Below are 55965 nucleotides of genomic sequence, written 5' to 3' on the forward strand. Positions count from 1 at the left end.
ACCGGGCGGCCATTCCTTCGAAGTCATCAACGACAGACCCCCATCAGCCACACCCGGTCCTCCCGGACCGCCTCACATTCTTAGGGACCCCCATGACCAGCCCCTCCGTCACCACGCCGAAGCCGCGGAACGGCGCATCGGCCGCGCCGCTCGCCCGAACCTCCCTCCCGGCGCCGTCCACCCCCGCCCACGACGCCGGCCTGCTGCTCCTGCGCGTGGTCCTCGGCCTGACCATGGCCGGCCACGGCGCCCAGAAGCTCTTCGGCTGGTTCGGCGGCGGAGGCGTCAGCGGCACCGGGCAGTTCTTCACCGCCAGCGGATACCCGGCGGGCGACGTCATGGCCGTCCTCGCAGGCCTGACCGAGACCCTCGGCGGACTCGGCCTCGTCCTCGGGCTGCTCACACCGCTGGCGGGCGCCGCCCTGGTCGGCACCATGATCAACGCGATCGCCGTGAAGGGCACCGGCTCCTTCTTCGCCCCGCAGGGCATCGAGTACGAGCTCCTGCTCACCGCCGGCGCCGCCGCCCTCGCGCTCACCGGCCCCGGCCGGTACGCCCTAGACCGCTTCCTGCCCGTCCTGCGCGGCCACCGCCTCGCCCACGGCGCCCTCGCGGTCGGCCTCGGCGTCGTGACCGCGGGCGCGCTGCTCCTCGTACGGAACTGAGCCGTCCCGGGGGCGGCGGCGCGCGGGGACCCGTACGGGCTGATTGAGTGCGGGCATCCGCGGGAAAGTGCCCTAAATGACACAACCCATCGAAGACTACGCACTCATCGGCGACCTGATGACCAGTGGGCTGGTCGGCCGCGACGGGTCCATCGACTGGCTGTGCCTGCCGCGCTTCGACTCGGCCGCCTGCTTCGCCGCCCTCCTCGGCGACGAGGAGAACGGCCACTGGCGCATCGCCCCGGCCGCCGCCCCCGATGCCGCCCGCTGCACCCGCCGCGCCTACATCGACGGCACGCTCGTCCTGGAATCCTTCTGGGAGACCGAGGACGGCGCCTCGTTCAAGGTCGTCGACTTCATGCCGCAGCGCGACAACGCGCCCGACGTCATGCGGATCGTCGAAGGCCTCACCGGCGAATCGACCGTGAGCAGCACCGTGCGCCTGCGCTTCGACTACGGGCACGTCGTGCCCTGGGTCCGGCGCGGCGGCAACCGCGAGGGCGACCGGGTCGCCGTCGCCGGGCCCGACGCCGTGTGGCTGCGCAGCGAACCCTCCGTGCGCACGTGGGGCGAGGGCATGAGCACCCGCTCCGAGTTCACCGTCGCCGCGGGCGAGCGCGTCGCCTTCGTGCTCACCTGGCACCCCTCGCACGAATCGCGCCCCGAGCCCCTGGACCCGTACGCCGCCCTGGAACAGAGCCTCGCCGACTGGCGGGAATGGACCGCCCAGTGCACGTACGAGGGCCCCCACCGGGAAGCCGTCGTCCGCTCCCTGATCACCCTCAAGGCCCTCACCTACGCCCCGACCGGCGGGATCGCCGCCGCCGCCACGACCTCCCTGCCGGAGGAGCTCGGCGGCGTCCGCAACTGGGACTACCGCTACTGCTGGCTCCGCGACTCCACCCTCACCCTCGGTTCGCTGCTGGCCACCGGCTACCTGGAGGAGGCCCGCGCCTGGCGGGAGTGGCTGCTGCGGGCCGTCGCCGGCGACCCGGCCGACCTGCAGATCATGTACGGGATCGGCGGCGAGCGGCGCATCCCCGAGAGCGAACTGCCCTGGCTCAAGGGGTACGCGTCCTCCGCGCCCGTCCGGGTCGGCAACGCGGCCGTCGACCAGCTCCAGCTCGACGTCTACGGAGAGGTCCTCGACTCCCTGTACGTGGCCCGCTCCGCCGGACTGCCCGCCGAATGGCACTCCTGGAAGATCCAGCTCGCGCTCCTGGACTTCCTGGAGCAGAACTGGCACCGCCCCGACGAGGGCCTGTGGGAAGTGCGCGGCCCGCGCCGCCACTTCACCCACTCCAAGGTGATGGCCTGGGTGGCCGCCGACCGGGCCGTGCGCACCCTGGAACTCAACCCCAAGCTGCACGGCGACGTGGACCGCTGGCGCGCCATGCGGGACGCGGTGCACCGCGACGTGTGCGAGAACGCCTACGACCCCGAGCGGAGCACCTTCACCCAGTACTACGGCTCGCGCGAGCTGGACGCGGCCACCCTCCTCATCCCCCGCGTCGGATTCCTGCCGCCCGACGACCCCCGCGTCATCGGCACGGTCGACGCGGTGCGCGAGGAGCTGGGTCGCAGCGGCCTGGTCCGCCGCTACAGCACCGAGGGGCTCTCGGTGGACGGCCTGCCCGGAGACGAAGGCGCCTTCCTCGCCTGCTCGTTCTGGCTGACCGACGCCCTGTACCTGACCGGCCGGGAGAAGGAGGCCCGCGAGCTCTTCGAGCGGCTGCTGGCCGTACGCAACGACGTGGGGCTGCTCGCCGAGGAGTACGACCCCGTCTCCGGACGCCAACTCGGCAACTTCCCCCAGGCGTTCAGCCATGTCGGCCTGGTGAACAGCGCGCTCACCCTGGCCGGAGCCGGCCCGGCGGTGGTGCCGGGCCGCTGAACGGCGCCCGGGCGAGGAGCGCCCCTCAGGCCGGGAGCAGCGCCCCGGCCAGCAGGCCGCGCAACCGCGCGAACTCGGCGGATGACCGCAACCCCGCGACGTCCGTGTCCGGGTCCCGGGGGAGCGGCACCGCGAGGTCCGTCACCACCCGGCCCGGCCCGGCCGCCATCACCAGGACCCGGGATCCCAGCAGCACCGCCTCCTCCACCGAATGCGTCACGAACAGCACCGTCGTGCCGAGCCGCCCGGCCAGGGAGCGGACCTCCTCCTGGAGCCGCTCCCGGGTCAGTGCGTCCAGGGCCGCGAACGGCTCGTCCATCAACAGCAGTTCGGGCTCCGCCGCCAGGGCGCGGGCCAGCGCCACCCGCTGCTGCTGGCCACCGGACAGCTCCCAGGTGCGGCGGCCGCCCATGCCGGGCAGCCCCACGCGCTCCAGCAACTCGGCGATCCGGCCCGGCCGCTGCGCCCGCGGCACCCCGTGGCGGGCCAGCGCGAAGCCGAGGTTCCCGCCCACCGTGCGCCACGGGAACAGCCGCGGCTGCTGGAACACCACCCCCGCGCCCCGCCCGGGACGCGGGGCGCCGCCCCGGACCAGGGCGGTGCCCGACGCCGGACGGACGAAGCCGGCGATCACCCGCAGCAGGGTGGTCTTGCCGCAGCCCGAGGGGCCGACCAGGACGACGAACTCGCCTGCGCGAACCCGTAGGTCCACCGCGTCGAGCACGGTCACGGGCTGCTTCGCCGGTCCGTAGCGGACCGACACCCCCGCGAGGTCCACGGCGAGCTGCTCCTCGGCGGCGGTCCCCGCGGCGGTGCCGCCGGAGGCGGGGTCAGTGCGCGGCACGGCCGAGCTCCTCCACCGCGAGGGCCCGGCCGAAGGCGGCCTCGTCCGGAACGGCGTCCACCTTCTTCTGCTCCTTCAGGAACACGGCCGCGTCGTGCAGGGTCGCCGCCAGCTTCCCGGGGGCGCCGGGCGTACCGAGGTACTCGGGGCCGGTCTGCTCCTTCGCGCTCAGCAGCACCAGCTCCGAGAGCTGGCGCTTCGCCTCGTCCGGCTGCAGCCCGAGCTCCGCCCCGATGGACTTCGCGGCCTGGTCGGGGGCGGTACGGGCCTGCCCGACGGCCTGGTCCTGCGCCTTGATCCAGGCCGTGACGACCTCGGGGTGCTTGGCCGCGAACGCGTTCGTCACCACGCCCAGGTCGGCGGTGGGCTTGCCCTGCTCGGCGAGCTGCCGGCTCGTGACGAGCACCTTCCCGTCCTTGGTCAGCTCGCTCAGCGTCGGCGTCCACACGTACGCCGCGTCGATGTCCCCGCGCTTCCAGGCCGCGAGGGCGTCCTGCGGCTGGAGGTCGATGGTCTGCACGGAGGCCGCGTCCACTCCGGCGGCCTTCAGCGCGGCGAGCAGCGAGTAGTGGGAGGTGGAGCCGAAGGGCGTGGCCACCTTCTTCCCGGCGAGGTCCTTGACCGACCCGATCCCCGGCTTGGCGACCAGCGCCTCGTTGTCGCCGATCAGGTCGTGGATCCACACCACCTTGTACGGGATGTTCAGCGGGGCCGACAGGCCCTTGGTGACGGGGCTCGACCCGGCCAGGCCCAGGTCCACCGAACCGGCGATCACGGCCGTGTTGACGTCACCGCCGGACTCGAACTTCACCCACTTCACCTCGGCCTCGGGCAGGGCCTGCTCCAGCAGCCGCTGGTTCTTCACGATCAGGTCGGCATTGGGTATCGCCTGATAGGCGATCCGCACGGTGGTCCGCCCCGGCTTGTCGGCCGAGTCGCCCCCGTCCGCCCCGCACGCGACGGTGGTGGAAGCGGTCAGGGCGACGGCGGCGGCCAGCAGCAGGGCGCGGCGGGAGACGTTTCTGGGCATGGTGGAACTCCAGTGTTCAAAAAGGGTGTTGGTGAGGGAGAGAGGGGGCGGGGCGGGCGTCAGCCGCGGCCGCGCCAGGGGACGGCGAACCGCTCGATTGCGCGGAGCAGGGCGTCGAGCACGATCCCGGACAGCCCGATGGCGAGGATGCCGGCGATCACCAGGGCCGTCTGGTTGTAGCGCTGGGCGTCGCGGATCATGCCGCCGATGCCGGGCACGCCGTTGATGGTCTCCGCGGCCACGACCGAGGTGTACGCGACCCCGACGGCGATGCGGATGCCGGTGAGGATCTCGGGCAGCGCCGCGGGCAGCCGCACCGACAGCAGCAGCGAGGCCGGACCGGAGCCCAACGCCCGCGCCGCTTCCACGAGATCGTCCGGAACCGTTCGTACCGCCGCCGCGGTCGCCGCGGCGATCGGGGGCAGGGCGGCGATCACCAGCAGCCAGATCTTGGGGGCCTCGTCGATGCCGAACCAGATGACGAGCAGCGAGAGGTAAGCGAGCGGCGGCAGGGTGCGCAGGAAGGTCACGGCCGGCTCCAGCACCACCGCGATCGGCCGGACGGTACCGATCAGCAGTCCCAGCGGCACCCCGGCGAGCACGGCGTACGCGGAGCCGGTGCCGATGCGGCCCAGGCTCACCCCGAGGTGCTCCACCAGCAGGTGGCCGCCGTAGCCGCGGACCCCGTCGTGCGTGGTGGACGCCAGCAGGAACTGCCGCCACACCTCACCGGGCGAGGGGACCAGCACCCTCGGCCACAGCTCGGCCGCCACCGCCGTCTGCCAGGCGGCGAGCAGCACGGCCAGGGCGAGGAGGCGCAGTGCCGACCAGCGCACCGCCTCCCGGATCCGGGCGCGGGACCGCGGCGCGGCATCGTCCGGCGAGGTGTCGGCTGGGGCGGGCCGGTGCGGAGCCTCCGTGGTGAGCGCGGTCACGCGGCCGCCTCCCCGGTCAGGGCGCGCAGGCGCGGGGCGACCTCTTCGCCCACCCGGTAGGCCTCTTCGAGATGCGGATAGCCCGACAGGATGAACTCGTCGATGCCCAGGGCCCGGTACTCCGCCAGCCGCGTCGCGACCTCGTCGTGCGAGCCGACCAGGGCCGTCCCCGCTCCCTCGCGGACCAGCCCGATGCCTGCCCACAGGTTCGGCGCCACCGTCAGCCGTTCGGCGTCCGCGACCCCGCCGTGCAGGGCCGCCATCCGGGCCTGCCCGGTGGAGTCCATCGCGGCGAACCGCTCCTGGGTCGCCCGGACCGCCGCCGGATCCAGCCCGGCGAGGATCCGGTCCGCCTCGGCCCAGGCCTCGGCCGCGGAGTCCCGGCTGATGACGTGCAGCCGCAGCCCGAAGCGGACCGTGCGGCCCGCCGCCCGGGCCCGCTCGCGCAGCCGCCCGATGCGGGCGGCAATGGCCGACGGCGGCTCGCCCCACAGCAGTTGTACGTCGGCCCGCCGTGCGGCGACCTCCTCGGCGGCGGGCGAGGCTCCGCCGAAGTAGAGCGGCACCGGGTGGCGCAGCTGCGGATCGGTGAGGCGGGCGCCCGCGATGTGCAGGTGGGTGCCCTCGTGGTCCACGGACTTCCCGTCCAGCAGGTCCCGCAGCACGGCCATCACCTCGTCGGTGCGGGCGTAGCGCTCGTCGTGCGCCAGCCCGTCCCCGTAGGCGCGCTGCTCGGCGGGATCGCCGCCGGTCACCACGTTGAGCCCGAGCCGTCCCCCGGCGAACCGGCGGAAGGCGTCGGCCTGTTGGGCGATCAGCGTCGGGCTCGCGAACCCCGCGCGGAACGCCACGAGGAAACCGATCCGCGTGGTGTGCTGTGCGAGCGCGGCCGTCAGGATCCACGGATCGACGCAGCCGAGCCCCACCGGGGTCAACAGCGAATGGAATCCGGCCTGTTCGGCGGCGCGGGCGACCTGCGCGAGGTACGGCACGTCCGCGGGCCGGCGGGTGGCCGTGCGGCTGCGGCCCTGGACGGCGGTGACCCCGCCGGGGTCGCGGCCGTCCCCGCCGGTGGGCAGGAACCAGTGCAGCAGGAGCGGATTCTCGGGCATGGGGAAACCTCGTCGGAGCAGCGTGACGTGCACCGCCGCGCGAGGAGCGGGCCGCGGACGGCGGTGGCACGTGTACGGGGAAGTGCGGGCAGGAATGCGGGAGTCCGCGCGACCGGGGTGCGGCCGGTGCGCGGCCGGGATCAGCCCAGGGGTCGGGGCCGCGGCAGCGGGAGACGGCGCGTCGCAGGAGGTGCGGGAGGAAGCGGTGAAGGGTGCGCCGAGCGGCGCGGACTCATCCGTACGGAGTCAGATACGGCGGATCGGTGAGATCAACAGCCGTGCGTACGGGAGACGGCAGCCCGACAGAGCATGGTCGACACGCGCAGCAGATCTACGTGACGACGCGATACGAGTACGGGGGCCATGGGGTGCATCCTGTCGGTGTCCGGGCGGTATCGACAAGCCGAGTCCGGATGATGGACGAAATCGTCCCAGATGCCGGGCAGCGGAGGGATCGGGGTGGCTACCGGCGGCGGTTGAAGGGCAGCCGGCCGAGGACCACGGCCATACCGCACGTGTCCGTGAGGGCGGAGAAGACGAGCCCGCCGGCGATCCCGGCGCTGAGCAGCTGGAACGCCGGGTGCACCAGCAGGCCGAGGGCCAGGCCGAGGAGGACGAGCCCGCCCGCGGCCAGCCGGACCTGCCGCTCCATGGCCCAGACCCGGCCCCGCCCCCCGGCGGGGTAGTCGAGCGGGTGCCCGTGGGCCGACCAGGAGGTGGTGCCGCCGGTGAGGCTGGTGGCGGCGATGCCGTGCTTGGCCAGCGTCCGGACCGCGTTCTGCGAGCGGGTCCCCGAGGCGCACACCAGCAGCAGCTCCTGCTGCTCCGCGGCCTCGCGCAGCTCGGCCAGGGAGCGGCCGATCCGGTCGAGGGGGATGTTCAGCGCGCCGGGCAGATGGCCGGAGGCGAACTCGCCGGCGGTGCGGACATCGACGATCCGGAACTCGGAGTGGCGGGCGTGGGCCTGGCTGACGTCGAGGAGGGCGGGGCTGCTGCTCATGGCGAACGGGCTCCTTCGGGAGGCGGGAACCGCCGGGACTGAAGCGGAAGCGGAAGGGGATGCGCGAGGGTGCGGGGGGTCGGGGGTGTCCGAGGGTACGGGGGTACGGGGCTGCGTGACGGTAGGGCCGATGCGGCGGGAGCGCGGGGCCCCGGGCGGGCGCCGGGGCTGGGCCGGGGCGGCGGCGCATCGGCCGCGGGGCCGGCTGTTCCGGGCAGGGGAACGTCAGCGGGGACAACAGGAGCGCGACAGGAGGCGCTGGGTGACGGCCATGGCGCGGAGCATAGACCAAGGCGGCGGCGCGGGCGAGACACCTGTACCACCATGCGGGACGCCACTGCGGCGGTACGCCGCTCAGCGCCGGGGTCCGGACCCGGCCCGGGCCGTACGTACGGAAAAGAGGTGCGGGGCCACGGGATACGACCCCGTGGCCCCGCACCTCACCGCTGCCGGGCGACCGCTACGCAGAGGCGGGCTGAGCCGCGGCCGGAGCCGCCTCGTCCTCGTCGTCCACCGGGATGGTGACCAGCCAGCGGGTGTCCTTGTGCGGGCGGAGGTAGAGCGCCCAGTACACGGTGGCGACGGCGGTGATCCCGCCGGTCCACAGCAGGTACTGGGTCTCCTGCTGGGTGAGGATGTACGCGAACACCAGAATCAGCACGACCGGGACGGCGGGCCACAGCGGCATCCGCCAGGCGGAGGCCTCGCGGTGCGCACCGCGCCGGCTGGCCAGCGAGGCCACGGCGACCAGCAGGTACATGCCGGTCACGGAGACGCCGGTGACCCCGTAGAGGGTGTCCAGGTTGACGAAGCACATCGCCGCGCCGGGGAGGCCGACGAGCAGGGTGGCCACCCACGGGGAGCCGAACCGGCCGAGCCGCGAGAGCGCGGAGTTGACCGGTGCGGGCCACGCCTTGTCGCGGGCGGAGGCGAACAGCACCCGGGAGTTCTGGATGACCATGACGATGCCCGCGTTGACGATGGCGAGGGCCACGCAGAGGCTGACGAAGGTGCCGACGGCCGAGTTGGACCAGGCGGTCACCATGGCGCCGAGGTCGCCGGAGGTGAGGGCCTCCAGGTCGGGGGCGCCCAGGGTGATGGCGATGACCGGGACCAGGATGACGGCGGCGGAGATGGCGAGGGTGGCCAGCACGGTCCGCGGGACGTTGCGGCGCGGGTTCTCCAGCTCCTCCGAGAGGTAGACGGCCGTCGAGAAGCCCTGGGTGACGAAGAGGGCGATGGCGAGCCCGGAGACGACCATCATCGCGGTGACGGTGGACGTGCCGCCGCCCTCCGCCGCCACGGTGCCGTGCACGAGGGCGCCGGCGCCGCGCTCGCTGTGGGCGAAGCCGAGGACGGCGACGAGCCCGGCGGCCACGACCTCCAGGACGAGGAAGATGCCGGTGATCCAGGCGTTGGCCCGCAGGTCGAGGAGACCGGCGAGGGTGGCGAGCAGCATCACGCCGGCGCCGGCGGCCGGGGCCGGTATGTCGACGACGGGGGCGAGGTAGTCGGCGGTGCCCATGGCGATCACGGGCGGCACGATCATCACGACCAGCAGGGACAGGACGAAGACCAGCCAGCCGGCGAGCCGGCCGGAGAGGGTGGACACCATCGCGTACTCGCCGCCGGCGCTGGGGATCAGGGTGCCCAGCTCCGAGTAGCAGAACGCGACCCCGATGCAGAGCAGGGAGCCGATCGCGATGGTGAGCGCGGTCCAGGTGCCGAGGCTGGAGAAAAGGTCCGGGACGACGACGAAGAGCGTCGAGGCGGGCGTCACGCACGAGAGGGTGAGCAGGGTTCCGCCGACGACGCCGATGGAACGCTTGAGCTTCTGGGGCACGGGACCCGTGGCGGGGGAGAGGGCCTGAGGGGCGCTGATCGTGTCAGACATCGGTGCGGTGTTCCGATCGGCAGATGCGGTGTGTGAGCGCGGGAGCGGTATCGCCTCCGGGGCGGTGGTGGGCACGTGTGGTTCGGTGGCTCCCGGGCCGAATGCAATCTCCGCGAGATCCGCAGGTCAAGAGCTGTTCACCTGCGGATTTCGTCGTCCGGCGGCGGGCCGGGCTCCCCGCGCGTCATGAACGCCGTGTAAACGCTGCGCGATCACGGTGTGCGATAACCGCAGGTGACCGTGGGTAAATTTCCCTCCGCTTTGCCCACCTGCCGTCCTTCCGTGTCACGGGGCGGCGGGGAAGGCGGGGACGGCGGGGACGGCGGGGAGGATGGGGAAGGCGGGAAGGGCGGAGAAGGCAGGTAGGGCGGGGAAGCCGGGGACGGCCGCCGCCGGGATCCGTTCCAGCACGCCGCCCGCGAAGACGTCGTAGAGCGGGAGCGTCTCCAGGTGGACGTAGCCGATGTGGCAGTCGCAGACCGCCAGGGGGCAGGCGCGCGGGCGCAGGGCGGCCCGGTACGAGCCGTCGTAGAGGTTGCCCAGCTCCGCCTTGACGAAGTGGCAGCGCCGGACCGTGCCGGAGCCGTCCACCGAGATCACCGAGGCGCCCGTGCGGCACGGCAGGCCCGCCGAGCGGTGCGGGTTGCGGCTGAACGGGAAGAGCGGGTCCAGGGCGGTCCAGTCGGCCGCCTCCGGATCGGTGTACGCGTGCCCCTCGGCCGCGTTGACCCACAGGTACACCTCGGGCGGCAGCGCGGCGCGCAGCCGGCGGGCCTCCGCGAGGTGCTCGGGCAGGCCGACCACACCCACGCTGAACCGCACCCCGGCGGCGAACAGTTCCCGGCACTTGCCCAGGAAGCGGTCGTACGGGGTCTGCCCCGGGTGGTACGTGCACCACAGCGCGAGCGTGTCCCGGTCGGCGGCGGCGGTCCAGCCGGTGCGGCCGCTCAGGTTGGTCTGGATCGCGACCCGGCGCACCTGCGGCAGGTGCGACAGCTCCACCAGGGCGCGCCGGTACCAGGAACGGACCAGGCCCTCGCCCCACGGGGTGAACAGGACGGACAGCCGGTCCGCGGTGTTGCCGGCCGCCCAGCCGGTGAACCGTTCCAGCGCGGCCCGGTCGGCCGCCAGCAGCTCCCGGCTGTCGCGCCGTTTGGCGAACGGGCAGTAGGGACAGTCGTAGTCGCAGGAGGACAGCGGCCCCCGGTAGAGGACCGTCAGGTCCATCGGGGCATCGCTCCGTGCCCCGGCCCCCGTCACTTGCGCTCGTACGCGGCCATCGCGGCCCGTACGTCCGCCGAGAACAGCGCCGGGCCCGCCGCGTCCGAGTGCGCCAGCCCCTCCGGGGACAGCCGCAGCAGCTCCGCGTCGTCCACGAGCCAGCCGCGTTCCGCGAAGGCCGCCAGCTCCGCCGGGAAGTCCTCCCACGGACCGGTCCCGAACCGCTCCCGGTACGCGCCGACCGGCATGCCGCGGGCCTGGAGCAGGGACTGCAGCAGGTGGCGGCGCCTGGCCTCCTCCGCGTCGATCCGGCGGCCGTGCTCGGCCCGCGCGAAGTCCTCCTCCGGGCGCGACACGTAGTCGTCGATGATGCCGCGGATCTCGCTCGTGCCGACCGCGTAGTCGAAGGAGTAGTGCAGCCCCGCCGTGTACGAGCGGGCGCCGCAGCCGAGGCCGATCATGCCGTCGGTCTGGCAGGCGACGGGATCGAGGTCCTGCCCGGCGCCCTGTCCGGCGCCCGGCCCGGTGTCCTCCCCGGCCCCGGCCGCGCGGCGGAACATCCGCATGGAGACCTGCTCGTACCCGGCGGCCAGCAGGTGGTCCCGCCCGGCCCGGTACAGCCGCAGCCGCTGCTCGTCCCAGCCGGCGGCCGTCGTATCGCCCGGCCTGCGCCCCAGGCCCGTCAGCGGGCGCACGTACAGCGGGTAGAGGTAGAGCTCCTCCGGGCGCCACGCGAGGGCCGCGTCGAGCGAGTACCGCCAGCTCTCCTCGGTCTGCCCGTCGATGCCGTAGATCAGGTCGATGTTCAGGACCGGTATCGCCGTGTCCCGGACCCGGGCCAGCGCCGACTCCACGTCCGCCCGCTTCTGCGGACGCACGGCCGAACGCGCCTCCTCGGGCACGAAACTCTGCACGCCCAGGCTGAGCCGGGTCGTCCCCCGGTCGGCGAGGACGGCGAGCCGGTCCTCCGTGGCCGTCGCCGGCGAGGCCTCCACGGACAGCGGCACCGCCCGCAGATCGGCGCCCGCGCTCTTCTCCGCGATGTCGCAGAGCCGTTCCAGCTCGGAGGCCGTCAGGAAGGTCGGGGTCCCGCCGCCGAAGGCGGCCGCCGTGAACCGTACGGGCTCCTTGTCGCCCAGCGCGCTCCGGACGGCCCTCGCCTGGCGCTCCAGCGCGTCGAGATAGGCCGTGGTCAGGTCCTCGGGCGCGCCGATGCGGGTGAAGAGGTTGCAGAATCCGCAGCGCACCTCGCAGAACGGGACGTGGAGGTAGAGGGAGAGCGCGTCCTTGGGCTGCTCCGCCCACAGCCCGTGCAGGGGCGGCCGCTCGGGCAGCGGCCGGTACGCCGTCTTGTGCGGGTAGGCGTACACGTAACTCTCGTACGGCGTCGTGAAGTTCATCGGGGGCCGGGCTCCTCGTGGTTCAGGTGGAACTGTGCGTACGGGACCGTCCAGACCGCCTCGTGGGCGAGCCGGTGTCCCGTGTACCCGTCGTCCCCGTACGTGGTCCCGTGGTCGGAACAGACGATGGCGAAGCAGCGGCGGCGCGAGCGCATCGCGTCGAAGAGCCGCCCGATGTGCCGGTCGACGTACTCCAGCGCGGCGGCGTGCGTCTCCCAGGAGTCCCCGTCCGCCGCGGTCGCCCCGGGGGAGTGGAACCAGTTGGGCTGGTGCAGGGCCGACACGTTCAGGAAGAGGAACAGCCGCCGGTCGTACGGCAGTCCGGCCACGACCTGCTCGGCGCGGGCCACCTGGGCCTCGAAGGAGGTCGCCGACGCCACCCCGAACTCCGGTTCCCAGTGCGACTCCTGGAACATCCCCGGCAGTACGGACCCCAGCGCCGCCGCCTTGTTGAAGAAGCCGACGCCCCCCACGCACACGGTCCGGTAGCCCGCCCCGGCCAGCCCCGACACCAGGTCCGGAGTGTCGAACACCCAGGTCCGCCCGGCGGTGGTCGCACTGCCCGGGAACTGCGCGGCGAACAGCCGCGGATGCGGGCCCGGCCCGTCGGGGGTGGGCAGGAAGCCGGCGAACATCGCCTGGTGGGAGGCGTAGGTGAAGCTCCCCGGCGCGTGCCGCCGCTCCCACGCCCCACCGGGCAGGTGCGCCGCCAGGTTCGGGATCCGCCCCTCGGCGGCCAGCCGCGCGGCCACGTCGTAGCGCAGCGTGTCGAGGGTGACGAGCAGCAGGTCGTCGCGGCCGACGACCTCGTTCATGTCCGGCCCGGGACCGGGGTCAGGGCTGGGTGGGGACGGTGGCGCGACCATGCTGTTCCTGTCGTACGGCGGCCACTTGGGCCGCATAGGTGTCTATGCCCTCGGCGGGCGATCCGGGCAGTCCCGTCAGCCGGGGGAGCAGGTCCCCGAAGGCGTTGACCTCGCCCACGGCGAAGCTCCGCCAGCCGAGGGCGGGCAGCAGGTCGACCCCGACGCAGAGCGTGCGCGGAAAGGCGGCCGCCGCCCGTTCGCAGACGGCGAGCGCGTCCGTCTCCCAGCAGCCGCCGGCCGCCGCCACGGCGGCCACGGCCCCGTCGAGGTCGCCGCGGGCCCCGCCCAGGTGCAGGTTCGTGAGCGGACCGGCCGCGGTGCGGACCACGGCGTGCGTGGCCCGGCCCCCGATGACGACCACCCGCAGATCGGCGGACCGCCCCTGCTGGGAGGCCTTCGGCAGCCACCGCTCGATGTGCAGGCCGTCGGGGGCCAGGGCGTCGACGATGGCGCCGATCACCCTCTCGTCCTCGTACCGGCGCAGCCGCAGCGAGTTGTGCAGTGCCCCCGAAGGGGCCCGCTCCACCGAGGTGGTGGCGCGGATCCTGCCCGCCGGGCCCGTCTCCACCGCGAGCACCCCGGAGGCCGAGGACCCGTGCGCGAGCTTCACGAACGCCCGGCGGTAGCCGGGGAGGGCCAGGACCGCCCGGACCTCCTCCCAACCGCGCACCGGAGTGCGGACGGCGTCCGGTCCCGAGGTCGGGGAGGGCGGGACGGGGGTCCCGGCGGCAGCCAGCACCCCGTGGCAGAGCCGCTTGTCGAACAGCACCCCGAGCTCGTCCGGGTCGGCCGTCAGCGTGCCGCCAGCCGCCCGCACCCCCTCCGCGACTGCCCGCACCGCTTCGCTGAACCGGCGGTACCAGCGTCCGGTGCCCTCGACCCGGGTGGCGTCGGCGGCCCCGCGCAGCAGCAGCTCCACCTCGGGGTCCTCGCCGGGGGAGTCGATCCGTACGCACTCGCCCGCCCGGAAGACGGCCCGCCCGGCGAGCACATCCCGCCACGGGATCACCCGCGCCGCGGGCAGCCCGGCGGCGCGCACGGCGTCCTGGAAGAGGGCGACCCGGCGGTTGCCCGGATTGCCGACGACGGCGAAGGCCGCGGGAGCGGTACGCGTCACTCCGCGACCGCGACGTAGCGGTACTCGGTGCGGCCATCGGCGTCCGCGGTCTGGGGGTCGCCCAGATCCACTTCCACGCCGTGGGGGACGAGCGCCGCGCTCAGCCGCTCCCGGAGCGGTTCGGCGACGTAGTGGTGGTGCAGGTCGAGCTTGTCGAGATGGGTGAGGGGGCGCCCTGCCAGCAGGGCCTCGACGCCCTCGTCGGTCAGGACGCCCATGGAGAGGTCGAGCACCTCCAGCCGTTCCACGACCGGAGCAGTGGCGAGCGCCGCCGCGACGGCGTCCTGGATCTCGCTGTTGCGCAGGGCCAGCCGGCGCAGGGCGGGCAGCCGCTCGCCGCTCAAGAACGGCTCCAGGTCGCCGACTTCGGCATCCCCCCCGTAGTCCGAGGTGCCCAGCCACAGGTCGAGCTCGGTGAGGGCGGGGAAACCGCTCCGCGCGACCCCGGCCACCACCGCCTTCGGGAGACCGCCGGCCTCCAGGCGCAGCACGCGCAGCGCCGCGTGCTCCACGGGCGGGAAGGCCAGGCCCTCGCCACCGCGCACTCCGAACTCCTCCAGCGCGGGATAGGCCGGCAACAGCGGGCCCACGTTCGACTGCTGGATCCAGGAGATCTCGCACTCCTCGAACGTGATGTCGCCGACGAACAGCGCCCGCAGCGCGGGGAACTTCGGAGCGGCTTCGACCAGCGCCTCGACGATCCCGGCGCTGGAGGCCTCGTAGGCATCGGACCAGCCGCCCACGATCAGTGCGCGCACCTGCCGGGTGTCCACGGCCTCTGCGAACCGGGCGAAGGCCTGCGGCCACTCCTCATCGGCGTCGTAGGTGTCCACCGAGATCCGCCAGGCCACGGCGCCGGGTTCGGGCAGCGCACGGGTGTCCTCGGGTCCCGGGAAGTCGAAGGCGGGCAGGCCGCCGAGATCGCTCAGGTGGGTCCCGATGGTCATGTGCCCAGCTCCTGACGGTATGGCGGGTGGGGGTGCCCGGCCGTGCGGTGTCGTGCGACAACAGTTCTACCAAGCCCCACCGACAGGCCCGCACGGCCGCCCGCCGGCCCGTCCGTTCGGAGGGGCCGGCGGGCGGTCCGCGGTGTCCCGATCAGCGCTTGCGGTAGCCGCGGGCGTCCTCGGCGGCGGCCAGGACGGCGTCGAGGTCGCCGCCGATCGCCGAGGTCAGGGCGATGGCCACGGCGCCCTCCAGGAACGGCGCGTCCACGATCCGGGCGCCTTCGGGCAGCTGCGAAGGCTCTTCGCCGAGCAGGGCGTTCACGGTCAGCACCGCGCTGCCCATGTCGCACAGCACCGCCACGCCCCGGCCCTCGTCCACCGACCGGGCGGCGGCCGTGATCAGCTCCGCGCTGGTGCCGATCCCGCCGTCGGGGGTGCCGCCCGCCACCGCCAGCGGGGGCGGCTCCACGGATCCGAGGAGCGCGCCGGCCAGTTCGGCGACGGACTCCGCGACCGCCTTGCTGTGCGACACGAGCACCACGCCGACGCGGCCGGTACGGGTCTTCGGCGCCTGCTGCTCCACCGACTCCGGCTGCTCCACGGGCGCCTGCTGCTCCACCGGCTCCGGGGCGGCGAACTCCGCCTCGGGCGCGTCCACCGCGGTGCGCAGCGCCTCCATGATCAGGGCCACGGAGTTGGCCCCGGCGTCCTGGTGGCCGATGCTGCGCTCGCCGAGGTAACTGGCCCGGCCCTTGCGGGCTTCGAGCGCTTCGGTGGCGTCGGCGCCGGCCCGGGCCGCCCGTACGGCTTCGTCCAGGGCCTCGCGCAGCGGCCGGTCCGCCCCGGCGGCTTCGGCCAGCGCCGTCACCGCGGGCGCCAGGGCGTCCAGCAGGGTGGCGTCGCCGGGTTCGGCGCCGCCCAGCTTCTGCACCGACTTCAGCCCGGCGCCGAGCGCGGCCCCCAGCTCCGCCGCGGTCGGCGCCTCGGTGTCGCCGAGCACCTTGCCCGTGCGGCGCAGCGCGGTGCCGAACAGCGGCCCCGAGGCGCCGCCCACGGTGTTCGTCAGGGTGCTGCCGGCCAGCGTCAGCAGGGCCCCGGGAGTGGCCGGCTGCTGCTCGGCCACGGCGGCCCGGACGGCGCCGAAGCCCCGTACGAGGTTGGCCCCGTGGTCCCCGTCGCCGATGACCGCGTCCAGCTCGGTCAGGCGCGCGCTGTCGCGCCGTACGAGCCGGTCGGTCTCGGCGATCCAGCGGCGGAAGTAGGCGGTGTCCAGCACGGCGTCCGGGGCGGTGTCCGGCGCGGGGGTCCCGACGGGCGGTGCCGTGGAGACCGTCGTCGGGGTGGCGGGCGTGGCGGTCATGGGGAAGTGCTCCTGAAGGGGGCTGAAGAGGGCTGGCGGGTCGGGCGGCGAGGGGCGAGGGGCGAAGGCGGGGTCAGCAGCCCCAGCGCAGGGACGGGGTGTTCACCGGCGCGTCCCACAGGCGCAGCAGCTCCTCGTCGGCGCGGCACAGGGTCAGGGTGCAGCCGGCCATGTCCAGGCTGGTGACGTAGTTGCCGACCAGGGACCGGGCCACGGTGATCCCGCGGTCGCCGAGCACCCGCTCGACCTCCGCGCGCATGATGTACAGCTCCACGGGCGGGGTTGCGCCCAGGCCGTTGACGAGGAGGATGACGGGTGCGCCGGCCGCCTCCGGGAGGTCGGCGAGAATGGCGTCGAGCATCGCCTCGGCGGTCTCGGCGGCCGTCATGACGGTGCGGCGTTCGCGGCCGGGCTCGCCGTGGATGCCGATGCCCAGCTCGATCTCGTCCTCGCCGAGGGTGAAGTTGGGGCTGCCCTTGGCGGGGGTGGTGCAGGAGCTCAGGGCGACGCCGTAACTGCGCGCGTTCGCATTGACCTTGCGGGCGACCGCGGCCACCTCGTCGAGCGGGGCGCCTTCTTCGGCGCGTGCGCCCGCGATCTTCTCCACGAACAGGGTGGCGCCGGTGCCGCGCCGGCCGGGCCCGTGCTCGGTCCGGGCGACGGCCACGTCGTCGTCCACGACGACCTGCTCGACCTTGACGCCCTCGTCCTCGCAGTCCTCCGCCGCCATCGTGAAGTTGAGGATGTCGCCCGTGTAGTTCTTCACGATGTGCAGGACGCCCGCGCCCGCGTCGACCGCGCAGGTGGCGGCCGCGATGTTGTCCGGCACCGGGGAGGTGAACACCGGTCCGGCCACGGCCGCCGCCAGCATGCCGCGTCCGACGAACCCGGCGTGCAGCGGTTCGTGCCCGCTGCCGCCGCCCGACAGCAGCGCGACCTTCCCGGCCGGCTCCCCGGCCGCACCGGCGGCCCGCGTGACGATGCCCTTCTCCGCCTCGACGCGGAGCCCCGGGTGAGCGGCGGCCATTCCGCGCAGTGCGTCGGAGACGACACTTTCGGGGGAATTGATGAGCTTCTTCACGGGGGCCTCTTTCCTGGAAAGGGGAACGCGGAACGCTGAACGCGGCACACCGGTCCGGAGCGGAAAGGGGAAATGCGGGACGGTATTCACTCGGCACCGTCGCCTATCCGCCACCGCTCCCGGGGCACTTGGCTGGAACTTTACCCCGGCAAACCCGCGGGACAGCGCGGGCCTTTGGTCCCGGATCCATGCGCGGAAAGGCCCGTCGACGAGAAGGTCGTGCATATTTCGGGGTGTCGTCGAAATCCGTGATAGGGATGAATAGGCAAGCGCAATTGAATTCGCAATGAGGAGGATTCACGTGAAGACCGTCGGTACGCGCATGATGATCAGCCCGCCGAAGTACGTGCAGGGCGCCGGGGCGATGAACGACCTGGGCGAGCACACGGCCCGCCTCGGCACGAACGCCGTGGTCCTCGCGGACAAGGGCGTCTGGGGCTTCGTGGACGCGGCCGTCACGGATTCCCTCTCCGCGGCCGGGGTCGAGCTGACCAAGGAGGTCTTCGGCGGGCTCTGCACCCAGAAGGAGATCGACCGGGTCGCCGCGGCCGCCCGGGCCGCCGGTGCGGACGTCGTCATCGGCATCGGCGGCGGCACCGCCATCGACACGGCCAAGGCCGTGGGCCACGCGCTCGGCGACATCGCCGTCGTCTCGGCGCCCACGGTGGCCTCCACCGACGCGCCGACCAGCGCGCTCGCCGTGATCTACACGGAGGCGGGCGCCTTCGAGCGCTACTCCTTCTTCCAGCGCAACCCCAACCTGGTGCTCGTCGACACCGCGCTCGTCGCGGGTGCGCCGAGCCGCTTCATCGTCTCCGGCATGGGCGACGCGCTCGCCACCTGGTACGAGGCCCGGGTCTGCGTGGCCGCCCACCGGGTCGCCATGGCCGGCGGTCTCGCCACCGAGGCCTCGCTCGCGCTGGCCCGGCTGTGCTGGGAGACCCTGATGGAGTACGGCCCCCAGGCCCGGCTGGCCGCCGAGGCGCACGTGGTCACCCCGGCCCTGGAGAAGGTCACCGAGGCCAACACCCTTCTCTCCGGCCTCGGTTTCGAGTCCTGCGGGCTCGCCGCCGCGCACGGCATCCACAACGGGCTGACCGTCTCGCACAAGGTGCACGGCATGATGCACGGCGAGAAGGTCAACATCGGCACCCTCGCCCAGCTGGTCCTGGAAGGCGCCCCGACCGACGAGCTGGACACCTACCTGCGCTTCAGCCGCGCCGTCGGCCTGCCCACCACCCTCGCCGAGATCGGCCTCGGCGACCCGGACCGCGAGGAGCTCCTCGCCATCGGGCGCGCGGCCACCGCGGAGGGCGAGACCACGCACAACATGCCGTTCCCGGTGACCCCGGAGATGGTCGCCGACGCCCTGATCGCGGGCGACTCCTACGCCCGCGCGTACGCCAAGAGGTAGCGGAGGCGGGGGCGCGGGCGGCGCACGGTCCGCCCGCGCCCTACGCGGTTTCCGGAGGGGCCGCCCTACGGGCTTTCCGGAGGGGCCGTCCCACGGGGCTCCGCGCGCGGGCCGTCCCCCGCGCCGCGGGCCCCGTGCGGGGCGGCCCGGTCCGGTGCGGCCACCTCGGGGGCGGAGGTGCGGGAGGCCAGGAGCAGGGCGATGTCGTCCGGCCGGTCCGTGGAATGGCCCGCCTCGGCGACCAGTCGGTCCGCCGTCTCGGTCAGCGGGGCCGGGCCTGCGTCGGCCAGTGCGGCGCGCAGCCGCTCCACGCCCACGTCGATGTCCGTACCGGGGCTCTCCACCAGCCCGTCGGTGTACAGGGCGAGCACCGCCCCCGGCTCGATCCGCAGCCGGGTCACCGGGTACTCGGCCCCGGCGTCCACACCGAGCACCATCCCGCCCGCCAGGTCCAGCACCTCCGTCCGGCCGCCCGGATGCCGCAGCAGCGGCTGGGGGTGCCCGGCCCGGACGGCGAGGGCGAGGCCGGACGCCGGGTCGAGCAGGACGTAGCAACAGCTCGCGAACTGGCCCGGATCGAGGTCGATGAGCAGCTCGTTCGTGCCGCGCATCACCTGATCCGGTTCATTGCCGCTGAGCGCGAAGGCCCGTACGGCGCTGCGCAGTTGGCCCATCGTGGCGGCGGCCGCCACTCCGTGCCCCTGGACGTCGCCGATGATCAGCGCGAGCCGTCCGCCGCCCGCCTCGATGACGTCGTACCAGTCGCCGCCGACGTCCATCCCGGCCGTGCCGGGCAGGTAGCGCCCCACCGTGACCACGTTCTCGCGGACCGGCAGCCGGTGCGGGAGCAGCCCCGCCTGGAGCCCGCGGGCCAGCGCCGCCTCGCTGTCGTAGCGCCGGGCCCGCTCCAGCGCCTGGGCGATCAGCCCGGCCAGCGCCGTGAGCACCGTACGCTCCTCCGGGCTGAACCCGCGCGGGGCGTCGAAGCCGAGGATGCACGAGCCGACCGGCCGGCCCGAGGCGATCAGGGGGAGGAAGGCGCGGGCCCCGACATCGGCGTCCAGCGCGATCCCCGGGTAGGCGGCGGCCAGGTGCTGCATCGACTCGAAGAACAGCGGACGGCCCGAGGTGAGGGTCTCCACCCCGGGCAGCCGGACGTCCAGCGCCACCCCGTCGAACCGGTCGAGGAACCCCTGGGGGAAACCGGTCTCCCACGCCAGGTGCAGGTGCCCCTCGCCGAGCAGGTAGATCGCCAACTGCCGCCCGCCGAAAGCCGGGAGCAGCTCGTCGGTGACCACCATCGACACCTGGCGGGCCGTCACCGCCTCGGTCAGGGCGATGGCCAGCGCCACCGGCCGGTACAGGGCCGAAGCCCGGTCGGCGGGCGAGCCGAGGCCCGGGGAGCCGAGCCCCGTGCCGGGGCGCATCAGCGACTCGGGCGCGTACGTGGGTGCTGCGTCCTCGGCGATGGTGACGGTGACCCCGTCGATTCCGGGATGCAGCCCCACCGACAGCCAGTGCGGAGAGGGTTCGGGCCCACGCCGGGCGGCCTGGAAGTGCACCGGGGCGGGGGCGAGGAACACGGCCCGGAAGTGGTCCTCGTAGGCGGGGTGTCCGAGCCAGGGCAGCGCCTCCCAGAGCAACCGCCCGGAGAGTTCCGCCCCGTCGGAGCCGAGCAGGGTGGTGGCGGCGGACAGGGCGCGGGAGTTGGCGAAGCCGATGACACCCTGCCGGTCCACGGCCAGCACCGCCAGGTCCAGCCGGTCCACGGCGGCCCGGGCTCCGGCGGCCCGGGCGGTGGCGGTGGAGCCGTCCGCGGGAAGGCGGGGGCGGCCGCCCCGGGGGCCGGCTGCGGGGGTGCCCGCCGGGCCGGCTGCGAGGCTGTCGGCCGGGCAGCCGTCCGCGCTCCCCGCCGTGCTGCCCGCCGTGCCGACTGCGAGGATGCTCGCCGGGCCGCCGTCTGCGCTGCCGGCTGTGTCGCCAGCCGGGCCCGGGCCCGGGCCCGATCCCGGGCCGGGGAAGCACACCGGGTCGCCCTCCCAGCTCACCGGGGACCCGCCCGCGGTGAGTGCGGCCAGTTCCCCGGCCAGCCGGGTGGCCACCGCGCGCAGCCGCTTGCGGTCGCCGGGTCCGACCGGAACCCCGGGGGTCGCGGGGCGCAGCACCACGAGGACGCCGTAGCGTTCGCGGCCGCGGGTCACGGGTTCGTAGAGCGAGCCGAACGGGAAGGGCAGCCCGGCCATCAGCTGGGGGAAGCGCCGCATCGCCGATTCCGCGTCGGGCAGGTGGACGGACTGGCCGGACCGGTAGGCCTCGGCGACGGGGTACGGGCGGTTCACGTGCATCCGCCACCAGGGCCGGAACAACGGGCCCGGGATCCCGGTCACGGCCGCCATGAGCAGCAGCCCCTCCGTGCCGGAGCGCAGGTAGACGCAGCCCGCGTACCCGCCGGCGGCCCCCGCGGCATCGAGAGCGGCCCGCGCGAGCGCCTGGGCCGTGGCGTCCTTGACGGGGCCGCTCGTCTCCGGTCTCGCCGTCACCCCTCCAGAATGCGCCAGGGCCGGTGCTTTCGCACACCCCCCGGACCCTGCCTTCGGACACCCCGTCCGCACGGCTCCGGCTGGGGCTCGCGGCGGCCGCCCGCGTCCGGCCGGTGCGCCCGCACCCGCCGCCACACCCCCCCCGGCTCGGCCGATCGGCCGAGGGGCGGGCGGGACCGGTGGGCTGAAAGTCCCTCCCGATCAGGGACTTCGCCCGGCCGCCGGGGCTCCCCGGGCTGCTTAGGTTTGCCTAAGTGGATTCGAACAAGGAGGTCCGGTGCCGTCGCTCAACGACAGCCGTCCAGGGACGACCGTACGCATCACGGGGATCGATCCCGGTCAGGCGGGCGGGAGCCGGCGCCGGCTCCTGGAGTTCGGCTTCGTGCCGGGCGCGGACGTCACCGTGATCGCCCGGGGTGCGACCGGAGGCCTGCTCGTCGGCCTCGGGGAGACCAGGGTCGCCCTGGACACCCGTACGGCCGGCCGGCTGAGGTGCGCCGGATGAGCTGTCACGCCCCCGGAGCCGGGTCCGGTGCGACCGCCACGGCGCAGCGGCCGGCCGGCACGCCGTTCGTCGCCCTCGTCGGCAACCCGAACGTCGGCAAATCGACCCTCTTCAACGCCCTCACCGGCGCCCATCAGCGCGTCGGCAACTGGCCGGGCAAGACCGTCTCCGTAGCCCAGGGCGACTGGCGCACCTCTCGCGGCTCCCGCCCGCTGCGCATGGCCGACCTGCCCGGCTCGTACAGCCTGCTGCCCGACTCCCCGGACGAGGCGCTGGTGCGCGACGTGCTGACCGCGCCGGCGGGGGAGCGGCCCGACGCCGTGGTCTTCGCCCTCGACGCGGCCAACCCGGCCCGCAACCTGTACCTGCTCTCGCAGATCCTCGACACCGACATCCCCGTCGTGGTGGCGCTCACCATGACCGACGTAGCCGCCCGGCGCGGCGCGCCCCCCGGCCCGGACGCGCTGGCCCGCGAGCTCGCACTGCCCGTCGTACGGGTGGAAGGACGCACCGGGGCCGGGCTGGACCTGCTCGCCGACGCGGTGTGGAACGCCCTCGACGCCGGACCCCGGAGCCCCGGGCGGACCTCCGCCTGGGCGGCCGGCTCGCCCGTGGCGGCCGAGCTGACCGAGCTGGCCGCGGCCGCCTCCGGGCAGACCCCGCACCCGGCCCGGTGGCTGGCCGTGAGCCTGCTCTGCGGGGAGGAACCGCCCGCGGTCCCGGCCGCGCTCGCCCACCGCGCCGGGGCGGCGGCGGACCGCCTCACGGCGGCGGCCCGGGCGGCGGGCAAGGGCACGGGGGAGGGCGGCACCGACACCGGCTTCGACCTCGACACCGACGCCGAACTCCTCGTCGCCGAGGCCCGCTACGCCTGGGCGCACGCCGTCATGGAACGCGCGGCCCCCCGTCCCGCCGGGGCCCGGCCCACCCTCACCGACCGGGTGGACCGGCTGCTGCTGTCCCGCGGCTTCGGCATCCCGTTCTTCCTCGCCGTCATGTGGGGGGTCTTCCAGGCCACCACCGTCCTGGCCAAACCCCTCCAGGACGGCCTCGGCGACTTCGTCACCGGACCCGTCAGCAGCGGCGCCGACCGGCTCCTGGACGCCGTGCACGCACCCGGCTGGCTGACCGGACTGCTGGTCGACGGCCTGATCAGCGGAGTGGGCCAACTGCTCACCTTCGTGCCGCTGATGATCATCATGTTCCTGCTGCTGGCCCTGCTGGAGGACTCCGGCTACTTCGCCCGCGCCGCGTTCGTCGCCGACCGCCTGATGCGCACGCTGCGGCTGCCCGGCCGTGCCTTCCTGCCGCTCGTCGTCGGCTTCGGCTGCAACGTCCCCGCCCTCGCCGGCACCCGGATCCTCAACCGCCGTTCGCACCGGCTGCTCGTCGGCCTGCTCATCCCGTACATGAGCTGCACCGCCCGCCTCGCGGTCTACGTGATGATCGCGGGCGTTTTCTTCGGCTCGAACTCCGGCACCGTCGTCTTCTTCCTCTACGTCGCCTCCGTGCTGCTGGTCGTCGGCATGGGGCTGATCCTGCGGCCGCTGCTGTTCAGGGACATGAAGGAGGAACCGCTCGTCCTGGAGCTGCCCCCGTACCGGCTGCCCACCCTGCGGGTCACCGGCGCGCAGGTCTGGCAGAAGCTCTCCGCCTTCCTACGCACTGCAGGCGGCATCATCGTGGCGACCGCGGCCGCCGTCTGGCTCCTCATGGCCGTCCCGGCCGCCGCCGGCCACGGAGGCTTCGGAAAGGTCGACGTCGAGCAGAGCGTGTTCGGTACGGTCACCCGCGCCACGGCGCCCCTCGTGGCCCCGGCCGGCTTCGGCGACTGGCACGCCACGGCGGCGCTCGGCACCGGCCTGATCGCCAAGGAGGGCGTGATCTCCACCCTGGCCCAGACCTACTCGGCCGAGGAGGACGGCGATCCCAAGCTCACCGCGAGCCTGCACGCCACCTTCGAGGAATCCTCCGGCGGGCACCAGCGGGCGGCCGCCCTCGCCTTCCTGGTCTTCATCCTGGCCTACACCCCCTGCTTCGCCACCCTGGCCGCACAGCGGGCCGAGATCGGCACCCGGCTGACGGTCATCGGCTTCGGCATCCAACTGGCGGCGGCCTGGCTCCTGTCCGTGGGCGTCTTCCAGATCGCGAGGCTGGTGTGGTGAGCGGGCCGGACCGCGGAACCGGACCCGGACCCGGACCCGGACCGAGCATGCTGCGCCGCCTGCTGCGCGCCTTCGAGGAGGCGGCCCCCGGCGAGGGGCTCGCGCAGATCGCCGACCGGCTGGGCTTCGACCGGGCCGAGGCCGCCGACCTCGCCGCGTACTGGGTCCGCAAGGGCCGGCTGCGCCGCGAGGAGATCGGCACCGTGGACTGCTCGGGCTGCTTCTTCGCCTCCCGGGGCTGCACGACCTGCCCCGACGACTCCGCCGCCCCGCGACCTGCCCTGGTCGCCCTGACCCCCGTCCGCCGACCCGGTCCCGGGACCCCCGCCCCCTGAGGCGCCCGGCGACATCCGCCCGCGCCGGCCGGCGGGCGGGGCCCGGCGCCCCCGAGGGTGCGAGGGGGAGCCGGCGTCGCGATCATGACACCGCTGACCGGCAACACCACCGACCAGGCGCCCGCCGACCCGGCCGCCACCAACGACGTGCCGGCCACCCAGCCCATCGGCTACTGGAGCGGCCTCGCCCACGAGGCCGTCACCCGGCACCTGCGTGATGCCATGGCCCGGACCGACGTCACGCAGCCGCAGTACTGGGTGCTCAACAGGGTGAACGGCGGGCCCGCGGCGCCGAGCCGCGAGGAGGTGCTCGTCCAGCCGACGCCCCTCGCCGACGGCCCGCACGAGATCACCCGGGTCGTCGACCAGCTGGTCCACCGCGGCCGGCTCCGGATCGACGGCGGGCAGCGCCTGCGGCTGACGGAGGCCGGGGAGGCTGCCAGGGTGCGGCTGCGCGAGCTGGTGACCGAGCTGCGCGCCTCGGTCCACGAGGGCATCAGCGACGAGGAGTACGTGGCCGCGCTCAAGGTGCTGCGCAGGATGATCGCCAACACCGGGGACGGTGCCCCTAGTACGGGGATCCCGGAGCCCCGTACGTCGTACGGACTGATCCGAACGCCTCCCCCGTCCGGGGGAGGCCCGGGGTGGGGGCCGCCGGGACGGGTCACGGGCGGGCAGGCTTGCGGGCATGCGACAGCAGTACGACACGTCAACGCCCCCGCCGGCCTTCTCGGTCGCCGATGCCTTCACCCTGAGCACGGCCCTGGACGCCCTCGGCGGCGTCCGCGGCCTCGACACCCTCGACATGGCCTGCGGACACGGCGGCACCACCCGGCTGCTGGCCGGGGGCGGGGCCCGCCGGACCGTGGGCGTCGACAGCTGCCCCGAGCGCATCCGCCGGGCCCGGGAGACCGGCGCCGGCCTCGCGCCCGCCGTCGAGTACGTCGTCGCGGACGCGGCGGCCGGCCTGCCCGCGCTGGGGCCCTTCGACCTGGCCACCGCCGTGTACCTGTTCAACCAGGCCCACGACCGCACGGCCCTGCACACCATGTTCCGCGCCGTGCGGGCCAACCTGCGCCCCGGCGGACGGCTCCTCGCCATCGTGCCGAACCCGGGGGCCTTCCCCTACGCGGACTGGGAGCCGTACGGGATCAGCGTGGTCGAGCGCTCGCCCGGCGGGGACGCGCCCCTGCTGCGGGCCCGGCTGGAGACCGACCCGCCGGTGGCGTTCGAATGCCGGGAGTGGGCCCACGCCGACTTCGCGGAGGCCGCCGCCGACGCCGGCTTCGCCACCGTCAGCTGGCAGCCGTCCCGGACTCCGCCCGCGTGCGCGACCCGGGACGAGACCTACTGGGCCCGCTACCGCACGGCCCCCGTCGGCTCCCTCATGAACTGCGTGGCCTGAGCGTCATGAACCGCGTGGCCTGAGAGGCAGACGTGGCAGATGCGAGGCCTGCACCGCCTGCGCGGCCGCGACCGGCCCGCGGCTGCGGCGGCTCAGGACTCCGCCGCCGCCGCGCGGACCAGCTCCACGATCCGGTCGCGGGCCGCCCTGCCCTCCGGAAGCGGCAGCAGCGGGTAGACGTGCGGCAGCCCCGGCTCCTCGATGAACTCCACCTCGGCGCCGGCCGCCCGCGCCCGGTTCAGCAGTTCGCGGCTGTCGGTCGACAGGACGTCCCGGGTGCCCGTGAACACCGTCAGCGGGGCCAGTCCCGCGAACGACCCGTGCAGCGGGCTCACCCGGGGATCGTCCGCCGCCAGATTGCCCGCGTACAGCCGCCCGGCCTCGCGCAGGCCGGGACGGGCCAGCATCGGGTCGCCCGCCTCGATGGCCGCCTGGCCGGGATGGCTCATGGACACGTCCAGCCAGGGCGAGATCAGCACGATCCGGGACGGCTGCGCCCCGCTGCGGTCGCGCAGCCGCTGGGCCGCGGCCAGCGCCAGCCCGGCGCCGGCCGAATCCCCGACGAGCACGGTGCCGCCCGCGCCCCCGCTCGCGATCAGGCCGCTGAGCAGATCGGCGGCGACCGGGACGGTCCGGTCGGCGGTTCCGCGCGGGGCCAGGATGTACGCCGGTACGACCACCCGGGCCTGCGCCTGCGTCACCAGGGTCCGGATCAGCGACCAGTGCGCCCGGACCAGTTCGTTGATGTACCCGCCGCCGTGCACGTACAGCACGCGGGCGGCCGGTTCCACGCCGAGCGGCGAGACCTCGTACACCGGCCAGGCCCCGACGAAGGTCCGCGAGACCTCCGCTACCCGCCCGAGCGAACGCGGCGGAAGGTGCGACGCCGGGCGCCGCATCGATTCCGCCACCCGGGTACGGACCGCCTCGGCGCTCCCGAACCGTCTTCGCCGACCCGCCGCGATCAGCGCGACCGAAAGCGCCCTGCTGCGCAGACTCGGCACGCCCCTCACCTCCCCAAACCCGGCCCGGACCACTCCCCGGCCCCTGCCCGTCACCTGAGGAGCATAGGCGTGAAGCTGGGCTGTGGACCCGCTTAAGAAATCCTCGATGGACTGATCACCCGCAGGTCGGCAGATTGGTGCCGTCCGAACGCTGCCCGGCCCGCACGCCCCGTGGCGCTTCCTTCCGCATGCCTGGAGCCACCCCATGAAGGCACTCGTCAAGCACAAGGCCGAGCCCGGGCTGTGGCTGATGGACGTTCCCGAGCCCGAGTACGGGCCCGGCGACGTGCTGATCAAGGTGCTGCGGACCGGCATCTGCGGGACCGACCTGCACATCCGCTCCTGGGACGGCTGGGCGCAGGGCGCGGTCAAGACCCCCCTCGTGCTCGGCCACGAGTTCGTCGGCGAGGTGGCCGCGCTCGGTGCGGACGTGACCTCCGACATCGAGGTCGGTGCGCTGGTCAGCGGCGAGGGCCACCTGGTGTGCGGGAAGTGCCGCAACTGCCTGGCCGGGCGCCGCCACCTGTGCCGCAGCACGGTCGGGCTCGGTGTGGGACGCGACGGCGCCTTCGCCGAGTACGTGGTGCTGCCCGCGCAGAACGTGTGGGTGCACCGGACCAAGGTGGACCTCGACGTCGCGGCGATCTTCGACCCGTTCGGCAACGCCGTGCACACCGCGCTCTCCTTCCCGCTGGTCGGCGAGGACGTGCTGATCACCGGCGCGGGCCCGATCGGGATCATGGCGGCGGCCGTGGCCAAGCACGCGGGAGCGCGCAACGTGGTCATCACCGACGTCAGCCCCGAGCGCCTGGAGATCGCCCGCAAGGCCGGCGCCACGCTCGCGCTCGACGTCTCCAAGGCGACGATCGCGGACGCGCAGGCCCGGCTCGGCCTGCGCGAGGGCTTCGACATCGGCCTGGAGATGTCCGGCCGCGGCGAGGCCATGCGCGACATGATCGACAACATGACGCACGGCGGCCGGATCGCCATGCTGGGCCTGCCGGCGCAGGAGTTCGCCGTCGACTGGGCCAAGGTCGTCACCTCGATGATCACGATCAAGGGCATCTACGGCCGCGAGATGTTCGAGACCTGGTACGCGATGACCGTGCTGCTGGAGGGCGGGCTCGACCTCAGCCCCGTCATCACCGGCCGGTACGCCTACGGGGACTTCGAGGCCGCGTTCGACGAGGCCGCGACCGCCCGCAGCGGCAAGATCATCCTGGACTGGACCCAGGCGTAGCGGCCCGGGCGCAGCCGCCCGGGCAGGCTTCCCCGGCGCTGTCGCCCGCCGCGTCCAGCCCCACAGACCATTTCCCTCCGGCCGGGCCCCGCACCACCCTCCCCCCCTCCGCGGGGCCCGGCCCCCCTCCCTCCGCCGCACCAGGAGAAAGAGAGCACCGCCCATGTTCGACACCGTCCGCGCGGACCTCCGTACGACCCTCGACGAGATCCGCGCCGCGGGTCTGCACAAGCCCGAGCGCGTCATCGGCACCCCGCAGAACGCCGCCGTCGCCGTGACCTCGGGCGGCGCCGCGGGTGAGGTCCTCAACTTCTGCGCCAACAACTACCTCGGTCTCGCCGACCACCCCGAGGTGGTCACCGCGGCGAAGGAAGCCCTGGACCGCTGGGGCTACGGAATGGCCTCCGTGCGCTTCATCTGCGGTACGCAGGAGGTGCACAAGGAGCTGGAGGCACGGCTCTCCGCCTTCCTCGGCCAGGAGGACACGATCCTCTACTCCTCCTGCTTCGACGCCAACGGCGGAGTCTTCGAAACCATCCTCGGCCCCGAGGACGCGGTGATCTCCGACGCCCTCAACCACGCCTCGATCATCGACGGCATCCGCCTCTCCAAGGCCCGCCGCTTCCGCTACGCCAACCGCGACATGGCGGAGCTGGAGACCCGGCTCAAGGAGGCCGCCGAGGGCGGCGCCCGCCGCAAGCTGATCGTCACCGACGGCGTGTTCTCGATGGACGGCTACGTCGCCCCGCTCGCCGAGATCTGCGACCTCGCGGAGCGCTACGACGCCATGGTCATGGTCGACGACTCGCACGCCGTCGGCTTCGTCGGCCCCGGCGGCCGCGGCACCCCGGAACTGCACGGGGTCATGGACCGCGTGGACATCATCACCGGCACCCTCGGCAAGGCGCTGGGCGGAGCCTCCGGCGGCTACGTCGCGGCCCGCGCCGAGATCGTCGAGCTGCTGCGCCAGCGCTCGCGCCCGTACCTCTTCTCCAACTCCCTCGCCCCGGTCATCGCGGCGGCCTCCCTCAAGGTCCTCGACCTGCTGGAGTCGGCCGACGACCTGCGCGAGCGGCTCGCCGCCAACACCGCGCTCTTCCGCACGAAGATGACCGAGGCCGGCTTCGAGATCCTGCCCGGCGACCACGCGATCGCCCCGGTGATGATCGGCGACGCGGCGGAGGCGGCCAGGATGGCGGAACTCCTGCTGGAGCGCGGGGTCTACGTGATCGGCTTCTCCTACCCGGTCGTCCCGATGGGCGCGGCCCGCATCCGCGTCCAGCTCTCGGCCGCCCACTCGACGGCGGACGTGGAACGCGCGATCGCGGCCTTCACCGACGCGCGGGCGGCCCTGGCGGACGCCGGGAACTGAGCCCTGGCCGCCCCTGTGCGCAGGGTGCGGCGCCGTCGCCGGGGGCCGGCCCCGGACCCCCGCTCCTCAAACGCCGGAGGGGCTGAGTTTGGCCGGCGTCGGGCTGGATGTGCGCGGGGCGGGCTGGTGTGCCGCGCAGCGGCACAATCCAGCCCCTCCGGCGTTTGAGGAGCGGGGTCTGGAGTGGAACCAACACCCTGGGTTCTACTCGGTAGCGGGCCGTTTCCGCAGGTCACAAAGGCTTTCTCATGTCTACGAGCACTCTTGAGCGCCCTGTAAGGAACGTGTCCGGCCCTAACAAGGGTATGAACCAGACTACTGACGGGCTGTGCCCGTGCCACGGACGACCGTACGTTGACCTGTTGCTCCGTAAGTCGAAGATCGTTCGCGAGGGCGAGCGTGCACTGTCCATCCGGGCACAGGAAGAACGGGGCCGGGCATGGGCGGACGAGCATGGGTATTGCGTGCGGAAGGTGTGGCGAGAGAACCTGTCCGCGTGGTCGGACGTGCAGCGCCCGAAGTATGACGCCGCAATGGTCGCTGTCCTCGCCGGCGAAGTACCCGCGCTCTGGTGCTACGCGCTCGACCGTTTCAGCCGCAAGGGCGCCGAAGCGGTAGTACCGATCCTCGGTAAGGCTCGCGTGATCTTCGACTACGAGCGTCTCGATTCGCTGGACGAGCGGGACCGCCGTTGGATCATCGACCGTGCCGAGAACGCACGCGAGTACTCGCAGCGGCTGAGCTACAACGTGCGGGGCACGAAGTCTCGGCAGCGCACCGAGGGCAAGTGGCTGTCCAAAGCCCCCTTCGGGCTGGTTGCGGTCCCCGGTACGCGGAAGCTGATCCCGGATCTCACCCCGTACATGTGCACCGTTGCCGACAAGCGGGAAGTCACCCCGTGGGAGATCGTCCAGCGGGTGTTCAAGGCCATCGGCGAGGGCATGTCCTCCCGCGCGCTGACACGGAAGCTGAACAGCGAGGGACTGCGGACCGGTACCGGGGTCCCGTGGCGAGCCGACGCGGTGCGAGCGATCATCATTCACCCCGTCTACGAGGGATGGCTTACGCACTGCCCCGGCGGTAAGGCTCACCGAGACCGTGTGCCCTTCCTGAACAGCGAGGGCGAGCGGATTCGTGTGGTCACGGCCGAGACGCTTCCGAACATGATCCCGTCCGAGCTCGCCGAGCGTGCCCGCCGTGTGCTGTCCGGGAACCAGACCATCAGCAAGATTACGCCCACTCCGGGCCGCGCTGTCCGGGCCCTGACGAGCCGCATGCGGTGCGCATCCTGCGGCAGCGCCATGACGCTAGAGGGAAGCTCTTACGCGTGCACCCGCTACGGCGACGGTGACCAGGCATGCGCCGAACCCGCATTCGTCACCCGCGCTGCCATCGAAAAGTACGTCGTACAGACATGGTCCGAGCGGCTCGCAGTGACCGACGATGACGACCCGCTGTTGGTCGCCGTGGCCGAACGCTGGCAGGCCATTACCCGGCCCGAGGAGACGCAGGTCATCAGGGACGCACGCGCCGAACTGAAAGCCGCACAGGCCAAGCTCGACCGATTCCACGCGGACGATGCTGCGGACTTCTACACGGGCCGCTCCGCCCGGTACCGCATCCCGCACAAGAACGCTGCCGAAGCGAGGATCAGTAAGGCTGAAACAGCCCTCGCCGAGCTGGTCGGCAACAGCGGTCCCGTGTCCCTCTCGTTCCTGCTGAGTGGCAGGGGTGAGGCGTACTGGAACACTGCCGACGCACGCATGCAGCGTGACCTACTCGGGCTCGCCATCGACACCGTGACCGTGACGAAGTCTCCGGGGCGCGGACACCGCTTCGACGGAATGAAGCGGGTCACCATCGCAGGGGCCACCCCGGAGGGTGCCGCAGACGACTACATGGAAGCCGCGTAACGGCCCTGTAAGGCTCGAACAGCCCCGGACGGTCCCTGTGATCATCCGGGGCTTTCTGCGTGCCCCTCGCGGCCCGGTAAGCTCTTTGCACCCCTCGTCGACATGGGTGCGCGGGTTAGGGCTGGTGCCTCACAGGTTCGTCCTGGAAGCAGTACGACCGGCCCGCCTCGCCCCGGTAGTCCCATCGGACCGCCGGGGCATTCCTATGCCCGCAGACGGGCGCACAGCGGCCCTACAGCGCGTACAAGGCCCGAGCGGCCCCGAGCTGGCGAGACACAGCGGGCGGTGCGCGTGACGATGTGACGTACAAGGGCCCTGTCCTATGTTCTGTCTATTTTTATAAGCGATATCTAGGAACACCCTCTGTACGTCACATCGTCACACCCTCGGTCCGGCGGGAATCTCTCCGTCCCTACTACTCCCGAGAGAGGGAAGGAACGAGCCACGAACGGAACGCTTCACCAGCGGGACCGATCGCGGGAATTCGTCCGTCCCTACTACTCCCAGAGAGAGCGGGACTACCGCGCACCCCACTACAGAGTGGACGGCGGACCGAGTGCCCACTCTCTCTACAGCGTTGCCCATGCACCACGCACCCTCTCGTTACGGGGGTGGCCGCAGGAGTCGTGAGGCAGTGCGTGCGGGGACCACACCGCCCATAAGTAACCCGCTCTCCGGAGCGTGCCGAAAGGGGTTGTAAGCGCGTGTGGTCCCCATCCTGTCCAGACCGGTTCGCCGGCGAGGGCAACCCGTTCCCGCAGTTCATTGGCGCGAACGGCCGTCCTACAACAATCCGGCGGTCGATGCTGGTTCGAATCCAGTCGGGAACACACGGTGAGGCACGGTCCGACCAGGGCTTACGCCGAACGACAACGAGCACCAGGAGCAAGACCAGCACCAGGCCGTGTCAACCAGAACTGACGCTACCTGGTAGCGCACTTACGGCCCGCTGACCCAACGGTGAGAGGTGCGCGGTACCGGACCCGACTCGGGGATATCGGCCGCAGAGTTCCGGGGTTCGAGTCCGGGGGCGGGCACGCAACAACAGAACGTCCGAGGGCTACCCCTTGGAGCGCAGTACCTCCCGCACACGGTCCAGACCTACTCGGCGGATCAGTGGTGCAACGGGGACGCTGAACTTGACTCCGGGCTCGTCCCCAACGTCGATGACGCGCTCGGGGAACAGTCCTTCGCGGGCTTGAACCAACGCGTCCGCTCCGTCCATGTCGAGGATCTCGGCAGCCGTTGCGAGCGGAACCGAGGGCGGTAGTTCGTAGTCGGGGGCGCTGCCGTTGCCGTCGCCTCGCACGGTCAACACGATGTCGCCTAGCGGGTCCATGCCCGCCTGTACGTCGGGCTGTTCGTCATTGGTCATGTGCCAACGCTACGGACCCCGCAGGCAGCCTGTACCGCTCTCGCTGACCCTCGCGGGGAAGTGACCAGAACTCATCCCGAGGGGCCGCATGCGCTGTATCGACTGCACCGAGCCTGCGACCCATCGGGGCCGCTGTGAGCCCCACTACCAGGCTTACGAGGATCGTCCTGCGGTGAGGGCTCGGCGCAAGCGTCGGGAGATTCTCGCGCGGGGCAACAGCGCTGCTGCTCGGCTCCGCCGGATCATCCGGAAGTCGGGCTACTGGGCGTGCGTGCGCTGTGGTCGTCATGTCCTCGCGTCGAACATTGACGTGGACCACATACAGCCGCTCGCGTTGGGTGGGACAGACACGGACGGGAACGTTCAGCCGCTCTGCCGTCCGTGTCACAAGCTCAAGACGCGCGAGGACTTCGGGGCCGTTGGTCCGCCGTTCTGACCTCGGACGCAGTACCGCCCCGGCACAGTGTTGGCGCGCTGTACCGGGGCGGGCGAGGCGGGTTCAGCGCGTGCCAAGGTCCAAGGAAACGATATTGATGTCCCGGTCGCTCTTTGCGGCGCGGGTTTCAGGCGTGGTGGTGGACGATTCCTCGGTGCCGTCGCCCTCCTGCGGGAAGTCGATGAACGGGCCCTTGTTGTCGTTCTCAGTGTCCGGCATGTCGCCCCTTTCGGTCGGCTCCCTGCCGACTTGGGGTGAGCATTCCATAACCCCACGTATGTACACCACACCCCTTGACAGGAGGTGCCCCCATGCCCCGTAAGCCTCGCCCCCCGTGCTCGGTACCCGGCTGCCCCGAACTGATTACGGGGGTTGCTGATTGCGTCCGTGTTGGGCATTTCAGGTTCTGTGCCACGGGTGCCACCAGCTCGCGACTGCGAAGACGTTCGGCGCGTATCAGCGGCTAGCTCGGTCGATCGCTGGAGCGCGCAAACAGTAGATACTTCAAGGCTGATTGAGTGCGATTCTCCGCCGGAAGCTTCTTGTAGATGGCGGTGAAAGCGTTCTTGACTTGCCGCTCCGGCACTGACAGCTTCGCCGCGATCCAGAGGTTATCGAACTGTTGCGCAGCATAGTGAAGCGCCGTTAGTTCAAACTGGGTGAGGTTCGCGAGTGGGTTAGGGCTTTCATAAGCCTCAATCTCACCAGACGTCTCTCCCGCTGGAACTTCGGTGACCTGTTCACCATCTACCCTGTCGCGATTCTCTGAGACATCATTATCGGCCATTGCGATTCTCCAAAAGTCCTTACACCAGGCGCTGTTGTAGCACTCAGTACCACGCACCCTACCCACCAGCGGGCCGGCCAAGCCCTGAGAACGCTTTGCCTGTACCTCGCTCGCTGCCGTGTCCGCCAGGTAGCTCCGATGCTGCCCGTTGCGGTGACGAGGGAGACGGGGCACAGGGCCACGCGCTGAACAGCTCAAGTGGAGACTTCCGCACTGCTGGGTGACAACGCCACAGACCGACCCGGACTTCAGTCTCAGCCCTATCCCGTGAAGGAGGTGCCCCCATGCCCCGTAAGCCCCGCCCCCCGTGCTCGGTACCCGGCTGTCCTGAGCTCACCCGAGCCGGCGGACGCTGCGCCGAGCATGAGCGCGAGGCGAACGCGGACCGTGCTTCACGTGGTGCTGTCTATGACACACGGTGGCAGCGCGTACGGCGTGCCTACCTGTACCGGCATCCCTGGTGCGTGCTGTGTGGGCGCCTCGCCAACGTGGCGGACCATTTCCCTTTGTCCCGACACGAGTTGATCGCACGGGGCGACGCGAACCCTGATGCGTCACGTCATCTGCGTCCGCTGTGCGTCGCGTGCCACAACCGAGAGACAGCACGTCATCAACCCGGCGGATTTGCCGCTGAAGCACGTTCACGGCGCGAATCGCGCGAGGCTCCGCCGTTCTGACCAGGGGGAGGGGGTCAACCCCTCTCCTTCCCGAGCGGCAGGGAGGCAAAAAACGCCCATGGCTAATTAGACCGCTTTCGCGGGGCGAAATCGAACTCCCATTTCGCCGCCAATTTCAACGCAATCAATTTTGGAGAAATTCATGAGTCTCACCCTTGCTGAATCCGCCAAGCTCTCGCAGGATCAGTTGCAGCGCGGCGTTATTGAGACGTTCGTCCAGGAGTCTCCCCTTCTGGACCGGCTCCCACTGATGCAGATTGCCGGAAACGCATACCGCTACAACGAGGAGTCCACCCTCCCTGGCGTCTCGTTCCGCGCAGTCAATGAGGCGTACCCGGAGAGCACTGGAACGCTTAATCAGAAGATCGAGACACTCGCCATCCTGGGTGGTGACGCCGATGTGGACAAGTTCATAGCGCAGACCCGAGGAAACCTGAAAGACCAGCGAGCCATTCAGGTCATGATGAAGGTCAAGGCTGCTTCCATTCACTTCTCGGATCAGTTTTTCAACGGTGACGTGATGGTGGACCCGAAGGGGTTCGACGGTCTGCGCAAGCGGCTGTTCGGCACTCAGGTTGTCGACGCCAAGGGTCTCGGTCCGGTGGCCAACGGCTACGAGTTCTTTGATGCGCTGGACACTCTGACCGCGCGGGTCCGTGGCATCAACGGTTCCAACGGGGCGCTCTACATGAACGCCGACGTCCGGGCCAAGATCGCGTCAGGGTTCCGCCGGCTCGGCGGTTCCGAGCTGCTGACATCCGAGATAGCCGGTAAGCGGGCGGTGATGTGGAACGGGATTCCGATGCTCGACGCGGGTCAGAAGCTGGACGGTACCGATGTATTGCCCCTGAACACCGGTACGGGCGGCAAGCAGACCGGCGATATCTACGCCGTCCGCTTCGGCTCCACTGAGGCCGACGCGGGGGTAACCGGGCTGACGCATGGCGGGGTGCAGGCCACCGACCTCGGCGAGTCCCACGACAAGCCCGTCTACCGGACCCGCATCGACTTCTACTGTGGTATTGCCCTGTTCGGCGGGAAGGCCGCAGCCCGACTGACCAACGTGCTGAACGGCTGATCAAGTACCTGAGCCCCCGTGCTCGTCTCCCTTTGCCGGGTGACGGGTGCGGGGGCTTTTGTCGTGCGTGCCGTCAGGACTCTTCGATTTCCGACATCAGAAGTCTGAGCGTCAGGGAGTGCTTCTCCGGCGGCAGCGCGTCCAACGCTCCCCGTGCGTAGGTCACTCCGCCGGACACATCGCCGGAGCGTGCGAGCATCAGACCTCTATGCATTTCAAGGTGGGTAGCGAATCGGGGAAGCTCTGCCGGGAGTTCGCGGCGCGCAGCTTCCTGTGCCTGAACGGCTCCCTGCTCGTCGCCCAAGCGGGCTAGGAGGAGCGACAGGAAGACGTTCATACGCCACCAGGGCACGGCATAGTCGCTGGTCTGTTCGTAGGAACCCGACTTGTCGAAGATGCGCCGGCCATCGTCGGCGAGCTTGAGTGCTGAGGCGCGGTCACCTCGAAGTGCTGCGGCGTGTGCCTTGCCCATTACGGCGTTCAGGAGACCTAGGGAAGGTCGATCCGATATGGCCAAGGCTTGGTCCGCCAGTACGTCAGCGATGCCCAGCGATGCCCCTTCGTACCCCAGGGCGATGGCTGCACGTCCACGTACCCAAACGCGCGCTTCGTCGTCTCCGGACTCGTCAGCAGCCTTAGCTGCCATGCGGTACCAGTGAACGGCCTTCGATCCGTCCGACCCCGGAAACGTCTTGGCGTACAGGGTCATCAGTCGGGAGGCCACTGACCAAAGTCGGGGGTCTTCCAGTTGTTGCTGCACGGTGACGAGTTCGCCGGACACCCGACGCTGGATGTCCGCAGCGCCCATCGACATGTACTCAGTGCCGTACGTGGTCAGCTTGGCTTCCCACTCATCCGATGACGGCCCGCCCCGTAGTCGGGCGGCGAATCCTGCGCTGATCAGATCAGAGGCAACCACTGGAGCTATGGCAGCCCCGGCGATGTCGGTAAGGAACTCGCGTCGGTCCACTTCACCTTCAAGGACAGCTAGGGGAACGTCGAGAACGGCAGAAAGCGCGGCAAGGTAGAACGGGCCTGGCCTGACCTTGGAACACTCCCAGTTGCTGACGTACTCCCGCGTCAGCGTTGTGCCGTGCGCGCTGTTGATCTCAGAAGCTAACCGCCCTTGGCTCCAGCCGCGAGCCTTGCGGAGATCCCGGATCAGTTCCCCGATGTCCATGCGCCCATCTTGCTACTAGGGATGCCACTAGACCGAGAGATTCTTCGCCTTCCGAGCTGGTTGCCACTACGGATCACACTAGGCCCCGCTTCCTCGGAGGCGAGACGATCCCGAGCACCGAACGCGACGCAAGGGGTGCGCATGGTGACGGCAGCACGGCAACAAACGGCTCGGCCAGACCCGCTCGAACCGGTCCCCGTACCCGGATGCGGGGTGTGCCTCGCACTGGCCACAGCCCGTGAGATCTCGCGGGAAGCCGACGACCCGTGCTCCGTAGCGGTGCAGAACGAGGAGCTCCGCAATCACCCGCACGGCCGGGACGCGGCATGAGCGTGATCTCGGTGATGCGCTACATCACCTACAGCATGCGGCGGCATCCCTCCGCCGAGACGACCGCGACCGCGCGGTGTCTGAGCTTCGAGTGCGACTGGACAGCGGAACCGACCCCGAACGCCGACGTGTGCAGCGACATGTGCATTAAGCACACAGGGCGGACAGGCCACATGACGTTCGTCCGGGAGTTCTCGGAAGTCGCAGTAGTGGAGCGCGTCCAGTGACCGGCGACAACGAGGACCAGGCGCACGCGCAGTCCAGCCGGCGAAGCGCCTTAGCCGTGACCCTGGGGGCCGTCGTGTGGGTCGGGGTCGTCGTCTGCATCGTGGCCAAGGGCTGGGGCGCGTGATCGTGTCCAGCGTCCGGGACCTGGTCATGCACCGGTCGGCCGCTGGCATCGCCCGGTTTCGGTCTCCCCAGAACTCCCACCTCTCTGAGGGTCGGGCAGCGAAACAACTCCCATTAGAAACGGAGCCCGTATGTCACAGCTTGCTGTACGTGAGGCCGCGTTACCGCTCTCCGTCCGCCTCCCGTCCACAGGGTTCGCCACCGCCGTGCGCACCGTCGAACGGGCGAACCCTCACCTTCCGGAGGGCATGGCCGAGCGGATCGTTCGTGAGGCGGTGAAGTTCGTTACTGCGGCAGCGCGTAACCGGACCCAGGGTCTCGCCCTGCGCCCGTCCAGGCTCGTGGACGAGGGGTGGCACGCGCTCCTCACGGACACGAGGACGTACGACAACCTGTGCCGGCTGCTCGGCCGGTTCGTACACCACGTCCCTGAGGTGCCTGCGGCGAAGAAGCACGACACGGCAACCGTCGCCCGCACGCTCAAGGCCATCCGCGAAGCGGGAGACGAACCCGACGAGTACCTATGGACCGTGGAGGCACAGTCTGCCGTTCTGGTCTCTGCCGACTGCATGCACAGCGAATGCACAGAAGGCGGGTCAGCCTGTACTGCTCCGCCAAGCTAGGAGGCAGACGGAACGCCCACGACGACAGCCCACACCCACTACCGTTGGTGACTTACTGCTGTCAGGAGGATGCGGTGAGCGAAGAGCGTAGGGCTGATTGGATCGACCCTCGGTATCGCGAGGCGGTCGGGCTACTGACTGCTTGCCGAACCGCGAGAAGCCCTAGTCGTCGCTGGCGGCGGGTCTGCCCGCACGGCGAGGGTGTGACCGTGATCGTTGACCCGGCTACCGGGCAGGCTCGCAACGTGGCATGTGCGGCTTGCTGCCCGTGCGAGAGCTGAGCCCCTGGGCCCGCTGGCCGCTATCCCTGCGGTTAAGCGGGCTCAGTCGTTCGTACTCGCGGTTTGATCCGCAACGAAGGAACCCATGCCGGGCGTGGTGACGATGAGACCTTCCTCCCGCAGCGCGGCAGTCACCTTGCGAATGGTGACGCGGGTGACCGCAAACTCCTCTGCCAACTGAACTTCTGAGATCAGATGGTGCTGCGGATACTCGCCCGACGCTATGCGCGCCCGGACGACTTCCGCGATCTGTACCCACTTCGGGCGGGTCGGGTCGTACTCCACAGGTCGGACGCTACACAAGACCAGCCATGCACTCATAGATACGCCTGTCCATATTCAGCTATAGACAGGTACCTACAGGCTGACTACCTTCGGGAAACGAAAACGCCCCGGAGGACCGCTGTAACGGTCCGCCGGGGCTCCGCCGAACAGCTAGAAGAGAGCTGAACGACATGCGCGAGCTTATCGGTTTCATCATCATCGGACTGTCGTCCGTCCTCGCCGTTTACTGCGCGCTCCGGTGGGAGCCGAACCGGCGAACGCCCGGGAAGCACTCCAGCGGCTACCGTCCTGAGCCTGCCCCCATGCCCTACTCGGCACGTCCGTGGATCGGCCCGAGTAGCGCACAGGCCCGTGCGATCTTCCGGCCCGAAACCACGGCGGAAACCACCCTCGTACTCTCCCCGGTCCAGCGGGAACGGCGGTACGCGGCAGAGTTCGCAGCCATCGGCGTGGACTACCCGTACACGTTCAAGGGGGCACCCTTCCCGCGCAGTGCGTTCGCTGTGGCGGTGTCGGCATGACGGGCCCCGAACTGTTCCCGCTGTTGCTCCCCGCGAACGTGGCGGTGTGCATCGTCTGTCACGTAAAGACGGAAGCGCCCGTAGCGGTGCGCGAGATCCACAGCACCAGCGGCCCCGGAACGACGCTGTGGGCATGCCCCGAGCACGCTGTAGAGCTCGGAGCGGGACCGACGTCGGAAGACGTGCACCGTGCCCGGTAGGGCCTGACAAGACAGCACAGAGCCCCGTCCGACCATGCGTCGGGCGGGGCTTTTCCATGTCTGCTGACCTGCTGTTTTTCTAGGTCCCGGGGTGTATGGTCCACCGGGGCGGAGCCCCAGAAGGGGTCCGGGCGCAGCCTGGGGAACGGGCGAAGGGCGGGTAGGGGACAGCCCCCGCAGGGCCGGACCACGCAGCCCGCCGCAGGGCGTGCCCCCCGGCTCGGGGCACGCCGTCACCCGGCGCCGGGTGACGGGCCGACCCCGCCCGATCGGTCGGCCCGGCCGACCCCCGCGGGCTGCGAGAATGGCACCGTGATCGACCCCCGGAGGCTGCGCATTCTGCGGGCCGTCGCGGACCACCGCACGGTGACCGCCGCGGCCGCAGCGTTGTACCTCACCCCCTCCGCCGTGTCCCAGCAGCTCGCGGCGCTGGAGCAGGAGACCGGGCACGCCCTGCTGACCCGCAGCGGCCGGGGCGTGCGCCTCACCGCGGCCGGCGAGATCCTGCTCGGGCACGCCCACGAGGTCCTGGCGCAGCTGGAGCGGGCCGAGGCCGAACTCGCCGCCTACGCGGGCGGCTCGGCGGGCGCCGTCACCGTGGCGGCCTTCGCCACCGGCATCGCCGAGGTGCTGGCCCCGGCGATCGCCCGGCTGGCCGTCGACCACCCCGGAATCCGGCTGCGGGTACGCGACGCGGAGGGCGATCAGAGCCTGCCGCTGCTGCTCGACGGCGAGGCGGACGTGGCCCTGGCCGTCGAGTACCGGGGCGCACCCGGCGCCGGCGACGGGCGGCTGTCCGTGCTCCCGCTGTACGCGGAACCCTTCGACGCGGTCCTGCCCGCGGGCCACCCCCTCGGTGATCTGCCCGAGGTGCCGCTGGACGGTCTCTCGGACGCCGACTGGGTGGGCCAGTACCCCGGAAACCCCTGCCATGACGTCATGCAGCTCGCCTGCGAACTCGCCGGTTTCCAGCCCCGGCTGGTGCACTCCTCCGACGACTTCCGGGCCGTGGTCGCGCTGGTCGGGGCGGGCGCCGGGGTCGCTCTGGTGCCCCGTTCGGCGCTGCGCGGCATGGAGCTCAAGGAGGTCCAGGTCCGCCCGGTGACCGGCCCGGCGGCGACCCGGCGGGTCTTCGCGGCCACCCGGCGCGGTGCCGAGACGCATCCCCTGATCGCCCCGGTCCTGGCGGCCCTGGCCCGCGAGGCGGGCCGGCTCCCGGCCCACTGACCCCCTACCCGGCGAGGAACACGTCGCCCGGCGCGGCGTACGAGACCGGTCCGGGGTAGCGGGCGGCGGCGCGGGCCACGGCCTCGGCCGGTTGCATGGCGCGGCCGACGTGCGTGAGGACCAGTCGCCGGGCGCGGGCCGCGCGGGCGGTGTCGCCGGCCTCCTCGGGGGTGTGGTGCACGGGTTCGGTGCCGGGCGGGTGCGCGGAACTGTCGGCCTCGCAGACCAGGAGCGTGCAGTTCGCGGCGAGCCGGGTCAGGGCCGGACAGGGCGCCGTGTCCCCGGAGTACACGAGAGAGCGGTCGCCCGATGCGGCGCGCAGCGCGTAGGCGGGCATGCCGTGGGACACCGCGCGGCTGGTGAGGCCGAGCCCGCCGATCCGCACGTGGTGGCCGTCGTACAGCTCGTGGACCTCGAAGGCGGCCTCCACCGGGCTGCGGTCCGGGCCGTTGGTGAGGAATCCCGCCAGCCGGTCGGCGAGGCCGGGCGGCCCGTAGAGGGGGAGCGGCGCGGGCCTTCGTACGTCGGCGTACAGCAGCCCGTAGTACGCGGTCAGCAGGTCGGCGGTGTGGTCGGCGTGCAGGTGCGAAACCCATATCGCGTCCAACTCGTCCAGACCGACGTGCCGTTGGAGCGGCCCGAGGGTTCCGCTGCCCGCGTCGACCCAGACCCGGGCGCCGCCGCCTTCGAGCAGGTGGCCGGAGCAGGGGTTGCCGGCGCTCGGATAGGGCGTCGCACTGCCCAGGACGGTGAGCCGGAGAAGATCGTCTGCCATCCGGGGAGTCTAGAGGCGGCCCCCGGCCGGGCCGGCCGGGCCCGCCGTGTGCTCAGGCGCGGATGACCTCCACGCCCGCCGCCTCGAAGGCCTCGGCCACCGACGGGGACAGTCCGGTGTCCGTGACCAGGACGTCCACGGCGTCGGTGGCGACGATGCGGGCGAAGGCGCGCACGCCCAGCTTGCTGGAGTCGGCGGCGATCACCACGCGGCGGGCGCGCTCGCAGAGCAGCCGGTTCATGGCCGCCTCGTCCTCGTGGCGGGTGGCGGCCCCGTCGGCCGGGTCGAAGGCGTCCACGCCGACGACGGCGGTGTCCACGGAGAGCTGCCCGAGCACCTCCATGGCGAGGGGGCCGGTGAGCTCGTAGGACTGGGGCCGGGCCACGCCGCCGGTGAGCACGATCTTGAACTGCGGTCTGATGACCAGCTCTCCCGCGATGTTCAGTGCGTTGGTGACCACCGTGAGGGCGGGGGAGCCGGTGGCGAGGTCGGGGCGGGCGGCCAGCGCGCGCGCTACTTCCGTGGTCGTGGTGCCGCCGGTCAGGCCGATCACCTCGCCCGGGACGATCAGCGCCGCGACGGTCTCGCTGATGCGGCTCTTCTCGGCGGCCCGGCGCGAGGTGCGGTAACGCAGCGGGAGTTCGTACGAGACCCCGTGCAGGACCGCTCCGCCGCGCGTGCGGACCAGCAGCTGCTGGTCGGCGAGCTGGTCGAGATCGCGCCGGATGGTGGCGGCGGACACGCCGAGGGCCTCGGCGGCGGGTTCCACTTCCAGCTCGCCCCGCTCCACCAGCAGGTCCAGCAGTGTCTGCCAGCGTTCCTTGCGGGTCATCGGCCGCCCTCCGGTCGTGTCTTCGGTGTTCGCGCGGCCGTTCGGTTCGGTGCTCCCTGTCGGCCTACGCCTTGAGATTAACGCAGGGGATCATCCCGGAGATGCTTGAAGTTGCGTGAAAGTCACCAGTATCTTGCAGGAACACGCATTCAGTGAGCACGCACCGCGCTAGGGAGCCGCCATGAGCCATGTCGCGTACGAGTTGGGCACGCAGCCCGCATGCTGGGAGCGGGCCGCCGAACTGGCCCCGGAACACCGGGCGGTACTGCCGCGGCCGGGGGAGCGTACCGCGATCGTCGGCTGCGGGACCTCGTACTACATGGCCCAGGCCGCCGCCGTGTTGCGCGAGGAAGCGGGGCAGGGCGAGACCGACGCCTTCCCCGCCTCGGAGTTCCCCCGCCACCGCCGCTACGACCGGGTCGTCGCGCTGACCCGGTCCGGGACCACCACCGAGGTCCTCGACCTGCTGGCCGGCCTGCGGGACGCGAGCGTGCCCACCACCGCCGTCATCGGGGACCCCGACACCCCCGTCATCACCCTCGCCGACGCGCTCGTCGTCCTCGACTTCGCCGACGAGCAGTCCGTCGTGCAGACCCGCTTCGCCACCACCGCCCTCACCCTGCTGCGCGCCCACGTCGGCCTGCACAGCCCGTCCGTCGTGGCCGACGGGCGCGCCGCACTCGCCGACCCGCTTCCCGCGGAGCTGGAGACCCGGGGACAGTTCACCTTCCTCGGGCGTGGCTGGAGCGTGGGACTGGCCAACGAGGCCGCCCTGAAGATGCGCGAGGCCGCCCTGGCCTGGGCCGAGTCCTACCCGGCCATGGAGTACCGGCACGGCCCCATCAGCGTCTCCGCGCCCGGCACCGCCACCTGGTCGCTCGGCGACGCCCCCGAAGGGCTCGCCGAACAGGTCCGGGGGACCGGCGCCCAGTGGGTGGCCGGGCACCTGGACCCGCTCGCCGAGCTGGTCCGCGTCCACCGCCTGGCCATCGCCGTCGCCGCCCACCAGGGGCTGGACCCGGACGCGCCGCGCAACCTGACCCGGTCCGTCATCCTCACCACGGGCGAAGAGGCGGTCCGATGAGCCTCGTCCCCGCCGGCCGGCTCGTCCTGGAAGCCGCCGTCCAGGGCCGCGCCGTCGCCGCCTTCAACATCATCACGCTGGAGCACGCCGAAGCGGTCGTCGCGGGCGCCGAGGCGGCCGGACTCCCCGTGGTGCTCCAGCTCAGCGAGAACGCCGTCAAGTTCCGCGGCGGGGCGCTGCTGCCGATCAGCCGCGCGGCCGTGGCCGTCGCCGAAGCGGCCGGGGTCCCGGTCGGGCTGCACCTGGACCACGTCAAGAGCTCCGAACTGCTGCGGCAGGCCGTGGACGCCGGATTCAGCTCGGTCATGTACGACGCCGCGCACCTCTCCTACGCCGAGAACCTCGAGGCCACCCGCTCCGCCGCCGACTGGGCACACGTCAACGGCCTCTGGATCGAAGCCGAACTGGGCGAGGTCGGCGGGAAGAACGGGGCCGCGCCGCTGGACCCGCACGCACCCGGCGCCCGTACCGATCCCGACGAGGCACGGCGGTTCGTCGCCGACTCCGGAGTGGACGCGCTGGCCGTCGCCATCGGCAGCAGCCACGCCATGACCAGCCGGACCGCAGCCCTGGACCACGTGCTGCTCGGCCGCCTCGCCAAGACGGTCGACGTGCCGCTGGTGCTCCACGGATCCTCCGGTCTGCCGGACGCGGAACTGGCCGCGGCCGTCGCCGGCGGCATCCGCAAGGTCAACATCGGAACCGCACTGAACGTGGCGATGACCGAGGCCATCCGCACCCATCTGACCACCGCCGATCCGCGCCCGTATTTGACCGCTGCAAGGGAGGCGATGACGGCGACGGCCGCCGCTATGATCAGCGCCCTGAACTGACCGGAACGGGTATCGGGGGGACTGAGTGGACGCACGGCGGGGCCTCAGCAGCAGACGGCGGCTTCTTCTGGGACTGGGGGCCCCGCTGCTGCTCGGCGCAGCGGGGCTCGGCTATGCGGTGTGGCCCGAGGCGGAGAGCGGAGAGAAGGTCCGCACCGACCTCGGTCCGCTGAACCGGCGGTTCTGGACGGCGCTGGGCGACGTGTCCGGCGCGCACTGGCTCGGCTATTCCAACGGCGCGCCGCTGTCCGAGACCGCCGACGACCGGTCGGTCCCGAGCCCGGATTCCCGGATGCGCCTCGTCGGCGTCGCCCACCTCCAGCAGGGCACGGCGAACCGCATCATGCGCGATCCCGCCCACCACTTCGAGGTCAGCTCCCTGGCCGGGCTGCCCGTCCCGCTGAAACCGTACGTTCCCTCCAGCGCGGCCTGGAAGCAGAGCGAGACGTACGACAAGGTCGCCCTGGAGGAAGGCCTGTCCGTGATCCCGTCGGGCACCTTCCGCTTCGACGGCATCCGCGACCTCGTGTACTTCGACTACGTCTTCCTCTACACCTGAGCGGCTCGGCCCGAGCGGCTCGACCCGGGCGGCTCAGGCCTGAGCCGCCGGGGCCTGAGCGGCAGGGGCCCGCGGGAATCCTCCCGCTCAGTGGGAGGACGGCCGCGGCGGCATTGAAGCCGCGGCCCGGGCGGTGTTTCGTCGGTTGCCGAGCAGAGCAGGCGCCGCCGAGGAAAGGCCACCGCACATGCCGCAGTCGTATCTCCCGAACCGCTTCGGGGTGTTCCTCGCCCCCTATCACCGGCCCGACGGCGATCCCGCCCTCCAGCTGCGCCGGGACCTCGACCTCGCCGCCGACCTGGACCGGCTCGGCTACGAGGAGCTGTGGGCCGGCGAACACCATTCCGCGGGCTACGAGATCATCGCCTCGCCCGAGGTGTTCCTCGCCGCGGCCGCCGAACGCACCGGCCGGATCATGCTGGGAACCGGGGTCAACTCCCTTCCCTACCACCAGCCCCTGATCCTCGCCGACCGGATCTGCCAGCTCGACCAGCAGTCCCGGGGGCGCGCCATGCTCGGGGTCGGACCGGGGCAACTGCCCTCGGACGCCTTCATGACGGGCGTCGATCCGCTCCGCTCCCGCGCCATGACGGCCGATTCGCTCAACGCGATCGTGCGGCTGCTGCGCGGGGAGACGGTCACGGCCGCCACCGACTGGTTCGCCCTGGAGGAGGCCCGGCTCCAGCTCGGGCCCTACCGGGGCCGGGAACTGGAGGTCGCCGTCGCCTCCGCCGTATCGCCGACCGGGGCGGTGCTCGCGGGGCGCCACGGAGTCGGGATGCTCTCGCTCGCCGCGGCCGACCCCGCAGGCTACGCGGCGCTCGACGCCAACTGGGCCGCCCACGAGCGGGCCTGCGGCGAAGCCGGCCGCACCGCCGACCGCTCGACCTGGCGGCTGGTCACCCCGGTGCACCTGGCCGAGACCCGCGAACAGGCCCTGCGCGAAGCCGAGTACGGCACCCCGGACCTCGTGCACTACATCGAGAAGCTGAGCGGCAGCCGGCTGGACGGCTGCGCCACCGCGGCCGGCGCCGTCGAGCGCTGGACCACCGAAGGGCTGCCCACCTTCGGCCGGGCCGTCATCGGGACCCCCGAGGACGCCGTGCAGCGGATCAGCCGACTCGCGGACAGGACGGGCGGGTTCGGGACCTTCCTCATCCTCCGGCTGGACCTCGCCGAGCCCGCGGCCGCCCTGCGCAGCCTGGAGCTCTTCGCCGAGCGGGTCGTCCCCCGGCTCACCGGCCACACCGAGGCGCGCCGCGCCAGCCTGGAGTGGGCCGGGCGCAACAGCGAACGGTTCATCGGGGCCATGCGCCGGTCCACGGCGGAGGCCATCGCCCGCAAGGGGGAGGTCCGTTGAGGGCCGCCGTGCTCGAAGACGGGCGCTTCCGGGTACGGGAGCACCCGGATCCGGTGCCCGGCCCCGGGCAGGCGCTCGTGGAAACCGCCGCCTGCGGGATCTGCGGCTCCGACCTGAGCGCGGTCGCGCACACCGAGGAGTTCCTCCGGGCCTCCCGGGACAGCGGCACCACGAGCTTCCTCTTCGACCCGGACCGGCCGCTGGTGATGGGCCACGAGTTCTCCGGCCGGGTCCTCTCCTACGGGCCCGGCGCGACCGGTCCCGAACCGGGCACCGGGGTCGTCGGCCTGCCCTGGGCGGTCGACCCGGGCGGGATCGTGCGCACCGTGGGCTACAGCAATGCCTTCCCCGGCGGATTCGGCGAACGGATCGTCGTACAGGCGCAGGCGCTGCTGCCCGTCCCGCCGTCCCTGGACCTCGCTCTCGCCGCCCTCACCGAGCCGCTGGCCGTGGGTTTCGGCAACATCGCCCGGAGCGCGGCCGGGAAGGACACCCCGGCCGTGGTCGTCGGCTGCGGCCCCGTCGGGCTCGGGGCCGTCGCCGCGCTGACCGAGCGCGGCGCCGGACCGGTGGTGGCCTGCGACCCCTCACCGCTGCGGCGGGCTGCCGCCGCCCGGCTCGGCGCGCACGCGGTGGTGGACCCGGCCGCGCAGGACCCCGTACGCCTGTGCGCGGAACTGGCGGGGGCCCGCCCGCGCCCCACCGTGGTCGTCAACTGCGTGGGCGTGCCCGGCATGCTGAACCGGCTCCTGCACACCGTCCCGCGCGGCACCGAGATCCTGCAGATCGGCGCGGTGATGACCGAGGACGTGATCCGGCCGGTGGTCGGCATCTACAAGGACGTCACGGTCCGCATGTGCCTGGCCTACCCGCCCGAGGAGTTCGGGGCCACCCTCGCCCGCCTCGCCGACGGCCGCATCGATCCCGCGTCCCTGGTCACGGGAGAAGCGGGCTTCGGCGGGCTGGACGAGGCCTTCGCGGCCCTGCGGCGTCCCGAGGAACACATCAAGGTCCTGATCCGGCCCGGCCGGGACGGAATCGGGGTGATCGCCCGCTGACCCTTCCGGATTGCTGGAACAGGTTCTAGTCTGCCCCCGCAGCGGCGGCGGCCGACGGCCGCGCGACCTGAGCCACGAGAGACCCGGAGGGGCCGTGCACCTCGAATACACGCCTGAGCAGCAGCGGTTGCGCACCGAGCTGCGCGCCTACTTCGCCGAGCTGGTCCCCGCGGACGTCTACGCCCGGTACGAGGACCCGGCCGAGCAGAAGCGCTTCTACCGGGAGACCATCCGACGGCTCGGGGCCGACGGCTGGCTCGGCGTCGGCTGGCCCGAGGAGTACGGCGGGCGCGGGATGTCGCCCATGGACCAGTTCATCTTCTTCGACGAGGCCGCGCAGGCCGTCGTGCCGCTGCCGCTGATGGCCCTCAACACCGTCGGCCCGACGATCATGCAGTTCGGCACCGACGAGCAGAAGGCGTACTTCCTGCCGAAGATCCTCGCAGGGGAGATCGACTTCGCCATCGGCTACAGCGAGCCCGACGCCGGCACCGACCTCGCCGCCCTCAAGTGCAAGGCGGTCCGCGAGGGCGACGAGGAGACCGGCACCTACGTGGTCGACGGGCAGAAGATCTGGACCACCAACGGCGACACCGCCGACTGGGTCTGGCTCGCCGTCCGCACCGACCCGGACGCCCCCGCGCACAAGGGCATCACCATGCTCCTCGTGCCGACCTCCGACCCCGGCTACTCCTGCACCCTCATCAACACCCTGGCCTCGCACGACACCACCGCCAGCTACTACGAGAACATCCGCGTGCCGGCGAACCGCCGCGTGGGGCAGGAGAACAAGGGCTGGCGGCTGATCACCAACCAGCTCAACCACGAGCGCGTCACCCTCGCCGCCCACGGCACCATGGCCATCCGCGCCCTGCACGACGTCCAGCGCTGGGCCGCCGAGACCAAGCTCGCCGACGGCCGCCGGGTCATCGACCTCTCCTGGGTCCGCGGCCGCCTCGCGCGCACCCACGCCCGCCTCGACGCGATGAAGCTGCTGAACTGGCAGATGGTCAACGCCGTCCAGGACGGCAACCTCACCCCGCAGGACGCCTCCGCCGTCAAGGTCTACGGCTCCGAGGCGCGCAGGGACGCGTACGCCTGGCTGATGGAGGTGGTCGGCGCGGCCGGCTCCCTCAAGGACGGCTCCGCGGGCGCGGTCCTGCACGGCGAACTGGAACGCGGCTACCGCAGTGCGGTCATCTTCACCTTCGGCGGCGGCAACAACGAGATCCAGCGCGAGATCATCTCGTGGATCGGCCTGGGCATGCCGAGGGTCCGGCGCTGAGAAGGGCCGAGAAGGGCCGAGAAGGGCTGAGAAGGGCTGCGGCGAGAGGGCGCCGCAGCCGGGGCGAGGGTAGGGCGCCGCTCAGTCGCGGTACGCGGTGGCGGCGGTCCGGGCGAACGAGCGGATCAGGGGGTTCGCGTCGCCCTCCCTCCATGCCACCACGACCCGGCTCGGCGGCATGTCGCTCAGCGGCACCACGGTGAGGCCCTCTCCGGGCCGGTGGGCCAGGATCGTCACGCCGACCGTGCCGTTCCAGAGAACCGCCTGCCGGCATTCCTGGACGGCGCGCACCACCGGCCCCTCGCGGGGCTCGCCGCCGTTCCAGTACCTCTGCCAGAGCGGATCGGTCCCCTCCGGGAACCGGAACCAGCGGCGGTCGGCCAGGTCCGCCCGGGTCAGGCTGGCGCGCCCGGCCAGCGGGTCATCGGTGCGCAGCAGCGCCCCCACCGGGTCGGCGCGCACCACGTGCACGGACAGGCCGGTCTCGTCGAACGGCGCGCGGGTCAGGGCCACGTCCACCCGCCCGGCGTGCAGCCCGCAGGTGGGATCGGTCAGGCCGGTCTCGCGGACGCGCACCTCGACGCGCGGGTGCAGCCGCCGGTAGTCGACGGCCAGCCGCGCCGCGGCCGGGTCCGTGCCGTCGCCCAGTACGCCGACGGTCAGCACCGCGGCGCCGGCCGCCGCGGCCACGCGCTCGCGCACCCGGTCGGCCCGGCCGAGCAGGGCGCGGGCCTCGTCGAGCAGCACCGCCCCCGCGGGGGTCAGTGCGACCCCGGCGGAGGACCGGTCGAACAGCACGGCCCCGAAATCGGTCTCCAGGTGCTTGATCGCCCGGCTCAGCGGCGGCTGGCTCATGTGCAGCCGGGCGGCGGCCCGGCCGAAGTGGAGCTCCTCGGCGACCGCCACGAAATAGCGCAGCGTGCGTAGGTCCATGGCCTCACGATACCCGTGGGGTATCGAGCGCACGGAACGGGTCTTGGACGGCGGGGGGTCCCCGGCTGTGGACTCGACGCATGACCAACGCGTACTGGATCCTCGCCGGCCTGCTCTCCCTCTTCTACCTCTACGGGGGCGGGGTCAAGGTCGTCCGCAGCCGTGAGCAGCTCCTGCCGATGATGGCCTGGGTGGACAGCACGCCGATGGCGGCCGTCCGGGCCATCGGGGCGGTCGAAGTGCTCGGGGCGGTCGGGCTCGTCCTGCCGCCGCTGACAGGCATCGCGCCCTGGCTCGCCCTGGCCGCGGCGATCGGGTTCGCCGTCCTGCAGATCGGCGCGACCGTGGTCCACCTGCGCCGCGGGGACCGGCAGATCGCCCTCAACGCCGGGCTCTTCCTCGCGGCGGTCGTGACCGCCTGGTCGGCCACGGCCGTGCTGTGACCGGCGCCGGTCCCGGCCGCGGGCATCAGTCCCGGCCGTCGGCGAGGTAGGCGGAGAGCGGGGGGAGGGCGGCCCAGAGCTGGTCGAAGTAGGCCGAGAAGTAGTTCATGAAGACGGGATCCTCCACCCGGAAGCCGTTCAGGCGCTGGCGCGGGCCGCCGGAGAAGGCCAGGAAGACGACGTTGTCGTCGATGAGCGCCATGTTCAGGCCGTCGGCGGCGGCCGGCCAGCGCAGCACGTTCGCCTCGTAGTTGAGGATGTGCCGGCTGTCCTCGTGGTGCCCGCGGGCCCAGGCCAGCATGTCCGGGTCAGGGATCCCCTCGTGCTCCGGCATGCCGATGATCCGCCGTACGCTCCGCTCGTCCTCGCTGCTGGCCTCCGCCCAGTCGAGGACGGCCCGGAAGTACGCCGCCGAGGCCGGGGTCGTGTACTGGCTGGGCGGATAGCGGCGCGTGTACGTCACCCGGATCTCGGAGCGGGCCTTGAGCACGCAGGCGCGCGCCGCCTCGTAGAACTCCCGGTTGTCCCGGTACCAGTGCGCGGCCAGCAGGGCGCCTCCGACCGCGTCCGGGGCCAGGGGCGAGACCTCCGGGTCCCGGTCCGGCTCCGCGACCGGGTCCTTCTTGCGCTCCTCGATCGCGCGCGAGGCCCGCAGCCAGCGCTCGTGCCAGCCGTCCGGGTCGCCGCCGCACGCCCTGACCAGCCCCGAGGCGTGCTCCCACGACGGGAAGCGGTGGCCGTTGAGGAAGGCCGACACCGTGCTCCGGGCGCACCCCACCGCGCGGGCCAGCGCCTCCTCCGTGGGCTTCCTCGGAGCGGAGCGGCGCAGCTCGCGCAGTTCGGCGGCGAAGGCGAGCTGTTCCGGGTGTTTCGGCCGGCCGGTCATGTGTCAACTCCCGAGGGTGACGCGAAACGTTGCTGAGGGACCGTCATTGTCCGTCGCTGTCGCGGAAGTTCACCAGTCGGCTGGTGGCATTGGCGCGGTTTGTCGGTGAAAGCCCGCGGCCATTGCCGGTGGTCCGGAGCCGCTCGCACACTCGCAACAGGCCGTGGAGTCGGCAGACGCGGAGCAGAGGAGACGGACGTGCTGATGGAACTGAAGATCGATCTGAGGCGCCTGAGCGTGGCCTTCCTGGCCGTTCTGGTACTGGGTGTCGTCCTGGTGACCTCGCCGGTCGCGCAGGAGCAGCTGTGGCTGGTGCTGCCGGCCCTGGCGGGGCTCGCGGGTCTGGGCGCCGGTACGGGTGCGGGCGCGGGCGGGAGGCGGTGAGCCGGGAGGCCGCGGTGAGCCGGGCGGACCGGTCCGCACCCGTGTGCCCCGAATGCGGGGCGCGGGGCCCGTGGATCAGTGACCGTGTGCGCGCGGACGACTGTTCCACCGGCACGGTGGACGTGGTGACCGAGGAGTGTCGCGGCTGCCGCGCCCGCTTCGTGCGCCGCTTCGAGCGACCGGGCGGGTGAACGTGAGCCGGGGCGGCCGAGTCCGCCCCGGCTCACGGCACTTCGAGGCCTGGCGGCGGTGGGCGGTCTGCGGTTTCCTGGAGGCGTACGCACAGAGCGTCGGCGTACGCACAGAGCGTTGTGGCAGCACGACCGGTTCCCCGCACCGACGGGGGCCGTGGCACCTCAGGACGGCCGCCAGGCCGAGTCGATGGGGGAACACCATGACCGCCGCGCACGAGATCCCGGACATCCTCTCGCAGGAGTTCGCCGAGAATCCCTATCCGGTCTACCGGGCCCTGCGGGAGGAGGCGCCGCTCTTCTGGCACGAGGGGACGCAGAGTTGGCTCCTCTCGCGGTACGAGGACGTCTCGCGGGCCTTCAAGGACAAGGAGGGGCTCTTCACCACGGACAACTACGCGTGGCAGACCGAGCCCGTGCACGGCAGGACCCTGATCCAGATGAGCGGCCGCGAACACGCGGCGCGCCGTGCCCTGGTCGCCCCGGCCTTCCGCGGCAACGCGCTCCGGGACCAGGTCGTTCCGGTCATCGAACGCAACGCCCGCGAACTGATCTCATCTTTCGGCGACTTGGGGTCCGTCGACCTGGTGAGCGGATTCGCCTCCCTGTTCCCCATCTCGGTGATCGCCGACATGTTCGGACTGGACCGGTCCGGTCAGCAGGCCCTCGGCGGCTGGTACCGGGCCTTCGTGGCGTTCACCGGCAATCTGTCCGGGGACCCGGAACGGGCGGCCGAAGGAGCGCGCGCCCAGGCCGAGTTCGCCGCCTACATGCTGCCGGTCATCCGGAACCGGCGGGAGAACCTCGGGGACGACCTGCTGTCGGCGCTCTGCACCGCCGAGGTCGACGGGGTCAGCATGAGCGACGAGGACATCAAGGCGTTCTGCAGCCTCCTCCTCACGGCCGGCGCCGAGACCACGGACAAGGCCGTCGCGGGCCTCTTCGCGAACCTGCTGGCCAACCCCGAGCAGCTCGCCGCCGTACGGCGCGACCGCGGACTCGTCGACCGCGCCTTCGCGGAGACCCTGCGGTACACCCCACCGGTCCAGATGATCATGCGGCAGGCCGCCGTCGACGTGACCACGAGCGGCGGCACCATCCCGGCCGGATCCACCGTGACCTGCCTGATCGGCGCGGCCAACCGCGACCCCGGCCGCTACGCGGACCCGGACGCCTTCGACCTCTTCCGCGACGACCTCACGGCCACCAACGCGTTCTCCGCGGCCGCGGACCACCTGGCGTTCGCGCTCGGACGGCACTTCTGCGTCGGTGCGCTGCTGGCCAAGGCCGAGGTCGAGATCGCCGTCGACCAGCTCCTCGACGCGATGCCGGGCCTGCGGCCGGCCCCGGGATACGACCCGGCCGCCGAGGGCGTCTTCACCCGCGGGCCGAGGTCCCTGCTCGTGGAATTCACCCCGGCAGCGGCAGCGGCAGCGGCAGCGGCAGCGGCAGCGAACCCGGCCCCGGCACCGACCCCGGCACCGGCTGCCGACTGAACTCCGCCGGGGCTCCGCTCAGACCTGGCCCGCCCCGCCGTCCACGAAGAGTTCGATCCCGGTGATGAAGCTGCTCTCCCGCGAGGCGAGGAACAGGGCCGCCGAGGCGACCTCCTCGGGGCGTCCGGCCCGGCCGAGCGGGACCCCGGCGGTCGCCCGTTCCCGTACGTGGGTGGGGGCGCCGGCCAGGGCCGGGGTGTCGATGGGGCCCGGGCTGAGGGTGTTGACCCGGATCCCGCGCCCCGCGAGCTCCAGGGCCAGGCTGCGCGCGAGGGACCGTACGGCCGCCTTCGTGGCGGCGTACACCCCGTACCGCGTGGACGCAGAGGAGCCGGCGGCCGAGCCCAGCAGGATGACCGAGGCGCCGTCGCGCAGCAGGGGCAGGGCCCGTTGGACGGTGAAGAAGGCGCCCCGGAAATTGAGGTCCGAGGTGGCGTCGAACTGCTCCTCGGTGAACTCGGCGAGGACGCCGGGCGGGCCGCCGCCCGCGTTCACCACCAGCACGTCGATCGCCTCGCAGCCCGCGGCGGCGACGGCCGCGTAGAGCCGCTCCAGATCCGCCACGTCGGAGGCGTCCCCGCGGACGGCCACGGCCCCCGGGCCGAGCGAGCGGACCGCCGCGGCCAGTTCCGCCGGCCGTCTGCCGGTGACGAAGACCCGGGCGCCTTCCGCCACGAAGCGCCGGGCCGTCGCCAGGCCGATGCCGGACGAACCGCCCGTGACGACGGCGACCTGCCCTTCGAGCCGTCCCGCGCTTCCCGCGGCTCCCGTGCTTTCCGTGGCTCCCGTGCTTCCCTTACGCATGACCGTGCCTCCGCATCCCGAGGGGAGGCGGGTGCGGTCCGCCGACCGGAAAGCCTAGTGGCGCGCACATGCGTGCGGGCGTGCGTTCGGTGGAATGCTGGAAGGGCCCACAAGTGGACCGGGCCGGGCCACGGGGGAGGAGCCGGACATGGAAGACAGCGCACGCCCCGACCCGGGGCTCTACGGCCCCGGCTCCGTGACCTGGCAGTGCCACGGCGATCCGGTCATGTGGATCGCCGGGGTCCGCGCGCTCTACCTCCAGGCCCTGCACCCGCGCGCGGTCCGCGGCGTCATGGAGAACAGCTCCGCCTTCAGCGGGGAGAACGGCGGGGGCGACGCCTGGGGACGCCTCCTGCGCACCGCCGACTTCGTCGGCACCGTCACCTACGGCACCACGGAGGCCGCCGAGCGGGCCGGTGCCCGCGTCCGCAAGATCCACACCATGCTGTCGGCGACCGATCCGGCCACCGGCAGCCGGTTCCGCGTGGACGAACCCGAGCTGCTGCTCTGGATCCACTGCGCCCAGATCGACAGCTTCCTGCACGTCCTGCGCCGCTCCGGGGTCCCGCTCACCCCCGCACAGGCGGACCGCTACGTGGCCGAGAACCGGGTCAACGCCCGGCTCGTCGGACTCGACCCGTCCGGGGTACCGGGGGATACCGCATCCCTCGCCGCCTACTTCGAGCGGATCCGGCCCGAACTCGCCGCCGGCCCCGACGCCCGCGCCGTCGACGCCTTCCTCTGCGCCCCGCCCATCCACCCCCTCCTCGTCCCTGGCCGAAACCTGGTGTGGCGCCCGCTCGCGGACCTCGCCTACGGATCGCTCCCCGGCTGGGCGCACCAGCTGTACGGCCGCCCCGCACCGGCCCCGCGCAGCGTTACCCGCCGCCTGCGTCTCACCGGTACCCTGCTGCGCAGCATTCCCGCAGGTCTGCGCTGGCAGCTGCCTCCAGGTCACATCTTGAAAGCGATGCGCCGCATGGGCCCCGGGAGCCGCCCCGCGCCGTACACACTGCGTACATCAGCGGCCATACTGGACCGGCCGGGGAGGGCGTAGCACGACACACGGGGGCGACTTCAAGACATGGCGGAGTCCAGACTGATCCACGGCCGCTACCGGTCGCTCGATCTCATCGGCCGCGGCGGCATGGGCGAGGTGTGGCGGGCCCGCGACGAGTCGCTGGGCCGGCAGGTCGCCGTCAAATGCCTCAAGCCCCTCGGGCCCGAGCAGGACACCCACTTCACCCAGGTGCTGCGCGAGCGGTTCCGCCGTGAGGCGCGCGTCGCCGCCTCCCTCCAGCACCGCGGCGTCACCGTCGTGCACGACTTCGGCGACGACAGCGCGGCCGGCGGTCCCCTCTACCTCGTCATGGAGCTCCTCGAAGGCCGCAATCTCAGCCAGCTCCTGGAGGACAACGACGCGCGCCCGCTCCCCGTGGACGTGGTCGTCGACATCGCCGAGCAGATGGCGGCCGCCCTCGGCTACACCCACGACCAGGGCGTGGTCCACCGCGACCTGAAGCCCGCCAACATCATGCGGCTCACCGACGGCACGGTGAAGATCTGCGACTTCGGCATCGCCCGGCTGGCCGCCGACATCGGTTTCACCGCCAAGCTCACCGGCGGCGGCATGGCCATGGGCACCCCGCACTACATGTCGCCCGAGCAGATCGCGGGCGGCGAAGTGGACCACCGCAGCGACCTCTACTCCCTCGGCTGCGTCCTGTACGAGATCGCCACCGGAGCCCCGCCCTTCGACCTCGGCGACTCCTGGTCCGTGCTGGTCGGCCACCGCGACACCGCGCCCGTGCCGCTGCGCGAGCACCGCCCCGAACTGCCCGTTTCCTTCGAGCGGCTCGTGCTCGACCTGCTCGCCAAGTGCCCGGAGGACCGGCCGGGCGACGCCCGCCACCTGCACCGGCAGCTCGTCGAGGCCCGGCTCGGCCCCGGGGCGGCGACCGGGGCGCACCCGCCGCTGCCCGCGTGGGCCGACGGGATGACCGCGGGACGCCGGGCGGGCATCGAGGCGCGCCCCGCGAGCGGGGAGTGGGCCGTGCTCACCGGCTCCTGGACCGCCGCCCGCGCGAGCGGGGAGCACCGGACGGCCGCGGGGGCCGCCTCCGGCACCGGCACCGTGCCCCCGGCCGCGAAGGCCTCCGCCGCCGCGCCCGCGCCGGCCGTCGTGCGCCCCCGTCCCGCCGAGGACCCCCGGCTCACCGCCGCCTACGGGCTCCCGCAGGGCCCGCGCCCCGCAGAGGATGCCCGAGGGGGCGCGGCCGCGCTCGACGCCGGCCACACCCGGGCCTTCGCCCTCAGCCGGGCCGGCCGCACCGAGGAGGCCCTCGCCGGATACGCGGCCGTCGCCGACGGGCGCGCCCGGGTGCTCGGAGCCGACCATCCGGACACCCTGGCCGCGCGCCAGGAGGCGGCGT

52 protein-coding genes, 1 tRNA gene and 3 pseudogenes (1 of these 56 only partly in view) are annotated in these 55965 nt (G+C 72.3%); 30 read left to right on the forward strand and 26 right to left on the reverse strand.

The genetic code is table 11. The features are described 5' to 3' along the window. Nucleotides 1–92 precede the first annotated feature (92 nt). Nucleotides 93–665, forward strand: coding sequence for a DoxX family protein (locus ACIA8F_RS33590; protein ID WP_399384534.1), 573 nt, complete (start codon nt 93–95; stop codon nt 663–665). A 76-nt stretch (nt 666–741) separates the two neighbouring features. After that, nucleotides 742–2559, forward strand: a complete 1818-nt coding sequence (locus tag ACIA8F_RS33595; RefSeq protein WP_399384536.1) for a glycoside hydrolase family 15 protein — start codon at nt 742–744, stop codon at nt 2557–2559. Nucleotides 2560–2584: 25 nt separating this feature from the next. On the opposite strand, the gene ACIA8F_RS33600 is transcribed toward ACIA8F_RS33595, so the two are convergent. The 14 genes and pseudogenes from ACIA8F_RS33600 to dhaK all read right to left on the reverse strand — a co-directional run bounded on the left by ACIA8F_RS33600 (nt 2585) and on the right by dhaK (nt 17366). Beyond that, nucleotides 2585–3403 carry an ABC transporter ATP-binding protein gene (locus ACIA8F_RS33600; RefSeq protein ID WP_399384538.1) on the reverse strand — a complete coding sequence of 273 codons (819 nt, stop codon included), beginning with the start codon at nt 3401–3403 and terminating at the stop codon, nt 2585–2587. After that, a complete protein-coding gene (locus ACIA8F_RS33605) occupies nt 3390–4433 on the reverse strand; it encodes a glycine betaine ABC transporter substrate-binding protein (RefSeq protein WP_399384540.1) in 1044 nt (347 codons plus the stop codon). Before ACIA8F_RS33605 ends, ACIA8F_RS33600 begins: the two co-directional genes overlap by 14 nt. A gap of 59 nt (nt 4434–4492) precedes the next feature. Further along, nucleotides 4493–5368 carry an ABC transporter permease gene (locus tag ACIA8F_RS33610; RefSeq protein WP_399384542.1) on the reverse strand — a complete coding sequence of 292 codons (876 nt, stop codon included), beginning with the start codon at nt 5366–5368 and terminating at the stop codon, nt 4493–4495. Beyond that, a complete protein-coding gene (locus tag ACIA8F_RS33615) occupies nt 5365–6480 on the reverse strand; it encodes an LLM class flavin-dependent oxidoreductase (protein WP_399384543.1) in 1116 nt (371 codons plus the stop codon). Before ACIA8F_RS33615 ends, ACIA8F_RS33610 begins: the two co-directional genes overlap by 4 nt. A gap of 463 nt (nt 6481–6943) precedes the next feature. Continuing rightward, a complete protein-coding gene (locus ACIA8F_RS33620) occupies nt 6944–7480 on the reverse strand; it encodes a rhodanese-like domain-containing protein (protein WP_399384545.1) in 537 nt (178 codons plus the stop codon). A 460-nt stretch (nt 7481–7940) separates the two neighbouring features. Beyond that, a complete protein-coding gene (locus ACIA8F_RS33625) occupies nt 7941–9374 on the reverse strand; it encodes an APC family permease (RefSeq protein ID WP_399384546.1) in 1434 nt (477 codons plus the stop codon). 285 nt (nt 9375–9659) lie between these two features. Next, nucleotides 9660–10601, reverse strand: a complete 942-nt coding sequence (locus tag ACIA8F_RS33630) for an STM4011 family radical SAM protein (RefSeq protein ID WP_399384548.1) — start codon at nt 10599–10601, stop codon at nt 9660–9662. A gap of 29 nt (nt 10602–10630) precedes the next feature. Then, complete coding sequence (locus tag ACIA8F_RS33635) at nt 10631–11995, reverse strand: STM4012 family radical SAM protein (protein WP_399384549.1); 1365 nt, start codon at nt 11993–11995, stop codon at nt 10631–10633. After that, the gene (locus ACIA8F_RS33640; RefSeq protein WP_399384551.1) at nt 11992–12810 is read right to left on the reverse strand and encodes an STM4013/SEN3800 family hydrolase; all 819 of its coding nucleotides are present in this window, start codon (nt 12808–12810) and stop codon (nt 11992–11994) included. The genes ACIA8F_RS33635 and ACIA8F_RS33640 overlap by 4 nt, the downstream gene beginning before the upstream one ends. A 19-nt stretch (nt 12811–12829) precedes the next feature. Further along, a complete protein-coding gene (locus ACIA8F_RS33645; RefSeq protein ID WP_399384553.1) occupies nt 12830–13978 on the reverse strand; it encodes an STM4014 family protein in 1149 nt (382 codons plus the stop codon). Beyond that, nucleotides 13975–14925 carry an STM4015 family protein gene (locus ACIA8F_RS33650; RefSeq protein WP_399384555.1) on the reverse strand — a complete coding sequence of 317 codons (951 nt, stop codon included), beginning with the start codon at nt 14923–14925 and terminating at the stop codon, nt 13975–13977. The genes ACIA8F_RS33645 and ACIA8F_RS33650 overlap by 4 nt, the downstream gene beginning before the upstream one ends. Nucleotides 14926–15076: 151 nt before the next feature. Continuing rightward, nucleotides 15077–15583, reverse strand: coding sequence for a PTS-dependent dihydroxyacetone kinase phosphotransferase subunit DhaM (locus ACIA8F_RS33655; RefSeq protein WP_399384661.1), 507 nt, complete (start codon nt 15581–15583; stop codon nt 15077–15079). Next, nucleotides 15575–16201: pseudogene (gene dhaL, locus ACIA8F_RS33660) on the reverse strand (dihydroxyacetone kinase subunit DhaL); the annotation flags it as partial. The gene ACIA8F_RS33655 and the pseudogene dhaL, both read right to left, overlap by 9 nt. 157 nt (nt 16202–16358) lie before the next feature. After that, nucleotides 16359–17366, reverse strand: coding sequence for a dihydroxyacetone kinase subunit DhaK (dhaK, locus tag ACIA8F_RS33665; protein ID WP_399384557.1), 1008 nt, complete (start codon nt 17364–17366; stop codon nt 16359–16361). Between the two features lie 301 nt (nt 17367–17667). Here dhaK and ACIA8F_RS33670 point away from each other — a divergent pair, with 301 nt between their 5' ends. After that, nucleotides 17668–18780 (forward strand): glycerol dehydrogenase, encoded by a 1113-nt coding sequence (locus tag ACIA8F_RS33670; protein WP_399384559.1) that lies wholly within the window; start codon nt 17668–17670, stop codon nt 18778–18780. Between the two features lie 65 nt (nt 18781–18845). Here ACIA8F_RS33670 and ACIA8F_RS33675 read toward each other — a convergent pair whose 3' ends face one another. Further along, nucleotides 18846–21320, reverse strand: a complete 2475-nt coding sequence (locus ACIA8F_RS33675; protein WP_399384561.1) for a SpoIIE family protein phosphatase — start codon at nt 21318–21320, stop codon at nt 18846–18848. Nucleotides 21321–21597: 277 nt separating this feature from the next. Here ACIA8F_RS33675 and ACIA8F_RS33680 point away from each other — a divergent pair, with 277 nt between their 5' ends. From ACIA8F_RS33680 to ACIA8F_RS33700, 5 genes and pseudogenes are all read left to right on the forward strand, one after another. Further along, nucleotides 21598–21825, forward strand: coding sequence for a ferrous iron transport protein A (locus tag ACIA8F_RS33680; RefSeq protein ID WP_383949060.1), 228 nt, complete (start codon nt 21598–21600; stop codon nt 21823–21825). Then, nucleotides 21822–23990 carry a ferrous iron transport protein B gene (feoB, locus tag ACIA8F_RS33685; RefSeq protein ID WP_399384563.1) on the forward strand — a complete coding sequence of 723 codons (2169 nt, stop codon included), beginning with the start codon at nt 21822–21824 and terminating at the stop codon, nt 23988–23990. Before ACIA8F_RS33680 ends, feoB begins: the two co-directional genes overlap by 4 nt. Next, entirely contained in the window at nt 23987–24325 is a 339-nt protein-coding gene (locus ACIA8F_RS33690) for a helix-turn-helix domain-containing protein (RefSeq protein ID WP_399384565.1), read from the forward strand. Before feoB ends, ACIA8F_RS33690 begins: the two co-directional genes overlap by 4 nt. Nucleotides 24326–24409: 84 nt before the next feature. Further along, nucleotides 24410–24877, forward strand: a pseudogene (locus tag ACIA8F_RS33695) (MarR family winged helix-turn-helix transcriptional regulator); the annotation flags it as partial. Between the two features lie 136 nt (nt 24878–25013). Continuing rightward, nucleotides 25014–25730 (forward strand): class I SAM-dependent methyltransferase, encoded by a 717-nt coding sequence (locus ACIA8F_RS33700; RefSeq protein WP_399384567.1) that lies wholly within the window; start codon nt 25014–25016, stop codon nt 25728–25730. 92 nt (nt 25731–25822) lie between these two features. Here ACIA8F_RS33700 and ACIA8F_RS33705 read toward each other — a convergent pair whose 3' ends face one another. Next, a complete protein-coding gene (locus ACIA8F_RS33705; RefSeq protein WP_399384569.1) occupies nt 25823–26734 on the reverse strand; it encodes an alpha/beta hydrolase fold domain-containing protein in 912 nt (303 codons plus the stop codon). A 205-nt stretch (nt 26735–26939) separates the two neighbouring features. On the opposite strand from ACIA8F_RS33705, the gene tdh reads away from it, so the two are divergent. The 4 genes from tdh to ACIA8F_RS33725 all read left to right on the forward strand — a co-directional run bounded on the left by tdh (nt 26940) and on the right by ACIA8F_RS33725 (nt 32089). Further along, nucleotides 26940–27974 carry an L-threonine 3-dehydrogenase gene (tdh, locus tag ACIA8F_RS33710; protein WP_399384571.1) on the forward strand — a complete coding sequence of 345 codons (1035 nt, stop codon included), beginning with the start codon at nt 26940–26942 and terminating at the stop codon, nt 27972–27974. A 163-nt stretch (nt 27975–28137) separates the two neighbouring features. After that, nucleotides 28138–29346: a glycine C-acetyltransferase gene (locus tag ACIA8F_RS33715; protein ID WP_399384573.1), complete on the forward strand. Its 1209-nt coding sequence runs from the start codon at nt 28138–28140 to the stop codon at nt 29344–29346. A 362-nt stretch (nt 29347–29708) separates the two neighbouring features. Next, nucleotides 29709–31259, forward strand: coding sequence for a recombinase family protein (locus ACIA8F_RS33720; RefSeq protein WP_399384575.1), 1551 nt, complete (start codon nt 29709–29711; stop codon nt 31257–31259). Between the two features lie 751 nt (nt 31260–32010). Beyond that, a tRNA-OTHER gene (locus tag ACIA8F_RS33725) sits at nt 32011–32089 on the forward strand. A 230-nt stretch (nt 32090–32319) separates the two neighbouring features. On the opposite strand, the gene ACIA8F_RS33730 is transcribed toward ACIA8F_RS33725, so the two are convergent. Further along, the gene (locus tag ACIA8F_RS33730; protein ID WP_399384576.1) at nt 32320–32634 is read right to left on the reverse strand and encodes a hypothetical protein; all 315 of its coding nucleotides are present in this window, start codon (nt 32632–32634) and stop codon (nt 32320–32322) included. 88 nt (nt 32635–32722) lie between these two features. Between ACIA8F_RS33730 and ACIA8F_RS33735 the strand changes: the two genes are divergently transcribed. After that, on the forward strand, nt 32723–33070 hold the full coding sequence (locus ACIA8F_RS33735) for an HNH endonuclease (RefSeq protein ID WP_399384578.1): 348 nt from the start codon (nt 32723–32725) through the stop codon (nt 33068–33070). Between the two features lie 63 nt (nt 33071–33133). Here the strand turns inward: ACIA8F_RS33735 and ACIA8F_RS33740 are convergent, their stop codons facing one another. Both ACIA8F_RS33740 and ACIA8F_RS33745 read right to left on the reverse strand, forming a co-directional pair. Next, the gene (locus ACIA8F_RS33740; protein WP_399384579.1) at nt 33134–33289 is read right to left on the reverse strand and encodes a hypothetical protein; all 156 of its coding nucleotides are present in this window, start codon (nt 33287–33289) and stop codon (nt 33134–33136) included. 244 nt (nt 33290–33533) lie between these two features. Further along, nucleotides 33534–33857: a LuxR C-terminal-related transcriptional regulator gene (locus ACIA8F_RS33745; RefSeq protein ID WP_399384581.1), complete on the reverse strand. Its 324-nt coding sequence runs from the start codon at nt 33855–33857 to the stop codon at nt 33534–33536. An 819-nt stretch (nt 33858–34676) separates the two neighbouring features. On the opposite strand from ACIA8F_RS33745, the gene ACIA8F_RS33750 reads away from it, so the two are divergent. Next, nucleotides 34677–35612, forward strand: a complete 936-nt coding sequence (locus ACIA8F_RS33750) for a major capsid protein (RefSeq protein ID WP_399384583.1) — start codon at nt 34677–34679, stop codon at nt 35610–35612. A gap of 73 nt (nt 35613–35685) precedes the next feature. Here the strand turns inward: ACIA8F_RS33750 and ACIA8F_RS33755 are convergent, their stop codons facing one another. After that, nucleotides 35686–36792, reverse strand: a complete 1107-nt coding sequence (locus ACIA8F_RS33755) for a helix-turn-helix transcriptional regulator (protein WP_327305329.1) — start codon at nt 36790–36792, stop codon at nt 35686–35688. Nucleotides 36793–37118: 326 nt separating this feature from the next. Here ACIA8F_RS33755 and ACIA8F_RS33760 point away from each other — a divergent pair, with 326 nt between their 5' ends. The 3 genes from ACIA8F_RS33760 to ACIA8F_RS33770 all read left to right on the forward strand — a co-directional run bounded on the left by ACIA8F_RS33760 (nt 37119) and on the right by ACIA8F_RS33770 (nt 38096). After that, on the forward strand, nt 37119–37349 hold the full coding sequence (locus ACIA8F_RS33760) for a hypothetical protein (protein ID WP_399384585.1): 231 nt from the start codon (nt 37119–37121) through the stop codon (nt 37347–37349). After that, entirely contained in the window at nt 37346–37474 is a 129-nt protein-coding gene (locus ACIA8F_RS33765; protein ID WP_399384587.1) for a hypothetical protein, read from the forward strand. The genes ACIA8F_RS33760 and ACIA8F_RS33765 overlap by 4 nt, the downstream gene beginning before the upstream one ends. A 130-nt stretch (nt 37475–37604) precedes the next feature. Then, nucleotides 37605–38096 carry a glycine-rich domain-containing protein gene (locus ACIA8F_RS33770; protein ID WP_399384588.1) on the forward strand — a complete coding sequence of 164 codons (492 nt, stop codon included), beginning with the start codon at nt 37605–37607 and terminating at the stop codon, nt 38094–38096. Nucleotides 38097–38419: 323 nt separating this feature from the next. Here ACIA8F_RS33770 and ACIA8F_RS33775 read toward each other — a convergent pair whose 3' ends face one another. Continuing rightward, nucleotides 38420–38662, reverse strand: a complete 243-nt coding sequence (locus tag ACIA8F_RS33775; protein ID WP_399384590.1) for a GntR family transcriptional regulator — start codon at nt 38660–38662, stop codon at nt 38420–38422. 170 nt (nt 38663–38832) lie between these two features. Here ACIA8F_RS33775 and ACIA8F_RS33780 point away from each other — a divergent pair, with 170 nt between their 5' ends. Beyond that, the gene (locus ACIA8F_RS33780; protein ID WP_399384592.1) at nt 38833–39183 is read left to right on the forward strand and encodes a hypothetical protein; all 351 of its coding nucleotides are present in this window, start codon (nt 38833–38835) and stop codon (nt 39181–39183) included. Nucleotides 39184–39695: 512 nt separating this feature from the next. After that, on the forward strand, nt 39696–40610 hold the full coding sequence (locus ACIA8F_RS33785) for a LysR substrate-binding domain-containing protein (protein ID WP_399384593.1): 915 nt from the start codon (nt 39696–39698) through the stop codon (nt 40608–40610). Between the two features lie 4 nt (nt 40611–40614). Here the strand turns inward: ACIA8F_RS33785 and ACIA8F_RS33790 are convergent, their stop codons facing one another. Next, the gene (locus tag ACIA8F_RS33790; RefSeq protein ID WP_399384595.1) at nt 40615–41385 is read right to left on the reverse strand and encodes an MBL fold metallo-hydrolase; all 771 of its coding nucleotides are present in this window, start codon (nt 41383–41385) and stop codon (nt 40615–40617) included. A gap of 52 nt (nt 41386–41437) precedes the next feature. Next, on the reverse strand, nt 41438–42217 hold the full coding sequence (locus tag ACIA8F_RS33795; protein WP_399384597.1) for a DeoR/GlpR family DNA-binding transcription regulator: 780 nt from the start codon (nt 42215–42217) through the stop codon (nt 41438–41440). A gap of 181 nt (nt 42218–42398) precedes the next feature. Here ACIA8F_RS33795 and ACIA8F_RS33800 point away from each other — a divergent pair, with 181 nt between their 5' ends. The 6 genes from ACIA8F_RS33800 to ACIA8F_RS33825 all read left to right on the forward strand — a co-directional run bounded on the left by ACIA8F_RS33800 (nt 42399) and on the right by ACIA8F_RS33825 (nt 48396). Beyond that, nucleotides 42399–43301, forward strand: coding sequence for an SIS domain-containing protein (locus ACIA8F_RS33800; protein ID WP_399384599.1), 903 nt, complete (start codon nt 42399–42401; stop codon nt 43299–43301). Then, nucleotides 43298–44134, forward strand: a complete 837-nt coding sequence (locus tag ACIA8F_RS33805; RefSeq protein WP_399384602.1) for a ketose-bisphosphate aldolase — start codon at nt 43298–43300, stop codon at nt 44132–44134. Before ACIA8F_RS33800 ends, ACIA8F_RS33805 begins: the two co-directional genes overlap by 4 nt. A 25-nt stretch (nt 44135–44159) precedes the next feature. After that, nucleotides 44160–44693: a hypothetical protein gene (locus tag ACIA8F_RS33810; protein ID WP_399384604.1), complete on the forward strand. Its 534-nt coding sequence runs from the start codon at nt 44160–44162 to the stop codon at nt 44691–44693. Between the two features lie 187 nt (nt 44694–44880). Then, on the forward strand, nt 44881–46053 hold the full coding sequence (locus ACIA8F_RS33815) for an LLM class flavin-dependent oxidoreductase (RefSeq protein WP_399384607.1): 1173 nt from the start codon (nt 44881–44883) through the stop codon (nt 46051–46053). Next, nucleotides 46050–47111: a zinc-binding dehydrogenase gene (locus ACIA8F_RS33820; RefSeq protein ID WP_399384609.1), complete on the forward strand. Its 1062-nt coding sequence runs from the start codon at nt 46050–46052 to the stop codon at nt 47109–47111. Before ACIA8F_RS33815 ends, ACIA8F_RS33820 begins: the two co-directional genes overlap by 4 nt. Before the next feature lie 94 nt (nt 47112–47205). After that, nucleotides 47206–48396, forward strand: coding sequence for an acyl-CoA dehydrogenase family protein (locus tag ACIA8F_RS33825; RefSeq protein ID WP_399384612.1), 1191 nt, complete (start codon nt 47206–47208; stop codon nt 48394–48396). Between the two features lie 81 nt (nt 48397–48477). Here the strand turns inward: ACIA8F_RS33825 and ACIA8F_RS33830 are convergent, their stop codons facing one another. After that, nucleotides 48478–49329 carry a LysR family transcriptional regulator gene (locus ACIA8F_RS33830; RefSeq protein WP_399384615.1) on the reverse strand — a complete coding sequence of 284 codons (852 nt, stop codon included), beginning with the start codon at nt 49327–49329 and terminating at the stop codon, nt 48478–48480. A gap of 80 nt (nt 49330–49409) precedes the next feature. Here ACIA8F_RS33830 and ACIA8F_RS33835 point away from each other — a divergent pair, with 80 nt between their 5' ends. Further along, on the forward strand, nt 49410–49772 hold the full coding sequence (locus tag ACIA8F_RS33835; protein ID WP_399384618.1) for a DoxX family protein: 363 nt from the start codon (nt 49410–49412) through the stop codon (nt 49770–49772). 25 nt (nt 49773–49797) lie between these two features. Here ACIA8F_RS33835 and ACIA8F_RS33840 read toward each other — a convergent pair whose 3' ends face one another. Then, nucleotides 49798–50658 (reverse strand): helix-turn-helix domain-containing protein, encoded by an 861-nt coding sequence (locus ACIA8F_RS33840; protein ID WP_399384621.1) that lies wholly within the window; start codon nt 50656–50658, stop codon nt 49798–49800. Nucleotides 50659–50856: 198 nt separating this feature from the next. Here ACIA8F_RS33840 and ACIA8F_RS33845 point away from each other — a divergent pair, with 198 nt between their 5' ends. Beyond that, nucleotides 50857–51042 (forward strand): hypothetical protein, encoded by a 186-nt coding sequence (locus ACIA8F_RS33845; protein ID WP_399384623.1) that lies wholly within the window; start codon nt 50857–50859, stop codon nt 51040–51042. Nucleotides 51043–51436: 394 nt separating this feature from the next. Then, entirely contained in the window at nt 51437–52729 is a 1293-nt protein-coding gene (locus tag ACIA8F_RS33850; protein WP_399384624.1) for a cytochrome P450, read from the forward strand. Between the two features lie 18 nt (nt 52730–52747). Here the strand turns inward: ACIA8F_RS33850 and ACIA8F_RS33855 are convergent, their stop codons facing one another. Beyond that, the gene (locus ACIA8F_RS33855; RefSeq protein WP_399384625.1) at nt 52748–53533 is read right to left on the reverse strand and encodes an SDR family oxidoreductase; all 786 of its coding nucleotides are present in this window, start codon (nt 53531–53533) and stop codon (nt 52748–52750) included. A 148-nt stretch (nt 53534–53681) separates the two neighbouring features. Here ACIA8F_RS33855 and ACIA8F_RS33860 point away from each other — a divergent pair. Then, a pseudogene (locus tag ACIA8F_RS33860) lies at nt 53682–54636 on the forward strand (oxygenase MpaB family protein). Further along, nucleotides 54618–55965 carry the 5' portion of a tetratricopeptide repeat protein gene (locus ACIA8F_RS33865; RefSeq protein WP_399384627.1) on the forward strand. It continues 800 nt past the right edge of the window, so only the first 1348 of its 2148 coding nucleotides appear in the window; it begins with the start codon at nt 54618–54620; the stop codon falls past the right edge of the window. Before ACIA8F_RS33860 ends, ACIA8F_RS33865 begins: the two are co-directional and overlap by 19 nt.

Origin of the sequence: Streptomyces sp. NPDC051563 (assembly GCF_044454225.1) — a bacterium.
Lineage (GTDB): Bacteria > Actinomycetota > Actinomycetes > Streptomycetales > Streptomycetaceae > Streptomyces.

What these genes read in the sequence shown, in the direction of transcription:
- ACIA8F_RS33590 (WP_399384534.1), top strand. Translation starts at nt 93, where the DNA reads ATGACCAGCCCCTCCGTCACCACGCCGAAGCCGCGGAACGGCGCATCG.
- ACIA8F_RS33595 (WP_399384536.1), top strand. Translation starts at nt 742, where the DNA reads ATGACACAACCCATCGAAGACTACGCACTCATCGGCGACCTGATGACC.
- ACIA8F_RS33605 (WP_399384540.1), bottom strand. Translation starts at nt 4,433, where the DNA reads ATGCCCAGAAACGTCTCCCGCCGCGCCCTGCTGCTGGCCGCCGCCGTC.
- ACIA8F_RS33615 (WP_399384543.1), bottom strand. Translation starts at nt 6,480, where the DNA reads ATGCCCGAGAATCCGCTCCTGCTGCACTGGTTCCTGCCCACCGGCGGG.
- ACIA8F_RS33620 (WP_399384545.1), bottom strand. Translation starts at nt 7,480, where the DNA reads ATGAGCAGCAGCCCCGCCCTCCTCGACGTCAGCCAGGCCCACGCCCGC.
- ACIA8F_RS33625 (WP_399384546.1), bottom strand. Translation starts at nt 9,374, where the DNA reads ATGTCTGACACGATCAGCGCCCCTCAGGCCCTCTCCCCCGCCACGGGT.
- ACIA8F_RS33630 (WP_399384548.1), bottom strand. Translation starts at nt 10,601, where the DNA reads ATGGACCTGACGGTCCTCTACCGGGGGCCGCTGTCCTCCTGCGACTAC.
- ACIA8F_RS33635 (WP_399384549.1), bottom strand. Translation starts at nt 11,995, where the DNA reads ATGAACTTCACGACGCCGTACGAGAGTTACGTGTACGCCTACCCGCAC.
- ACIA8F_RS33640 (WP_399384551.1), bottom strand. Translation starts at nt 12,810, where the DNA reads ATGAACGAGGTCGTCGGCCGCGACGACCTGCTGCTCGTCACCCTCGAC.
- ACIA8F_RS33650 (WP_399384555.1), bottom strand. Translation starts at nt 14,925, where the DNA reads ATGACCATCGGGACCCACCTGAGCGATCTCGGCGGCCTGCCCGCCTTC.
- feoB (WP_399384563.1), top strand. Translation starts at nt 21,822, where the DNA reads ATGAGCTGTCACGCCCCCGGAGCCGGGTCCGGTGCGACCGCCACGGCG.
- ACIA8F_RS33700 (WP_399384567.1), top strand. Translation starts at nt 25,014, where the DNA reads ATGCGACAGCAGTACGACACGTCAACGCCCCCGCCGGCCTTCTCGGTC.
- tdh (WP_399384571.1), top strand. Translation starts at nt 26,940, where the DNA reads ATGAAGGCACTCGTCAAGCACAAGGCCGAGCCCGGGCTGTGGCTGATG.
- ACIA8F_RS33715 (WP_399384573.1), top strand. Translation starts at nt 28,138, where the DNA reads ATGTTCGACACCGTCCGCGCGGACCTCCGTACGACCCTCGACGAGATC.
- ACIA8F_RS33730 (WP_399384576.1), bottom strand. Translation starts at nt 32,634, where the DNA reads ATGACCAATGACGAACAGCCCGACGTACAGGCGGGCATGGACCCGCTA.
- ACIA8F_RS33735 (WP_399384578.1), top strand. Translation starts at nt 32,723, where the DNA reads ATGCGCTGTATCGACTGCACCGAGCCTGCGACCCATCGGGGCCGCTGT.
- ACIA8F_RS33740 (WP_399384579.1), bottom strand. Translation starts at nt 33,289, where the DNA reads ATGCCGGACACTGAGAACGACAACAAGGGCCCGTTCATCGACTTCCCG.
- ACIA8F_RS33745 (WP_399384581.1), bottom strand. Translation starts at nt 33,857, where the DNA reads ATGGCCGATAATGATGTCTCAGAGAATCGCGACAGGGTAGATGGTGAA.
- ACIA8F_RS33750 (WP_399384583.1), top strand. Translation starts at nt 34,677, where the DNA reads ATGAGTCTCACCCTTGCTGAATCCGCCAAGCTCTCGCAGGATCAGTTG.
- ACIA8F_RS33755 (WP_327305329.1), bottom strand. Translation starts at nt 36,792, where the DNA reads ATGGACATCGGGGAACTGATCCGGGATCTCCGCAAGGCTCGCGGCTGG.
- ACIA8F_RS33760 (WP_399384585.1), top strand. Translation starts at nt 37,119, where the DNA reads ATGAGCGTGATCTCGGTGATGCGCTACATCACCTACAGCATGCGGCGG.
- ACIA8F_RS33770 (WP_399384588.1), top strand. Translation starts at nt 37,605, where the DNA reads ATGTCACAGCTTGCTGTACGTGAGGCCGCGTTACCGCTCTCCGTCCGC.
- ACIA8F_RS33780 (WP_399384592.1), top strand. Translation starts at nt 38,833, where the DNA reads ATGCGCGAGCTTATCGGTTTCATCATCATCGGACTGTCGTCCGTCCTC.
- ACIA8F_RS33790 (WP_399384595.1), bottom strand. Translation starts at nt 41,385, where the DNA reads ATGGCAGACGATCTTCTCCGGCTCACCGTCCTGGGCAGTGCGACGCCC.
- ACIA8F_RS33795 (WP_399384597.1), bottom strand. Translation starts at nt 42,217, where the DNA reads ATGACCCGCAAGGAACGCTGGCAGACACTGCTGGACCTGCTGGTGGAG.
- ACIA8F_RS33800 (WP_399384599.1), top strand. Translation starts at nt 42,399, where the DNA reads ATGAGCCATGTCGCGTACGAGTTGGGCACGCAGCCCGCATGCTGGGAG.
- ACIA8F_RS33805 (WP_399384602.1), top strand. Translation starts at nt 43,298, where the DNA reads ATGAGCCTCGTCCCCGCCGGCCGGCTCGTCCTGGAAGCCGCCGTCCAG.
- ACIA8F_RS33815 (WP_399384607.1), top strand. Translation starts at nt 44,881, where the DNA reads ATGCCGCAGTCGTATCTCCCGAACCGCTTCGGGGTGTTCCTCGCCCCC.
- ACIA8F_RS33830 (WP_399384615.1), bottom strand. Translation starts at nt 49,329, where the DNA reads ATGGACCTACGCACGCTGCGCTATTTCGTGGCGGTCGCCGAGGAGCTC.
- ACIA8F_RS33835 (WP_399384618.1), top strand. Translation starts at nt 49,410, where the DNA reads ATGACCAACGCGTACTGGATCCTCGCCGGCCTGCTCTCCCTCTTCTAC.
- ACIA8F_RS33840 (WP_399384621.1), bottom strand. Translation starts at nt 50,658, where the DNA reads ATGACCGGCCGGCCGAAACACCCGGAACAGCTCGCCTTCGCCGCCGAA.
- ACIA8F_RS33850 (WP_399384624.1), top strand. Translation starts at nt 51,437, where the DNA reads ATGACCGCCGCGCACGAGATCCCGGACATCCTCTCGCAGGAGTTCGCC.
- ACIA8F_RS33855 (WP_399384625.1), bottom strand. Translation starts at nt 53,533, where the DNA reads ATGCGTAAGGGAAGCACGGGAGCCACGGAAAGCACGGGAGCCGCGGGA.